The 57,671-nt window shown below is 37.5% G+C and carries 56 protein-coding genes and 1 other annotated feature (1 of these 57 running past the window's edge); of the genes, 43 read left to right on the top strand and 13 right to left on the bottom strand.

Features of this window, described 5'->3' with window-relative positions:
• On the bottom strand, positions 1-540 hold the 5' portion of the coding sequence (locus M3183_RS18185; RefSeq protein ID WP_251471946.1) for a Crp/Fnr family transcriptional regulator. The gene continues 159 nt to the left of window position 1, outside the view; the window shows 540 of its 699 coding nt (coding positions 1-540); it begins with the start codon at positions 538-540; its stop codon lies off the left edge, out of view.
• A gap of 248 nt (positions 541-788) precedes the next feature.
• On the opposite strand from M3183_RS18185, the gene moaA reads away from it, so the two are divergent.
• Complete coding sequence (gene moaA, locus M3183_RS18180) at positions 789-1,805, top strand: GTP 3',8-cyclase MoaA (protein ID WP_251471945.1); 1,017 nt, start codon at positions 789-791, stop codon at positions 1,803-1,805.
• An 882-nt stretch (positions 1,806-2,687) separates the two neighbouring features.
• Here moaA and ric read toward each other — a convergent pair.
• Positions 2,688-3,383: an iron-sulfur cluster repair di-iron protein gene (ric, locus tag M3183_RS18175; protein ID WP_251471944.1), complete on the bottom strand. Its 696-nt coding sequence runs from the start codon at positions 3,381-3,383 to the stop codon at positions 2,688-2,690.
• Between the two features lie 227 nt (positions 3,384-3,610).
• On the opposite strand from ric, the gene M3183_RS18170 reads away from it, so the two are divergent.
• Both M3183_RS18170 and mobB read left to right on the top strand, forming a co-directional pair.
• Positions 3,611-4,876 carry a molybdopterin molybdotransferase MoeA gene (locus tag M3183_RS18170; protein WP_251471943.1) on the top strand — a complete coding sequence of 422 codons (1,266 nt, stop codon included), beginning with the start codon at positions 3,611-3,613 and terminating at the stop codon, positions 4,874-4,876.
• Positions 4,864-5,391 carry a molybdopterin-guanine dinucleotide biosynthesis protein B gene (mobB, locus tag M3183_RS18165; protein WP_251471942.1) on the top strand — a complete coding sequence of 176 codons (528 nt, stop codon included), beginning with the start codon at positions 4,864-4,866 and terminating at the stop codon, positions 5,389-5,391. The genes M3183_RS18170 and mobB overlap by 13 nt, the downstream gene beginning before the upstream one ends.
• Before the next feature lie 173 nt (positions 5,392-5,564).
• On the opposite strand, the gene M3183_RS18160 is transcribed toward mobB, so the two are convergent.
• The gene (locus M3183_RS18160; protein WP_251471971.1) at positions 5,565-6,248 is read right to left on the bottom strand and encodes a Crp/Fnr family transcriptional regulator; all 684 of its coding nucleotides are present in this window, start codon (positions 6,246-6,248) and stop codon (positions 5,565-5,567) included.
• Between the two features lie 255 nt (positions 6,249-6,503).
• On the opposite strand from M3183_RS18160, the gene M3183_RS18155 reads away from it, so the two are divergent.
• Both M3183_RS18155 and clpB read left to right on the top strand, forming a co-directional pair.
• Positions 6,504-6,683: a YjzC family protein gene (locus M3183_RS18155; RefSeq protein WP_251471941.1), complete on the top strand. Its 180-nt coding sequence runs from the start codon at positions 6,504-6,506 to the stop codon at positions 6,681-6,683.
• A gap of 362 nt (positions 6,684-7,045) precedes the next feature.
• On the top strand, positions 7,046-9,643 hold the full coding sequence (gene clpB / locus M3183_RS18150; RefSeq protein WP_251471939.1) for an ATP-dependent chaperone ClpB: 2,598 nt from the start codon (positions 7,046-7,048) through the stop codon (positions 9,641-9,643).
• Positions 9,644-9,957: 314 nt separating this feature from the next.
• Here the strand turns inward: clpB and M3183_RS18145 are convergent, their stop codons facing one another.
• The gene (locus M3183_RS18145) at positions 9,958-10,140 is read right to left on the bottom strand and encodes a YjzD family protein (protein WP_251471938.1); all 183 of its coding nucleotides are present in this window, start codon (positions 10,138-10,140) and stop codon (positions 9,958-9,960) included.
• 170 nt (positions 10,141-10,310) lie between these two features.
• Between M3183_RS18145 and M3183_RS18140 the strand changes: the two genes are divergently transcribed.
• From M3183_RS18140 to M3183_RS18125, 4 genes are all read left to right on the top strand, one after another.
• The gene (locus M3183_RS18140) at positions 10,311-11,033 is read left to right on the top strand and encodes an alpha/beta fold hydrolase (RefSeq protein WP_251471937.1); all 723 of its coding nucleotides are present in this window, start codon (positions 10,311-10,313) and stop codon (positions 11,031-11,033) included.
• A 76-nt stretch (positions 11,034-11,109) separates the two neighbouring features.
• The gene (locus tag M3183_RS18135; RefSeq protein WP_251471936.1) at positions 11,110-11,934 is read left to right on the top strand and encodes a hypothetical protein; all 825 of its coding nucleotides are present in this window, start codon (positions 11,110-11,112) and stop codon (positions 11,932-11,934) included.
• A 197-nt stretch (positions 11,935-12,131) separates the two neighbouring features.
• A complete protein-coding gene (locus tag M3183_RS18130; protein WP_251471935.1) occupies positions 12,132-13,079 on the top strand; it encodes a BMP family ABC transporter substrate-binding protein in 948 nt (315 codons plus the stop codon).
• A gap of 15 nt (positions 13,080-13,094) precedes the next feature.
• Positions 13,095-13,289 carry a ComZ family protein gene (locus M3183_RS18125; protein ID WP_251471926.1) on the top strand — a complete coding sequence of 65 codons (195 nt, stop codon included), beginning with the start codon at positions 13,095-13,097 and terminating at the stop codon, positions 13,287-13,289.
• A 31-nt stretch (positions 13,290-13,320) separates the two neighbouring features.
• Here M3183_RS18125 and M3183_RS18120 read toward each other — a convergent pair whose 3' ends face one another.
• Entirely contained in the window at positions 13,321-13,686 is a 366-nt protein-coding gene (locus tag M3183_RS18120) for a hypothetical protein (protein ID WP_251471924.1), read from the bottom strand.
• A gap of 200 nt (positions 13,687-13,886) precedes the next feature.
• Here M3183_RS18120 and M3183_RS18115 point away from each other — a divergent pair, with 200 nt between their 5' ends.
• From M3183_RS18115 to M3183_RS18075, 9 genes are all read left to right on the top strand, one after another.
• Entirely contained in the window at positions 13,887-14,819 is a 933-nt protein-coding gene (locus M3183_RS18115) for a beta-ketoacyl-ACP synthase III (RefSeq protein ID WP_251471923.1), read from the top strand.
• A 71-nt stretch (positions 14,820-14,890) separates the two neighbouring features.
• A complete protein-coding gene (gene fabF / locus M3183_RS18110) occupies positions 14,891-16,129 on the top strand; it encodes a beta-ketoacyl-ACP synthase II (RefSeq protein WP_251471921.1) in 1,239 nt (412 codons plus the stop codon).
• A gap of 123 nt (positions 16,130-16,252) precedes the next feature.
• On the top strand, positions 16,253-17,044 hold the full coding sequence (locus M3183_RS18105) for a DUF2268 domain-containing putative Zn-dependent protease (protein WP_251471918.1): 792 nt from the start codon (positions 16,253-16,255) through the stop codon (positions 17,042-17,044).
• Positions 17,045-17,189: 145 nt separating this feature from the next.
• Complete coding sequence (locus M3183_RS18100) at positions 17,190-18,215, top strand: ABC transporter ATP-binding protein (RefSeq protein WP_251471916.1); 1,026 nt, start codon at positions 17,190-17,192, stop codon at positions 18,213-18,215.
• On the top strand, positions 18,212-19,222 hold the full coding sequence (locus tag M3183_RS18095; RefSeq protein WP_251471914.1) for an ABC transporter ATP-binding protein: 1,011 nt from the start codon (positions 18,212-18,214) through the stop codon (positions 19,220-19,222). The genes M3183_RS18100 and M3183_RS18095 overlap by 4 nt, the downstream gene beginning before the upstream one ends.
• Positions 19,223-19,292: 70 nt before the next feature.
• Complete coding sequence (gene opp4A / locus M3183_RS18090) at positions 19,293-21,017, top strand: oligopeptide ABC transporter substrate-binding protein (protein WP_251471912.1); 1,725 nt, start codon at positions 19,293-19,295, stop codon at positions 21,015-21,017.
• Between the two features lie 148 nt (positions 21,018-21,165).
• Positions 21,166-22,131, top strand: coding sequence for an oligopeptide ABC transporter permease (opp4B, locus tag M3183_RS18085; RefSeq protein ID WP_251471909.1), 966 nt, complete (start codon positions 21,166-21,168; stop codon positions 22,129-22,131).
• 14 nt (positions 22,132-22,145) lie between these two features.
• Positions 22,146-23,057: an oligopeptide ABC transporter permease gene (opp4C, locus tag M3183_RS18080; RefSeq protein WP_251471908.1), complete on the top strand. Its 912-nt coding sequence runs from the start codon at positions 22,146-22,148 to the stop codon at positions 23,055-23,057.
• A gap of 173 nt (positions 23,058-23,230) precedes the next feature.
• Entirely contained in the window at positions 23,231-23,977 is a 747-nt protein-coding gene (locus M3183_RS18075; protein WP_251471905.1) for a YjbA family protein, read from the top strand.
• 48 nt (positions 23,978-24,025) lie between these two features.
• Here the strand turns inward: M3183_RS18075 and trpS are convergent, their stop codons facing one another.
• Positions 24,026-25,015 (bottom strand): tryptophan--tRNA ligase, encoded by a 990-nt coding sequence (gene trpS / locus M3183_RS18070; RefSeq protein WP_251471903.1) that lies wholly within the window; start codon positions 25,013-25,015, stop codon positions 24,026-24,028.
• A 47-nt stretch (positions 25,016-25,062) separates the two neighbouring features.
• Positions 25,063-25,304: a binding site (T-box leader), on the bottom strand.
• Between the two features lie 466 nt (positions 25,305-25,770).
• Here trpS and M3183_RS18065 point away from each other — a divergent pair.
• The 7 genes from M3183_RS18065 to M3183_RS18035 all read left to right on the top strand — a co-directional run bounded on the left by M3183_RS18065 (position 25,771) and on the right by M3183_RS18035 (position 33,308).
• Entirely contained in the window at positions 25,771-27,363 is a 1,593-nt protein-coding gene (locus tag M3183_RS18065; RefSeq protein ID WP_251471969.1) for a peptide ABC transporter substrate-binding protein, read from the top strand.
• Positions 27,364-27,464: 101 nt separating this feature from the next.
• On the top strand, positions 27,465-28,400 hold the full coding sequence (locus M3183_RS18060) for an ABC transporter permease (protein ID WP_251471901.1): 936 nt from the start codon (positions 27,465-27,467) through the stop codon (positions 28,398-28,400).
• 2 nt (positions 28,401-28,402) lie between these two features.
• The gene (locus tag M3183_RS18055) at positions 28,403-29,326 is read left to right on the top strand and encodes an ABC transporter permease (RefSeq protein ID WP_251471900.1); all 924 of its coding nucleotides are present in this window, start codon (positions 28,403-28,405) and stop codon (positions 29,324-29,326) included.
• A 4-nt stretch (positions 29,327-29,330) separates the two neighbouring features.
• Complete coding sequence (locus M3183_RS18050) at positions 29,331-30,398, top strand: ABC transporter ATP-binding protein (protein WP_251471898.1); 1,068 nt, start codon at positions 29,331-29,333, stop codon at positions 30,396-30,398.
• Positions 30,399-31,334 carry an ABC transporter ATP-binding protein gene (locus M3183_RS18045; protein ID WP_251471895.1) on the top strand — a complete coding sequence of 312 codons (936 nt, stop codon included), beginning with the start codon at positions 30,399-30,401 and terminating at the stop codon, positions 31,332-31,334.
• Between the two features lie 134 nt (positions 31,335-31,468).
• Positions 31,469-32,329 carry an ABC transporter permease subunit gene (locus tag M3183_RS18040; RefSeq protein ID WP_251471893.1) on the top strand — a complete coding sequence of 287 codons (861 nt, stop codon included), beginning with the start codon at positions 31,469-31,471 and terminating at the stop codon, positions 32,327-32,329.
• Positions 32,322-33,308: an ABC transporter permease subunit gene (locus tag M3183_RS18035; RefSeq protein WP_251471891.1), complete on the top strand. Its 987-nt coding sequence runs from the start codon at positions 32,322-32,324 to the stop codon at positions 33,306-33,308. Before M3183_RS18040 ends, M3183_RS18035 begins: the two co-directional genes overlap by 8 nt.
• Before the next feature lie 64 nt (positions 33,309-33,372).
• Here M3183_RS18035 and M3183_RS18030 read toward each other — a convergent pair whose 3' ends face one another.
• Entirely contained in the window at positions 33,373-33,558 is a 186-nt protein-coding gene (locus tag M3183_RS18030) for a hypothetical protein (protein WP_251471890.1), read from the bottom strand.
• Between the two features lie 533 nt (positions 33,559-34,091).
• On the opposite strand from M3183_RS18030, the gene spxA reads away from it, so the two are divergent.
• From spxA to pepF, 5 genes are all read left to right on the top strand, one after another.
• Entirely contained in the window at positions 34,092-34,487 is a 396-nt protein-coding gene (gene spxA, locus M3183_RS18025; protein ID WP_251471888.1) for a transcriptional regulator SpxA, read from the top strand.
• A gap of 412 nt (positions 34,488-34,899) precedes the next feature.
• Positions 34,900-35,565 (top strand): adaptor protein MecA, encoded by a 666-nt coding sequence (gene mecA / locus M3183_RS18020; RefSeq protein ID WP_251471886.1) that lies wholly within the window; start codon positions 34,900-34,902, stop codon positions 35,563-35,565.
• Between the two features lie 68 nt (positions 35,566-35,633).
• A complete protein-coding gene (gene cls, locus M3183_RS18015) occupies positions 35,634-37,145 on the top strand; it encodes a cardiolipin synthase (protein ID WP_251471884.1) in 1,512 nt (503 codons plus the stop codon).
• Positions 37,146-37,686: 541 nt separating this feature from the next.
• Positions 37,687-38,871 (top strand): competence protein CoiA, encoded by a 1,185-nt coding sequence (locus tag M3183_RS18010; RefSeq protein ID WP_251471877.1) that lies wholly within the window; start codon positions 37,687-37,689, stop codon positions 38,869-38,871.
• Between the two features lie 157 nt (positions 38,872-39,028).
• The gene (gene pepF, locus M3183_RS18005; RefSeq protein ID WP_251471875.1) at positions 39,029-40,849 is read left to right on the top strand and encodes an oligoendopeptidase F; all 1,821 of its coding nucleotides are present in this window, start codon (positions 39,029-39,031) and stop codon (positions 40,847-40,849) included.
• Positions 40,850-41,360: 511 nt separating this feature from the next.
• On the opposite strand, the gene M3183_RS18000 is transcribed toward pepF, so the two are convergent.
• Together M3183_RS18000 and M3183_RS17995 are read right to left on the bottom strand one after the other, a co-directional pair.
• Entirely contained in the window at positions 41,361-42,233 is an 873-nt protein-coding gene (locus tag M3183_RS18000) for a ClpXP adapter SpxH family protein (RefSeq protein WP_251471874.1), read from the bottom strand.
• Positions 42,234-42,416: 183 nt separating this feature from the next.
• Positions 42,417-43,007, bottom strand: coding sequence for a CYTH domain-containing protein (locus tag M3183_RS17995; RefSeq protein ID WP_251471873.1), 591 nt, complete (start codon positions 43,005-43,007; stop codon positions 42,417-42,419).
• A 105-nt stretch (positions 43,008-43,112) separates the two neighbouring features.
• Here M3183_RS17995 and M3183_RS17990 point away from each other — a divergent pair, with 105 nt between their 5' ends.
• The 4 genes from M3183_RS17990 (at position 43,113) to M3183_RS17975 (ending at position 46,321) form a co-directional block, all read left to right on the top strand.
• Positions 43,113-43,472 (top strand): UPF0738 family protein, encoded by a 360-nt coding sequence (locus tag M3183_RS17990; protein ID WP_251471872.1) that lies wholly within the window; start codon positions 43,113-43,115, stop codon positions 43,470-43,472.
• Between the two features lie 469 nt (positions 43,473-43,941).
• Positions 43,942-44,580, top strand: a complete 639-nt coding sequence (yjbM, locus tag M3183_RS17985; protein WP_251471871.1) for a GTP diphosphokinase — start codon at positions 43,942-43,944, stop codon at positions 44,578-44,580.
• Positions 44,581-44,605: 25 nt separating this feature from the next.
• Complete coding sequence (locus tag M3183_RS17980) at positions 44,606-45,400, top strand: NAD kinase (protein ID WP_251471870.1); 795 nt, start codon at positions 44,606-44,608, stop codon at positions 45,398-45,400.
• Positions 45,401-45,421: 21 nt separating this feature from the next.
• Positions 45,422-46,321 carry an RluA family pseudouridine synthase gene (locus tag M3183_RS17975; protein ID WP_251471869.1) on the top strand — a complete coding sequence of 300 codons (900 nt, stop codon included), beginning with the start codon at positions 45,422-45,424 and terminating at the stop codon, positions 46,319-46,321.
• A gap of 24 nt (positions 46,322-46,345) precedes the next feature.
• Here the strand turns inward: M3183_RS17975 and prpE are convergent, their stop codons facing one another.
• Positions 46,346-47,086 carry a bis(5'-nucleosyl)-tetraphosphatase PrpE gene (gene prpE / locus M3183_RS17970; protein ID WP_251471868.1) on the bottom strand — a complete coding sequence of 247 codons (741 nt, stop codon included), beginning with the start codon at positions 47,084-47,086 and terminating at the stop codon, positions 46,346-46,348.
• Positions 47,087-47,149: 63 nt separating this feature from the next.
• On the opposite strand from prpE, the gene M3183_RS17965 reads away from it, so the two are divergent.
• A complete protein-coding gene (locus M3183_RS17965; protein WP_251471867.1) occupies positions 47,150-49,021 on the top strand; it encodes a monovalent cation:proton antiporter family protein in 1,872 nt (623 codons plus the stop codon).
• A 113-nt stretch (positions 49,022-49,134) separates the two neighbouring features.
• Here M3183_RS17965 and fabI read toward each other — a convergent pair whose 3' ends face one another.
• A complete protein-coding gene (gene fabI / locus M3183_RS17960) occupies positions 49,135-49,914 on the bottom strand; it encodes an enoyl-ACP reductase FabI (RefSeq protein WP_251471866.1) in 780 nt (259 codons plus the stop codon).
• 385 nt (positions 49,915-50,299) lie between these two features.
• Here fabI and M3183_RS17955 point away from each other — a divergent pair, with 385 nt between their 5' ends.
• A complete protein-coding gene (locus M3183_RS17955) occupies positions 50,300-50,809 on the top strand; it encodes a CotO family spore coat protein (RefSeq protein WP_251471865.1) in 510 nt (169 codons plus the stop codon).
• A gap of 44 nt (positions 50,810-50,853) precedes the next feature.
• On the opposite strand, the gene M3183_RS17950 is transcribed toward M3183_RS17955, so the two are convergent.
• Positions 50,854-51,369: a CotY/CotZ family spore coat protein gene (locus tag M3183_RS17950; protein WP_251471864.1), complete on the bottom strand. Its 516-nt coding sequence runs from the start codon at positions 51,367-51,369 to the stop codon at positions 50,854-50,856.
• Positions 51,370-51,504: 135 nt separating this feature from the next.
• On the opposite strand from M3183_RS17950, the gene M3183_RS17945 reads away from it, so the two are divergent.
• The 7 genes from M3183_RS17945 (at position 51,505) to spoVIF (ending at position 55,114) form a co-directional block, all read left to right on the top strand.
• On the top strand, positions 51,505-51,864 hold the full coding sequence (locus M3183_RS17945) for a DUF1360 domain-containing protein (RefSeq protein WP_251471863.1): 360 nt from the start codon (positions 51,505-51,507) through the stop codon (positions 51,862-51,864).
• Positions 51,865-52,170: 306 nt separating this feature from the next.
• A complete protein-coding gene (locus M3183_RS17940) occupies positions 52,171-52,635 on the top strand; it encodes a sporulation protein (RefSeq protein ID WP_251471862.1) in 465 nt (154 codons plus the stop codon).
• Between the two features lie 15 nt (positions 52,636-52,650).
• Complete coding sequence (gene spoVAC / locus M3183_RS17935) at positions 52,651-53,127, top strand: stage V sporulation protein AC (RefSeq protein ID WP_251471861.1); 477 nt, start codon at positions 52,651-52,653, stop codon at positions 53,125-53,127.
• Positions 53,128-54,147 carry a stage V sporulation protein AD gene (gene spoVAD, locus M3183_RS17930; protein ID WP_251471860.1) on the top strand — a complete coding sequence of 340 codons (1,020 nt, stop codon included), beginning with the start codon at positions 53,128-53,130 and terminating at the stop codon, positions 54,145-54,147.
• Positions 54,148-54,159: 12 nt separating this feature from the next.
• On the top strand, positions 54,160-54,516 hold the full coding sequence (spoVAE, locus tag M3183_RS17925) for a stage V sporulation protein AE (RefSeq protein WP_251471859.1): 357 nt from the start codon (positions 54,160-54,162) through the stop codon (positions 54,514-54,516).
• A gap of 108 nt (positions 54,517-54,624) precedes the next feature.
• On the top strand, positions 54,625-54,744 hold the full coding sequence (locus M3183_RS17920) for a YjcZ family sporulation protein (protein ID WP_251471858.1): 120 nt from the start codon (positions 54,625-54,627) through the stop codon (positions 54,742-54,744).
• A gap of 115 nt (positions 54,745-54,859) precedes the next feature.
• A complete protein-coding gene (spoVIF, locus tag M3183_RS17915; protein ID WP_251471967.1) occupies positions 54,860-55,114 on the top strand; it encodes a sporulation-specific transcription regulator SpoVIF in 255 nt (84 codons plus the stop codon).
• A gap of 40 nt (positions 55,115-55,154) precedes the next feature.
• On the opposite strand, the gene M3183_RS17910 is transcribed toward spoVIF, so the two are convergent.
• Positions 55,155-57,431, bottom strand: a complete 2,277-nt coding sequence (locus M3183_RS17910; protein WP_251471857.1) for a UvrD-helicase domain-containing protein — start codon at positions 57,429-57,431, stop codon at positions 55,155-55,157.
• Between the last annotated feature and the right edge of the window lie 240 nt (positions 57,432-57,671).

Raw genomic sequence — 57,671 nt, 5'->3', positions numbered from 1 at the left:
GCAGAAATTGGCCAGCTCTTGATTGGTTAAAGGCAGGTCGATTAGGATTCCATCACTTTTTTGCACACCATAGCTGTTGGTCATACGGATAAGTGTAGAAAAAAGCGCACCTCGTTTTCCGTTGAGAACGAGGTCACGGAATTTCGTCTGAGTTTTTCGGAAATGATCGCTCATCCATTTCATAAATTCAAAGGCGAGCTTACTGTTTTGAAAGATTTGACTTTCAAGTACATTTTTTTTAATGGCAGCCACTTCACCTTCTTCTAGAACCTTAGCACTTAATAAAAATTTGGGGCTGTCTGAAAAAAGGGTGAGCTCTCCGCAAATATCATTTTCTCCGCAAATTCTTAAGGACAGTTCACGTCCATCGGCTGTAATTTTGCTGATTTGAACTTTCCCAGAAATAATCACATATAGTTCTTCAGCGGGCATTCCTTCTTGAAAGAGAAATCTTCCTCGTTCGCTTTTAAACGTCCGGTCTGCAAATTTTAATAATTCTTTTATTTCAATTGATTGTGTTGGTTTAATAGCAGTTGTCAATTTTCGTCACCTCTAATAGATATCGTTCTTGAAGGCATTTGTTCGTTAATTATATTTTATCGTAATCATTGTTCAATGGATTACGTAAACAATGACAATATAGTGAAAACTTATTTGGTAAATAAAGGTGGAATTATTTGGAATACTATTTATAACGTGAAAATAATGTTAAAGTTACAGTCTTTTTTCTTAAACATTTGATACAATAGGTTAAAACATGCTTCTATATTTATCGGAGTTGATAATTAATGGAAAAACACATTATTAAAGATAAATTAAATAGACCATTAAGGGACTTGCGGATTTCAGTAATTGATCGCTGTAATTTTCGCTGCCAATATTGTATGCCTGCAGATAAATTCGGATCTGATTTTGAATTTTTACCCCGAAGCGCCTTATTAACTTACGAAGAAATAGAGAGAGTGGCAAAAATATTTGTCAAATTAGGGGTGGAAAAAATCCGCTTAACGGGCGGTGAACCTTTGTTAAGAAGGGATTTACCTTTACTTGTTGAAAAGCTTTCAAACATAGATGGGTTGAGTGACCTTGCATTAACAACAAACGGGGTGCTTCTGCCCAAATTTGCACAAAGTTTGAAAGATGCTGGGTTAAAACGGGTCAATATCAGCCTTGATAGCTTGGATGATGAGCTGTTTGGCAAGATTAACGGCCGCGGTGTGAGCACTGGCCCTGTCCTAAACGGGATTGAGGCAGCAAAACAAGCAGGTTTTGGCGTCAAAATTAATATGGTTGTAAAAAAAGGGTTGAATGATACAGAAATTATTCCAATGGCTGAATATTGTAAAGATAACGGCTTAGAGCTGCGTTACATTGAATATATGGATGTTGGTTCAACCAATGGCTGGAAAATGGATGATGTTGTAACGAAAAAACAAATCTACGAAATGTTAAAAGAACATTTTGAACTTGAACCAGTGGATCCGGCCTATTATGGGGAGGTAGCAAAATTATACCGGTACAAAGATAAGGAAGTGAATGTAGGATTCATTACGTCTGTGTCGGAATCATTTTGTTCGAGCTGTACGCGTGCAAGACTTTCGGCTAATGGACAAATTTTTACTTGTTTATTTAATGGAAATGGTCATGATCTTAGGAATTTTATGCGAAATGGTGCATCGGATGAGCAGTTGGCTGATCGGATAACAGCCATTTGGAATGGCCGCCATGATCGATATTCAGATGAACGGACCGAAGAGACAAGCAAGAATCGTAAAAAAATTGAAATGTCATATATTGGCGGTTAATTTGAAAAGCGGAAGCACGTTCGGAACAAGCACAGCTTGTTCCGAAGGGGTTGCTATTCTTTCCAGCTTTCCCTAATGGTATGCTCAAAAAGTGCAAATAACATTCTTCCCTGAAATCCGCTTTTTGACTTTTAGAGACGAAGGTTATTTGTCCTTTTAGCTGCTTAAGGCAATTGCTTTTTACAGGTTTGAGGATGGTACTTGCTGGATGCTACTTGAAAAAACTATGCCTATTCTTCGTGTGAAGCTAATATTGACAATTTTCAAAGTCAAAAATTATAAATTATATCATAAAAAATGAGCCTGACCCAAAAGGTCGTTCAAAACGACTTTTCGAGTTCAGCCCTTTTCTTTAAAATAATTCATTGGATATTATTGGATAAAATTAGTGAAGAGGAGAGAATTTCTCCCTGTTTATTTCTCCGTTTTTTGTTGTTTTTCATTGGATGTTGCCCATTTTTTCAAATTGTGTGCAACACAAATAAGACCCCGTTACGCGATTGTCCGGTAGTGGTATAATTCATATACATAAGAAAATTTTCCTTTCAGGTGTTATGGTGTGTGGTAACTTCATTATACAAAATGGAATAATTTCCCTACTTTTTTGCACAAACATTACTATTTCCTCTCTGTTGATTGGGGGGAATGCGTGCAGATAACGCATTTCCTTCGTGTGGGAGGATTCAAAGATGTCAATTCAGTGTCCTGCGGGAGTACGGGGCAGGGGAGACCCTACAGGAGCGTATGCGACAAGGAGGCTCGCCGGCACGCCCGTGGAAAGCGAAGCGCCTGGAACGGAAAATCAACAGACTAGATTCAGAACAGTAAAAATAAAAGGAGGGTTGCCCCTAAAATTTTGATTTTTGGGACACCCTCACTTTTTTAAATATATCTTGGAAATAGTATATTATTTTCTAGATGGACGTGCATGAAAGTGAGACCTTCCAATGCTTCCAGACGGGCATATACTAACCGGTAAGTTCCACACGCATCAAATGGCAAGGCATAGTCCGATGTAATGGAGCGGATTTGCCTTAGAATTTCACCGCAATGGTCATGTTCTTTTTCTAGTTCTGTAATTAAGTTAATTGCTTCCTCGCGATTTTCAACTGTGCCATCTTCAAGCCCTTTAATTAACGGAAACACGATTGCTTCTTCTTTTTCCATATGTTCAAGTAATTCTTGTTTAAATTCCCGGAATAGTTCATTGACCTGCAATAATTCCGGATGATTGTCACCATGTACACGGCTGACTTTTGTGACATAAGGGCTGAGATTCTTTAATTCTTCCTCTGATACCCGGTGATAATTTTGAATCACATGGTCGATGATTGTGTTAGAATCAGAATCTGTCCAAACTTCAATATCTTTTTCGGCATTTTCGTATTTATTAAATACCTCTTTTAATTCATTTAACAGATCATCTATATTAAGTCTATGCTCGGAAACAGCCTTTGATAAAGGAATATTGCCTCCACAGCAGAAATCAATCCGGTTCTTTTTAAATACATCACTTGTTTTGGGTAATTCATTGACAATATCTTTAACTAAAGAGTCAGCTGTAATTGGGAAAGTCATTGATAAATCCTCCTTTTATACTATAATGCTAGTGCTTTCTTTACACTAAGGATAATCCATTCGGAAAAGAAATTAGGTGACCTGTATCACACATCTGATATGATTTTTTATTTTTTATAAAACTTCAAAGGTTGATATTTGATATAACATATAGTTTTTTGTAGGCTTATAATGAAAGAAGCAAAGATACAAGTATCGTTAACTGTTTTTAGATGGGAGCCGATAAAATGTTTGAAAGAAGACAGCCAATTCCTGTAGCTGATGCAGTAAAAAAAATTATGGATTGTCAATTACAAGGTACAGTCGAACATGTATTAATTGAAGAAAGCTTTGGCCGCTATTTGTCTGAGGATATAATTGCCACTAATGATGTTCCGCATTTTGATCGAGCACCTTATGACGGATTTGCCATTAGATCGCTAGATTCAAGCGAGGCATCAATGGAACATCCTGTTGAATTTGAGGTGATAGACCATATTGGTGCAGGATTCGTTTCTGAGAAAACAGTGGGCCCGAATCAAGCCGTAAGAATCATGACAGGTGCTATGATGCCAAAGGGTGCAGATGCAGTTGTCATGTTTGAAGTTACCCATACATATGAAAAGAATGGAACACCATTTATGTCCATTAAGCGCCGTTTCAAAAAGGGTGAAAATGTCTCTTTTCGCGGTGAAGACACGAAGGAAGGGGAAGTACTCGTAAAAAAAGGAACTAGGATTAATCCTGGAGTAATGGCAATTTTGGCTGCATTTGGATATAAACATGTTCCTGTCGCAAAAAAACCTGTTGTTGGCTTATATGCAACAGGAACTGAATTATTAAAAGTAGATGAACCCATCGTCCCAGGGAAGATTCGTAATAGTAATTCCCATATGATTGCAGGCCAAATCGAAAGAGCAGGAGGTTCAGTGGAATTTTTAGGAAACCTTCCTGATGAATTTGATACGTGTTTTTCAGCTATTCAAAATGCATTGGGTCAAGTCGACATTCTGATAACAACCGGGGGAGTGTCAGTTGGAGACTTTGATTTTCTTCCAGCCATTTATGAAAAATTAGAAGCTGAGGTACTTTTTAATAAAATTGCTATGCGCCCTGGAAGTGTGACGACAGTTGCCCATCATAATGGAAAACTGTTGTTTGGCCTTTCTGGAAACCCATCAGCCAGTTATGTAGGCTTCGAGTTATTTGCAAGACCGATTATTCGAACCATGCTCTTTTGTCCTAACCCGCATTTACGTAAAGAAAAGGCTGTACTTGAATCTGACTTTCCAAAGGCAAATCCGTTTACACGATTTGTTCGAACATCCCTTTATTTTGAAAAAGGGGGACTTAAAGTAACTCCGAGCGGTTTGGACAAGTCCAATATTATTACAAGTCTTTCTGGTGCCAATTCATTAACCGTCCTTTCAGGGGGAACGAGAGGGTTTACAGCTGGTTCTGAGGTGGATGTTTTATTGCTTGAAGACCAGACTGGCAGTGAATGGCCTTGGTAAAACCGTTCGTATTCCAAGTAACGGGGTTTCAAAATAGCGGGAAAACGACATTGATCAATAAGCTGATTCAAGAACTTACGGAAACCGGGAAAAAAATTACGGTCATTAAACATCATGGTCATGGAGGGAAACCTGATATTTCCAATACTAAGGATTCAGCAAAATATATAAATTCCGGGGCAGCTGCTGCGATTGTAGAAGGAGATGGACGATTAATCCTTCAAGCAGAAGGTGGTCATTATAGTTTAGAAGAACAAGTAAGACTATTACAATTTTTTCAACCCGATATTATTTTGATTGAAGGATATAAATTCATGCCATATCCCAAGATTGTCATGATTAAGGAAACAGCTGATATTGAATTGTTGAGAACGTTAGAAAATGTGAAAGCGGTTGTCTATTGGCAGGAAGAAATGAAAGAAAACATTCTATCCGAACTGAATGTTCCCTGCTTTTGCATTTATAATGAAAGTACAAGCAGCTATATCTCGCGGATGTGCACTGAAAAACTTTAATAGTCCTTTCATTGTAAACTAAGCTGCAGTATGTATTAGAATAGAATTCCTCTAACCCAAAGCGGGGATTATGCTTTTGTTCAAATAAATGAGGGATAAGATAAAATAAAAAAGAAATGCAGCCATTTATACGTGTTTGGTCACAAAAGTAATGGCTGGCATTTCTTTTTTATTTAATCAACTTTACATATTTCAACAGGGCAATCTTCACAATCAATTTCCTGTTTTAAAAAATTCAAATCATGTATCGTGATCATACCTTTTGAGATGGAAATGACGCCGTTTTTCCTTAATTCACTAAGAAGCCGGTTAACTACTTCACGCGAGGTACCGCAGAAATTGGCTAATTCCTGGTTCGTTAAGGGAACATTAATGATGATACCTGTATCTGCTTCCGTCCCATAACTATTGCTAAAACGAATCAAAGTAGAGTATAATGCCCCTTTTTTTCCATGCAGAACAAGGTCGCGAAACTTTGTTTGTGTTTTTCTGTATTGCAGGTTCATCCAGCTAATAAATTCCAAGGCAAGGGGAAGATTTTGTGATAATTGATCCTCAAGATCACGCTTAAAAATAACCGCTACTTCCCCGCTCTCTGAAACCCGTGCACTTAATAAATACTTTGAGGAGGGGGAAAATAAATTTAATTCACCAACAAAATCACCGCTGTTACACATTCTTAAAGTAAGCTCCCGGCCATCTGGGATGATTTTGCTAAGTTGAAGGATACCGTTTTGAATAATATATAATTCGTCTGCCACAGCCCCTTCACGGAATAAAAAGGTTCCTTTTTCAATCTTTTTTACATGATGAACCGTCTCAAATAGACGTGACAATTTGACCGGAATTTCTTTCATCATTTGCATCCAACCACCTTTATAAGGTACGTATCTAATTGAAAAAGCCATAAGAATAGATTTGGATTTTTTCAAGATATTACTGTAATTATATTGTTAATAAATAATCATTATCAATAATCCTGAAATAAGTTCATACAATCGTCAAAAAGACGACAGGGTAATAAAAATGTTAAACAAAAAAAGAAAGAAATTCCTTTAATGGACTTGTATGAAAAGGAAATACTACTAGTGTAAAAAGTAAGGAGGGATAGTATGGGACAAAATCGTCAATTTAAGCCAGGAAATAAAGCGCCTAATAATGGTGTGTATATTGAAGTTGGAGATACTGGAGACAACGTTGTCAATCCAAAGAAAGTAAAGCTTAAGGCTGGAGATCCTTTTCCAGAAAACTCAAATGATGAGCGTATATGGACCTATCAAAGGAAACCATGATGTGCCAAAAGATAAAGTCATCCTAAAATGGATGGCTTTATCTAATTACCAGCATTTATATGTGTTCAACTTTTTAATTTGTCCAGTACCGCAAGAAAGGCTTCAACTGCATTAGCTTCGTAAGAACGTACAGACAGTTATCATCTTTAAATCACCTTCGGCTCTTAATTTCAAAAAGCGATTTCCATGCAAAAGAACATGGTCTCATCCGGGCAGACCACAAAGGGAAGCTGATAAGTAAAATCATCGCAGGAAAAGGCTGTGCTTGTTCCAAAGGCACTTACGCTTTTCTAATTTACAATTGGCGGATGATTTTCTATAATAAAGATAAAGGTCAAGAAAGGTCAAAGGGAGTGAGTCATATGGATTTAAACCGAATGACGGAGCGATTACAAACAGGTATTATGAACGCTCAATCGCTTGCAATTAAAAAAAACCATCAGGAGATTGATGAGGCCCATTTATTTTTGTCCCTAATGGATCAAGATGATAGTTTGATTACTTCTATTTTAGAAAGGACAGGCCTGCCATCTAGGCAGGTTAAAGAACGTTTACTGGATTCCCTTTCCAAAAAGCCGGAAGTTAGCGGAAGCGGAGCACGGCAGGGAACACTTTATATAACAAATAAATTGCAAAAGCTTTTTATAAGTGCCGAAGAATTTGCTGGTAAATTTTCTGATGAGTATATTTCTGTTGAACATATTCTTTTAGCAGCGGTTTTTTCAAATGATTCAGAGATGAAAAGTATGATCCAATCATTTGGTTTTTCAGCTGATGATATATTAAAAACGATTAAAGAAATAAGGGGGAACCAACGAGTGACTTCACAAAATCCGGAGGATGGGTATGATGCACTAAAAAAATATGGAAGGGATCTTGTGGCGGAAGTAAGAGCCGGAAAGATTGATCCAGTAATTGGAAGAGATGTTGAAATTCGTAATGTCATTCGCATATTATCTCGAAAAACTAAAAATAATCCAATCCTAATCGGGGAACCTGGTGTTGGAAAAACAGCAATTGTCGAGGGCCTTGCAGGACGGATTGTTCGAAAAGATGTCCCGGAAGGATTAAAGGATAAAACTATTTTTGCGTTAGACATGAGTTCATTAATAGCCGGCGCAAAATTTAGAGGGGAATTTGAGGAAAGATTAAAAGCAGTACTCAATGAAATAAAAAAAAGTGAAGGGCGGATTTTGCTCTTTATTGATGAAATCCACACCATAGTCGGAGCCGGCAGGACAGATGGGGCAATGGATGCAGGAAATATGCTGAAACCGATGCTGGCCCGGGGGGAACTGCATTGTATTGGGGCAACCACTTTAGACGAACACCGGAAATATATTGAAAAGGATCCTGCTTTAGAGCGCAGATTCCAGCAGGTTTTAGTTCAGGAGCCTACTGTGGAAGATACAATTTCTATTTTGAGGGGATTAAAAGAACGTTTTGAGGTGCATCATGGTGTGAAAATCCATGACCAGGCAATCGTTGCAGCCGCAACTTTATCCGATCGCTATATAACGGAACGATTTTTGCCAGACAAAGCTATTGATCTTGTTGATGAAGCATGTGCCATGATCCGAACAGAAATAGATTCCATGCCGGTAGAACTTGATGAGGTAACGCGACGGGTCATGCAATTAGAAATTGAAGAAGCAGCATTGAAAAAAGAACAAGATGAAGTCAGCAAACAAAGGCTTGAATCGTTGCAAAAAGAATTAGCCAATTTAAAAGATCAGGCCAATTCAATGAAGGGAAAATGGCTGGAGGAAAAACAAAATATTACTAAATTACAAGAAAAACGAGAGCTAATTGAAAAGCTTCGCAGGGAACTTGAACAAGCTGAAGATAAGTATGATTTAAACCGGGCAGCTGAGCTTCGTCATGGTCTGATCCCAATGGCAGAGAAGGAATTAAAAGAGCTTGAAGAAGATGCAGAAAAAGATGATAAGTTCCTTAGGGAAGAGGTAACGAGTGAAGAGATTTCCAATATCGTATCAAGATGGACAGGTATTCCTCTCGCAAAGTTAGTAGAAGGGGAAAGGGAAAAACTGCTCAGATTGGAATCTATCCTTCATGAACGTGTTATTGGGCAGGAAGAAGCTGTTAATTTGACCGCGGATGCTGTACTGCGGGCTCGTGCTGGAATCAAAGATCCAAATCGTCCAATCGGATCATTCTTATTTTTAGGACCGACAGGAGTAGGGAAAACGGAATTAGCCAAAGCTTTAGCAGAATCTTTATTTGACAGTGAAGAACATATTGTAAGAATTGACATGTCCGAATATATGGAAAAACATGCTGTATCACGTTTAATTGGGGCACCTCCTGGATATGTAGGGTATGAGGAAGGCGGACAATTAACGGAGGCAGTAAGGAGAAGACCTTATTCTGTCATTTTAATGGACGAAATTGAAAAAGCACATCCAGAAGTGTTCAATATCCTGCTCCAAGCTCTCGATGATGGACGAATTACTGATTCACAGGGCAGGGTTGTCGATTTTAAAAATACTGTCATTATTATGACATCCAATATAGGGTCGCAATTTTTACTAGAACGTACTGAAAATGAAGTTGATATCTCTTCGGCAGCAAGAGAGAAGGTTATGAGCCAATTAAGGGCACATTTCAGACCTGAATTTTTAAATCGGATAGATGAAACCATTCTCTTTAAACCATTGTCCTTAGCAGAGATTAAAAAGATTGTTGTTAAGATGTTAAAAGAACTGGAAAAGCGGTTAAAAGAACAGCAAATTCAGATTTCCATTGCAGAAGATGCAAAGGAATTTATAGCTGTAAATGGATTCGATCCAAATTATGGTGCAAGACCGTTGAAACGGTATATTCAGAGGAATATTGAAACAAAACTGGCCCGTGAAATCATTGCAGGAAAGGTATTTGATGGGTCAACAGTAGAAATTACAACCGATAATGGCGAATTAACTTTAAAAATCAGCAGATAAAGTGAAACTTCAATCAGCGGGGGTGTTTTATCCCCGCTGATTGTTAGTCCCGTTCTACTATCTCTAATATCAAGGCTGATGCCTGGATAAAGAGATAGTACGAACCCGATTGGTGCAACTAAGCCGCCAAAAAGCACGGCCTCAAGTCTCGCTTTATCTCACCAATTTGGCGCATGCGGCAGTTGAATCCCATATACAATTATACTTTCTGTTTGCATTAAGCCTTGAAGCGGCGGTCTTACTGCCCGTTCATGCGGGATAAACAAATAAAAAAGGTCCTCCAGAAAGATGCTTCAAGGAGGACCTTTTTTACCTTAATGTTTTTCCACAGGCTGATTCGGAATCGTAGATGCTGCAATCAAAAGTAAAATAGATACAACTAGAGAAATAACAGCAGCTGATGCAAAATCAAATGCTGCACCTGACATCGAACTTACTACATATGCAAGCATTTCCACTAAAAGAAACGACCAGAAAAAGGTCCAAAAAAATCGCACTATTTTTTCACCTGCCTAATATTATCAGCTTATATATTACCATAACCAATCAAAATAATAAATAATGTTTTTAATATTGATGAAACACCACGTTAATAGGCAATCTCCCTTTCATCTTTTGTGAACTAGCATACAATAGCTTGAGGAAATATGTAAAAGGAGATTTACCGATGGAAAGTCGCAAGTTTATGATGGATACCCAATGGAACATTATTTATTACCCGGCAAGACCTAATGGATTTGGGGTTTTGATCATTGGTGACGAAAGACATTTTGTGGATGAAGATAAATGCTTTTGGACGCAGAATGAAGGAAAACAAGCAATAGTAAATGATTTAAGAGATAAAGGGTACACCATTTTTTCCTCTAATCTTTATGGACGGAATTGGGGGAGTGAAAAAGCAGTAGAGCTTGCACATCGGGTTTATGAGAAAGTAATCCGAAGTGAAATTTTGAATACTAAAATTCATGTTATTGCGGAAGGAATGGGTGCTCTTGTTGCAGTTAAACTTTTAGAAAAAATGGCTGGATCGATTCGGTCGCTGATTTTGTTAAATCCGATTTTATCATTAAAGCATCATATAGAGCATGAAAAGGAACATAAATTTTTTTATAAAAAGTTAATGAGGGAATTAACAACAGCATATGAAACAGAACAATCTGTACTTGAACAGGAAATTTTCAGTATGGAGGATCAAATCGATCTTGATGCTGCAGTGCCTGTTAAGATTATTCACGTCTTATCGGGAGGCAGGGCATATAACCAATCAAAACAATACAAAAAGATATTCAACTCTAAAGACATTAATCCAACCTTTATCCTCCCAGAAAAAAAACTACAGATAGGAAAAATCTGCATTAAATTTTTCAATGCTAATGAATCAGAACTCTAACACCAGCCTCCTCAAAGAAATAATTCCTTAATGTAACGCATACGATACATTAAGGTTAGTTTGAGGAGGTAATTGTATGGACAAGGCTGCTATTTTAGGAATATACAACTTTGTCAGCTTTCAAGTATGTCAAACCCTTTTGAATAAGGGGATTGAAGTAAATGGTATTCATATCGATACAAAGACAGAGCAATTCCTTGATGAGAAAAGATTAGAAATAGGGAGAAATGCAAATTTTACAGAGAATTCTTTTTCTGAATGGAAAGATAGTAAACAAAAGGAATCAAATAAGGAGAAAATGATCCTTTCAATATATGATCTTTTTATGCTTGGAGAGGAATCAATCTTACATGATGAAAGGGTTTTGAATCCAGTCCTTCAATATTTGGACCAGTATAAAGATGAAGCCAATATTATTATTATTGCACCAATTCAAGCTTTGGCTGAATCAATACCATCCATTGACCGATTTTTAGAAAAAACGCGGGGAGGAGAAGATACAATACAATTTATTTATCTCCCAGCGATATTTGGACCATGGCAGCCACAGGTATTTATGTTTCAGCAGGCTATTGTTTCATCTATTCAAAAAGGAGAAGTGTCATTGTCAGATAGAGAATGGACAGAAGACGCTCTCTTTGCTGAAGATGCAGCAGAAACAATTGTAGAGATCATAGATGAGGGGAAACCTGGCCGCTATTTATTGGAAAGCGGCAGGAAAGGGTATTGGCAGCAATGTGCAGCCTATTTGGATGAAGGACTATTAAAAGGGATGAACCGGGAATCAATTCAAATTAACAGCCCTGTTACAAGGGTTCATGTGAAAAATATTACCCCGATAGCCAAGGCTTTTTCAATTCAAAAGGAATATGTGAAATTGCATTGTATCACTAAAAGATAATTATTTAGTATACTATCTTTATTCTCTATAGCTAAAAACCTGCCCTTTGAAAATAATCTTTTCATTTCAGGAAACAGAGGTTAGAATTAATATAAAAAATGTTTCTTCTGATAAGTAAGGATAAGAACTGATAAGTAAGGATAAGAATAGGAAATTAAGTTACAGAAAAGGCAGCCGTACGAAGGAGATGCATTTAGATGCTAAGTCGTTTCGGAATAATTCTTTTATGCCTTTTATTGCTTGGAGGGTGCAGTGGACCGAAAGCTAAAGGAAAGCTCAAGAATGTTGGTTTGTTAGTCCCGGAAACAATCAATGACCAAGTATGGGGAACAAAAGGATTTAAAGGAATGTTAAAAATTCAAGCAAATTTTGGTGTGGATGTTTTTTATAAGGAAGGAATAAATTCTCAACCTGCTGTTGACCGGGCTGTAAAGGAATATTCCCAAAAAGGGATAAATTTAATATTTGGCCATGGCTCAGAGTACTGTGAATATTTTAATAATATTTCCAAAAACTATCCAGAGATTCAATTTGTTTGTTTTAATGGGGACGCCAAAAATTCGAACACAACCAGCCTTAGTTTCAAGGCCTATGCAATGGGGTATTTTGGAGGCATGGCTGCGGCACATATGTCCAAGTTAAATCATGTAGGGGTACTGGCGGCTTATGAGTGGCAGCCGGAAATAGAGGGCTTTTACCAAGGTGCTATGGCAGAAAAGAAAGATATAAAAGTCAGCATTGACTATGTTGGGAATTGGGATGACAATCAAAAAGCCGTTCAATTAGCTGACAAGATGATGGATAAAGGGGTTGATGTCATTTACCCGGCTGGTGACGGATATAATGTTCCAGTCATCGAAAGGGTCAAAGAACGTGGATTGTATGTCATAGGATATGTTTCAGAACAGTCTGATTTAGGAGAAAATACTGTTTTAACAAGCACCATTCAGCAGGTTGACAAACTTTATGAAAAAGTAGCTGAACAATTCAATGAAGACAATCTTAAATCAGGCAATCTTTTTTTTGATTTTCAAGATGATGTAATCTCTCTTGGAAAATATAGTCCTCTCGTTGATGCACAATTTATTCAAAAGATGGATCGTAATATTGAAACATATAAGGTTACAGGAAAATTACCGAAATAAAAAGGAGATACATAGATGAGTCAAGATAAATCTTTACAATTTATGCAAATTGCGATGAAACACTTACCAGAAGCAAAAGAACAGCTGGACAAGTCTGGTGTTGAATTATCGATGGAGTTAATAGAACCGTTTATGGGTTTATTTATGAAAGTTATGCAAGAGGCTTATGAGCTTGGTCTAGAAGATGCCCGTACCGAAGTGGAAAATTAAAAAAAATGTGCTGCCAATGGAATGTGGCAGCTTATTTCTTTTTTATATATTGTTCAATAACAGGGTAAACCTTTTGAAATAAGGGCTTTAATCCCCGGAAGGATTCAATTAATGTATCAATATGACCGAACATGGCGTCTAAATCAATATTAGAGTAAAAACCATATGGGTGATATAATGGCTGGTCTGCGGGAAGTTGTCTTTTATGTTCTTCCGCTCTTCTATTACCAAACATAAGAGCGGTAAAGGGGTCTTCGATTTCCTTTGGGGTATATTGCTCCGGTTGAAATGATTCCCGCTGCCCCCGGGATTCTATGTTTTTGCTCTCTGTTTCTTCTGCATTGGCATATTGAGCGGGGGTGATTTCATCAAGTTCGTTCAATTCCAGATAATCCATTTCTTCTGCTCCTTTCGTATAGTCTCTTATTATTTAAAATATGATAAAGAAATAAAACGGAATGTACATTAGCGGAGAGGGAGGGCAAGAAAAAGTTGCGGAATCAATAATTCTTTTGTAAAATTAGTACCAAGTCATAATAATTGATATAATAGTCTAGGGGAATAGATGTTTTTTTAAAATTGAAGGAGATGGAAAATATGAGAGCAGGTATTATTGGACTTGGCAGATATTTACCTGAAAAAGTGTTAACAAATCATGATTTAGAGAAAATGATGGATACATCTGATGAATGGATTCGAACTAGAACTGGGATTGAAGAACGGCGAATTGCCGCAGATGATATAGATACATCGGATATGGCTTTTTCGGCTGCCCAAATGGCGCTTAAGAATGCGGCCGTTTTACCTGAAGATCTTGATTTAATTTTAGTGGCGACAGTAACACCTGATTCACCATTTCCATCGGTTGCTTGCAGAATTCAGGAAAGACTGGGTGCAAAGAAGGCAGCCGCAATGGATGTGAGTGCTGCGTGTGCTGGTTTTATGTATGGAGTTGTTACTGGAAAACAATTTATTGAATCAGGTGTTTATAAAAATGTTCTTGTCGTAGGGGTCGAAAAGCTTTCTAAAATTACGGACTGGACTGACCGCAATACTGCTGTATTATTCGGAGACGGTGCTGGTGCAGCTGTTTTAGGACCAGTATCAGGTGACCGCGGTATTCTCTCATTTGAAATTGGGGCTGATGGTACAGGCGGTAAGCACCTATATCAAGATGAGTACATTATCATGAATGGCCGTGAAGTATTTAAGTTTGCTGTAAGACAAATGGGTGAAAGCTGTATTAATGTACTTGAGAAGGCAGGATTGAAAAAGGAGGACGTTGATTTCCTAATTCCACATCAGGCCAATATCCGAATCATGGAGGCTTCACGTCAAAGACTCGAACTCCCTGAAGAAAAAATGTCAAAAACGATTCACAAGTATGGAAATACATCAGCCGCATCGATTCCGATTTCACTTTTTGAAGAAGTAGAAGCAGGAAAAATAAAGGATGATGATCTAATTGTAATGGTCGGCTTTGGCGGCGGCTTAACCTGGGGTGCGATTGCCATTCGCTGGGGGAAATAGATACAAAAAGTACTGATATAGATAAATAAAAAAGGTAAATAGGAAAAGATGTAGAAAAGGAGAATGTACAAATGGAAAAACGAAGAGTTGTCGTAACAGGCGTTGGAGCGGTCACACCACTTGGTAACGATGTTGAAACAACTTGGAAAGGGATTTTGGCCGGAAAATCTGGTATTGGACCTTTAACAAGAGTCAACGCTGATGAATATCCTGCCAAAGTCGCTGGTGAGGCGAAAGATTTTGATCCAGAAGCATTCATTGATAGAAAAGATGCAAGGAAAATGGATCGTTTCACACAGTTCGCTGTTGCCAGTGCTCTTATGGCAGTAAAGGATGCAGACCTTACCATTAACGAAGAAAATTCCCACCGTGTTGGTGTTTGGATTGGATCAGGTATCGGAGGGATGGAAACTTTCGAAAATCAATTTGAAACTTTCCTAGCAAAAGGATATAGACGGGTCAGCCCGTTCTTTGTTCCAATGCTGATTCCTGATATGGCCACCGGTCAGGTTTCGATTACTCTTGGAGCAAGGGGTTTCAATTCATGTACGGTTACAGCTTGTGCAACAGGAACAAATTCTATTGGTGATGCTTTTAAAGTCATTCAGCGCGGTGATGCTGATGTGATGGTTTCAGGAGGCGCAGAGGCGCCGATTACGAGGATGTCTGTCGCAGGTTTCTGTGCAAATAAAGCACTTTCCACGAACCCAGACCCAAAAACAGCCAGCAGGCCGTTTGATAAAAACCGTGATGGCTTTGTAATTGGTGAAGGTGCCGGGATTGTCATCCTGGAGGAATTAGAACATGCACTGGCTCGCGGTGCTAAAATTTATGCAGAAATAGTGGGATATGGAGCAACTGGAGATGCTTATCATATTACTGCTCCAGCTCCCGGCGGTGAAGGCGGAGCCAGGGCGATGAAGATGGCCATTGACGATGCAGGTTTAAAACCAGAGGATATTGATTATATTAATGCTCATGGTACAAGTACAGATTATAATGATAAATTTGAAACACTTGCCATAAAAGAGGTTTTCGGGGAAAATGCTTATAATACACCAATGAGTTCCACTAAATCGATGACAGGTCATTTACTTGGTGCAGCCGGCGGCGTAGAGGCGATTTTTACTGTACTAGCAATGAGAGACAGCATACTTCCGCCAACGATTAATTATGAAACTCCTGATCCGGAATGTGATCTGGATTATGTAACAAATGCAGCACGTTCGAAGGAAATAAATGCAGCAATGAGTAATTCATTAGGCTTTGGCGGCCATAACGCAACTATTGTATTTAAAAAATATCAATAATAAACTTGCCCGGCTTGATTCGTTTTAAGCCGGGCCTTTTTGTTTTTAATGCTAACTAGAACATCCCTTTAAATCATTCATAAAATGTAATTAGTCAGTAATGAATATAAAGGGGTGCAAAAGATGGGGATCATCCGAACGGATGAATGGTTAAAAAAGGACTTCGATCACCCAGTCAAAATTTGTGAAAAACTCCTTCCGTACTTTAAAGGGGAGAATTCAAGTGAAATTTATAATCAGCTTATTAAGTTTGGAATGTACCGTCCTTCTTGGAGAACAAAACAGAATAAGGAGCTGATGATTAAGGATAAAGCATGGGAGCAAGTGGAGAAAATATTTTCTAAATATAAAGATAAATGGGCAGGACCTGATATACCTGTATTTCTCTTTCCACTTGAGCAAAAAGGAGGTTTATTTTTCAGACGAGAGGAGAGAAATAAAGCAGGAGTATCATTTCCAGATAAAATGTTTCTCTTTTTGTCACATTATGACGACCCAAAAGAACTGGAAGCATTGATAGTTCATGAATATCATCATGTTTGCAGGTTAAAGTCATTAAATAGGAAAATGGAAGATTATACGCTTCTCGATTCTATTATCATTGAGGGGCTGGCGGAATATGCCGTATTAAAACATTGTGGGGAGGAATACTTGGCCAATTGGTGTCATATTTATACAGAAAGGGAAATGTCTCTTTTTTGGAGCCGCTTTTTGAAAGAAAAACTGGGTAAGAAAAAAAACGAAAGGATTCATGATGAGTTATTATATGGCGGAGGGAGAGTACCGCTCTTACTTGGTTATGCTGCAGGATATAATATTGTAAATAAATTTTATCAAACAGAAAGTTATTCTACAAAATTAACTTTCAATATACCTGCAACCAGATTTATCAATAAAAGGAATCTATTTAATTAAAAAGCCTTATGAATAAAGGCTTTTTTTAATAGGCAATGACTGCTGATTAGTAAATATACAAAAAAATCTTGCAATTTAAATAATTCTGTAATAGAATTCTATTTAAATATAGCAAAATTAACAATAATGAAAAAGTGGGTGTACTATGAGCGAAAAAAAATTATTACTCAAAGAAGCACCTCTGCTCGAAGTAAAAAATTTAGAGACTGCCTTTGATATTGATGGTACATATTATAATGCTGTTGATCAGGTATCGTTCACCGTTAAACCAAGGCAAATTGTCGGCGTTGTAGGGGAGTCAGGCTGCGGAAAATCCGTCATGAGTCTGTCTATTATGCAATTACTGCCAAAAGGAGTTGGCAAGGTTACATCAGGTGAAATCACTTTTGATGGGCTAAATCTAGAAAAGATGTCTGAGGGGCAGATTAATAAGATACGCGGGAAAGATATTTCAATGATTTTCCAGGAACCGATGACATCGTTAAATCCAGTTTTTACAATTGGGTATCAACTAATGGAAGTTCTTTTTAACCACCTAAAAATCTCCAAACGGGAAGCCCGCCAAAAGGCTATTGCCTTATTGAAAAGTGTGGGTATCTCGCGCCCCGAAAAGATTGTTGACGAATATCCGCATCAATTATCAGGTGGAATGAGACAAAGAGTAATGATAGCCATTGCGATTGCCTGTCAGCCAAAGTTATTGATTGCCGATGAGCCTACAACGGCATTGGATGTTACCGTTCAAGCACAAATTCTAGAATTACTTAAAGATATACAAGAAGTAAATGATATGTCCGTCATTCTTATTACGCATGACCTTGGTGTTGTAGCAGAAATGTGTGATGAAGTCATGGTTATGTATGCCGGAAGGATTGTGGAGCGTACGGATGTTGATACATTGTTCTATAATCCTAAACATCCATACACAACATTACTTTTAGGTGCGATTCCAAAAATGGATGATGAGGAGGAAAGGCTTAGTTCAATTCAAGGTATTGTTCCTTCACTTACAAATATGCCGGTAACCGGATGCCGGTTTGCTAATCGATGTCCAAAGGCGATGCCTGAATGTTTTACAATCACCCCGGAACTTAGAGAGACTGACCCTGGACACGAAGCTGCCTGTCTTCTATATGAAACCAGTAAACCACGTGAAGGGGTGAATAAATGAGTACAAACACATTATCTAAAAATGATGGAACATATTCCTCTCAATCTGAAAATCTGTTAGAAATTAAAAACCTGAAAACCTATTATCCTGTAAAAGGCGGATTCTTTAAACACACAGTTGGACATGTAAAAGCGGTTGATAATATTTCCTTTGAGATTAAAAAAGGAGAAACGTTAGGACTAGTTGGAGAGTCTGGGTGTGGAAAGTCAACTGCCGGCAGAACGATATTAAGGTTATTGAAACCGACAGAAGGCAAGATTCTGTTTGATGGTAAAGATATTACAAATGTTACTGGAAGGCATTTACGTGAAATTCGTAAAGACATGCAAATGGTATTCCAAGATCCGTATGCTTCACTTAACCCGATGCAAATGGTAGGGGATATTATTGCAGAGCCTATCTACAATTTTATGAAAAAGAGTAAGTCAGAACTGAAACAAGAGGTAATAGACCTGTTAGATAAAGTAGGTCTGCCGCCAGAAGCATACTATAAATATGCCCATGAATTTTCTGGGGGTCAGCGTCAGCGCATTGGAATAGCCAGGGCCTTAGCCCTTAAACCTAAATTAATTATTGCTGATGAACCGGTTTCAGCCCTTGATGTTTCCGTTCAATCGCAAGTATTAAATCTATTAAAAGATTTACAGAAAGAGTTTGATTTAACATTCCTTTTTATTGCTCATGATTTAAGTGTTGTTAAACACATGAGCGATCGAATTGGAGTCATGTATTTAGGTAATATGGCAGAGATTGCAGATAAAAATAGTTTATACTCCAAACCTCTTCATCCATATACACAAGCATTAATTTCTGCGATTCCTTTTCCAGACCCAAGGCAGAAGAAAGAACGGATCATTCTGAAAGGGGATGTGCCAAGCCCTATTAATCCTCCGTCTGGATGTCCATTCCATCCACGCTGCCCGATGGCCATGGAAGAGTGTTCAAAAACCAAACCCGTATTAAAGGAGGTGAGACCATCTCATAGAGTTGCTTGCCATCTTTATTAGTAAAGCGAAAGTGCGCTTTTAGCGCTCGAGCTGGGCAATGATTTCAGACAAAAAATTAGGGGGGAATCAAATGAAGAGGAAAAGTATGTTTATGCTAGCTGCTTTAATGCTGGTTCTTTCAGCTTTCTTAGCGGCTTGCAGCAGCAAAGACAAAGCGGGGACAAACGAAAAGCCGGGCAAAAATGAAGGAAATAAGTCCGGCGAAACAGCTGATAAGCCGCAAGATGGCGGAACATTAGTTTATGCGCTGGACTCTGCACCAGAAGGAAAGTTCAACTGGTCTTTTTACGGAAATGTAACGGATGATTATGTACTTCAATTCTTTGATGAAAATCTAATTGACTATGATGAGAATCTGAAAGCGCAGCCATATATCGCTTCCTGGAAAACAGAAGATAATAAAGTATTTGATTTTGAAATAAAAAAAGGGGTTAAGTGGCATAACGGTGATGAATTATCAGTCAAAGACTGGGAGTTCTCTCTTTATACAATTGCCAGCAAAGATTATGAAGGACCAAGATATGATAATGTAAGAACAATCTTAGGAGCCCAAGATTACCACGATGGAAAATCGGATAAAATCGAAGGGATTAAAGTGATTGATGATTATCATATTCAAATCACTTTTGATAAAGCACGGGTAAATAACTTGGATAACCTTTGGACTTACCCAATGAACCGTACCGCATTTAAAGGAATTGCTGTCAAAGACATGATGAGTTCAGAGGTAGTTCGTACTAAGCCAGTTGGTTTAGGACCATTTAAAGTAACCAAAATTGTACCAGGGGAATCCATTGAATTGGAGCGCTTTGATGATTATTTTGGCGGAAAGCCGCACATCGAAAAGGTTGTAATTAAAGTAATTGACCCTTCTCTTTCGGTTGGGGAACTTAAAAATGGGACGCTTGATATGACATCGTTCCATCCAAGCATTATTGATCAAGTGAAAGCACTGGATAATGTCAATGCAATCACATATCCTGGCGTAAGCTATTACTATGTTGGGTTCCGTTTAGGTACTTGGGATGGCCAGAAAAACGTCATGAATGAGCCGAAATACCAAGATAAGAAACTGCGTGAAGCAATGTACTATGCCATTAACCGTGAGGAATGGGTAAAAGCGTTCTTCTTTGGTGTAGGGAAACCTGTAAACCGCCCAATTCCAACAAATCACTGGATTGCTGCTCCAAATGATCAATTGGAGCAATATGCTTATGATCCGGAAAAAGCGAAGAAGTTATTGGATGAGGCTGGATATAAAGATGTAGACGGAGATGGTTTCCGTGAAGACCCAAATGGCAAGAAATTTGTAGTAAACTTTTCACATTATGCAACTCAAAACCCTACATTTGAATCTCGTGCAAAAGCATTGACTCAATATTGGGAAGAGGTTGGTTTAAAAACCAAATTAACTATGACAGACGCAAATCTATACTACGATATGCTTGAAAAAGCTGATAAGTCTATAGAAGTATTCTTCGGCGGCTGGTCAACTGGTTCTGATCCAGATCCAACTCCGCTTTGGGGTTCGAAATCACTTTGGAACTATGCACGCTGGGTAAATGCTGACAGTGACAAATTATTAGATCAAGCACTCGATATCAGTGTTGTTGGAACAGATACAGAAAAACGTAAAAACCTTTATATCGAATGGCAAAAATTATTTATGAAAGAATTGCCAATCCTGCCAATCGCCGAGCTTGAAGAAACAATGGCTGTAAGCAAACGTGTACATGGTGTAACTTTTGATGTATCTGGATATAACCGTCCAAACGAATGGTGGATTCAACAATAATTCCAGCAGAATGAAAAAAGTATGTTAACGCATACATTTAGGAGTTCTAACACTTTAAATGGGATGAAGGCTTGAAATAAAGCCTCTCCCATTTAATTAATTATCCCTGTGTTTACCTAGTTTTACTTTATAGACAAGGAGAGTGCACATGCTAAAATATGCATTTCGTAGAATATTGGGCATGATTCCGATGTTATTCCTGATCTCCGTTATTGTCTTCACCCTGGCAAAATTAATGCCTGGAGACTCTCTTTCAGGTGAAATCGACCCAAGAAATACAAACCCGCAATATATCCAAGAAATGCGGGAAAAATTAGGGTATAATGACCCGGTGCCACAGCAATATTTTCGTTGGGTTGGAAATTTTGTTCAAGGGGATTTTGGAAAGTCAACGCGTTTTAAAATAGATGTTTCGGAAGTGATTGGTGAGCGTTTGCCGAATACCATTATGCTTGGCATTACTTCAATTATCATCACTTATATCCTGGCTTTTATTATGGGTACCTATGCAGGAAGAAAACCATATACGCTGGGGGATAACTTTATAAGCGGATTAAATTATTTAGGTTTGTCAATCCCGGCCTTTGTTGCAGGTGTTTTTGCTATTTTCCTATTTTCCTTTAAGCTGGGGTGGTTTCCGTCCAATGGTTCGGTAGATATTGGTGTGACGGAAGGGACATTGGAATATTGGCTAAGCCGTCTTCATCATGTTTTTTTACCCGCAGTTGTTCTTGGATTTTTAAATATCGCCAGTTATACTCAGTTTTTGCGGAATGATATTATAGAAAATAGCAGAAAGGATTTTGTCCGTACAGCCAGGGCAAAAGGAACTTCGGAAAAAAAGATTTATAATGTCCATATTCTGAGAAATTCAATTATCCCGCTTATCACATATTTAGGGTTTGATATTGTTGCCATTATAAGTGGTGCAATCATTACGGAAACCATATTTACCTATCCTGGATTAGGGCAGTTATTCCTTCAATCCGTAGGAACAAGGGACTATCCTGTTTTAATGACATTGACGATGTTATTCTCTTTCTTAACACTATTGGGCAATTTAGTTGCTGATATTTTATATGGTGTTGTAGATCCAAGAATTAGGTTAGATTAGGGGGGAGAAAAAACTTGGAAATTGTGACACAGAAAAATCCAAAAAGAAATGCGGGGCCCCCGAAAAAGAGTTTATCCCCATGGGCGATGGCCCGAAGAAAGTTTGCAAAAAATAAACTGGCCATGACGAGTCTTTTCTTTTTAGTGATAGTAGGAATCCTTTCTTTCCTTGCGCCTTATATTACCACTGCAGATGTATCAAGAATTAATATTGGCCAAATGGGTTTGGAACCATCCAAAGAACATTGGCTGGGAACCGATAAAGCAGGCCGTGATGTATTTACAAGATTACTTTACGGGGGCAGAATCTCTCTTTTAGTTGGATTAAGCTGTACCTTTTTTGTCATTTTTCTTGGAACTCTCATTGGCTCTATTGCGGGATATTTTGGCGGAGCAGTAGATAATTTATTAATGAGATTTACTGATTTAATTTTAAATTTTCCTTTTCTAGTCATTGTAATCGTCATAAATGCCATCTTATTTGGAAGAGTCAGCGGGTTATGGGTTTTGATTGCTGTAATCAGTTTCTTGTATTGGGGAGGGATTGCTAGAATTGTAAGAAGCAAAATTCTTTCTGAAAAAGAGAATGAATATATAACTGCCGCTATATCCATAGGCTGCACCCCTGCAAAAGTAATAATAAAGCATTTATTGCCCAATGTGTTATCCACAATCATTGTACAAGCAACAATTACGTTTGCTACCATGATTGTCATTGAGTCTGCTTTAAGTTATCTTGGTTTCGGTGTGCCGCAGGAGACACCGAGCTGGGGAAATATGTTAAATTCAGCAAATGAACCAGATGTTCTTCAATTCAAATATTGGATTTGGATGCCTCCTGCTTTAATGATTACAATCACCATTCTATCCATAAATTTTATTGGCGAAGGTCTAAAGGATGCTTTCAATCCCAAATCAAGAAGATAAAAAATCTACCATCAAACATGGTAGATTTTTTTTGCTTTATCCTTTAGTACACTATTGGAAAATGACTATAAAGCAATAAATACTTCAACCAAAATATATATACACAGGAATAAATTAACTGCCCTCTGACCATACTGAGTGACAAATAGTTACTTGAAGTGAGGGGTTGTACAATGTTATATCTTCATGATGTATGGGTAAATTGGTTTGAAGGGGAAGAGAACGGTTATAATGTTTGCCACTTTCATGAATGGCGTAAAGATGATGCTGTTGAGCTGCTTGACCAAGTTCCTCTAGTAAAAGTTGAACCCATTCTTTTTCAATACATTGAGAATGACTTGTCAGAATTACCACAGCAGCTATTAGATGATATTTACCAAAAAGCATATCTAAGAAAAAATCATGAAAGAATCCAGCTTGAATATTGCTTTGTAGTGACAGATGGAACAGGAATTTTAGCTGTTGACACAATCGGTTATAATATTCCAATCCGCAAGAGCAGGCTAATTCCAAGGCAGGAGCAGCTGGTATATGAAATGATTGCATCACATGAGGCAAAAGAATATCAATTTAGCGGACCTTGTGAAGTAAAGGATTTTCACATTTTATCGCCGGATCCAGAGTTAATGAGGGGATTAACTAGAAAAGAACGGCAGTTAAAGCAGTTATTATTTATGGCACTTGATCAACTATTCTCATCAAACAATGAAGCCGAAGTCAGATATTGGTACACTGAATGGTGTCCTGAGCGTTATTCTCATATCCAAGAAATGAATTTTGAAGAGGCATGGGAACAGTTATTTGAAGAAATTAAATGTGGCTGGTCAGAAAAACATGAAATTTTTTGCGAAAATATTATTAAAGGGCAGCCATTTTTCGAAAAACTTTGGGAAATGGAAAATGGTTCAAAAGTAAATTAAAAAACTGCTTCAAAAGGTATAGGATGCCTTTTGAAGCAGTTTTTTTTCTTAACGTTTTTTTCTTCCTAATCCCATTGCGTTTTCCATCTTCTTAAGCGTTTTACCCGCAACAGCATTAGCTTTTTCAGCACCGCGGTCCAAAATCTCATCTAATTCATTTGATTCCACAAGGTTATAGTATCTTTCTTGAATTGGTTTCAAATAATTGACGACAACTTCAGCTAAATCACTTTTAAAATCACCGTAGCCTTTGCCGCTGTACATTTCTTCAATTTCTGAAACAGGCTTTTCTGTTAGAATAGAGTAAATGGTAAGCAGGTTGGAAACACCTGGTTTATTGTCTCGGTCAAACTTAATGGTTCCTTCAGAATCAGTCACAGCGCTTTTAATTTTCTTTACAATTTGATTTGGCTCATCTAGAAGTGAGATAAAACCTTTTAAATTAGGATCAGATTTGCTCATTTTTTTCAAAGGGTCCTGAAGAGACATAATTCGTGCCCCAGCTTTTGGAAGGCTGATATCAGGAATGGTTAAAATATCTGCATATTTTTTGTTAAATCGTTCAGCCAAATCCCTGGTTAATTCCAAATGCTGTTTCTGATCCTCACCAACAGGGACAAGATCAGCATTATACAGTAAGATATCTGCAGCCATTAAAGGCGGATAAGTTAATAAACTAGCTGTTACTGCGTCTTTACCTGCTGATTTATCTTTAAATTGCGTCATCCGTTCCAGCTCGCCAATGTACGAAATACATTGCATTAACCAACCGGCTTGTGCATGCGCAGGAACCTCTGACTGGATAAATAGAGTTGCTTTCTCAGGGTCGAGTCCCACAGCAAGATATAATGCTGCTAAGCTGCGAATGTTTTTCCGCAGCTTTTGCGGATCTTGTGGCACTGTAATAGCATGTTCGTCCACAATACAGAAATAGCAGTTAAAATCATTTTGCAAATCTACGAACTGTTTTAACGCCCCGATATAGTTGCCAAGAGTAATCGTTCCGCTTGGCTGAATTCCGGAAAATATTGTTTTCATATTTTTTTCCTCCTAAATATATATACAAAAAGCCACTCATCCCGTTACATAGGGACGAATGGCTCGCGGTACCACCCTAATTACTCAGTTCTTCCGAGTCTCTTAAGTCCTGATTTAAGTAGTTATCAGGTATCCTTCTAACGCAGGAATGACGTCTCCTTCTACTGCCCTAAAGGGGTTCAAAGGGAAGCTCAAAAGTCCATTCCGTATTTGATTATGTTTGTTTCCACCAGCCACAAACTCTCTGAAATAATTCAAAATACGTACTAATCTTTATCATCGCTTATAATTCATAAATGTAATAATACCTATTATAAATGAAACACATATTTATTTTCAAGTTACGAAAAATAATCGTTAAAGGGGGCAATAAAAGATATATTAAAATAACATAATAAGGAAATTGTTTTGGAAATGATTATCCAAAAGTAAAAAAAAGAAAAAATCTGTAAGCGTTGCCATGGAGGCTTTAGAAGCAGGAGGGAAATATATTGAATCCATTGGTATTAAAGGGTTTTATAACGTTGGAAATAAATGAAAATCTTAATCTGTAAAAACTTCACTCTTTAAAGAAGACTTAAAAAATTTTCATTTATGAAATAAATGAAACCAATTTTCAAAAAGTAATGTACAAATAATTTTAAAATAGGTATAATAGGCAATGTAGTAATTTTTCAGAAAAATAGAAAAGGGAGGTCTACAAAGTGAAGAAATCAAAACTTTCACTACTTTTGGTTCTATCGCTGGTATTAAGCATGTTCTTGGCTGCTTGTTCAGGCGGCAAAGATAATGCTGATGGCGATAAAGGCAAAACAGACAGTAAGAAGAAAGTGTCTCAGGAACTTCGTCTTAATATTAAGACTGAGCCATTTTCCTTACATCCAGGGTTGGCAAATGATTCAACATCAGGCGGTGTAATTAGACAAATATATGAAGGCTTAACACGAATAGATAAAGACGGAAAGCCTCAGCCTGCTGCAGCGGAAGACATTAAAGTTTCCGACGATTTAAAAACATACACTTTCAAGCTTCGTGATGCTAAATGGTCAAACGGGGATCCTGTAATTGCAGAAGATTTCGTCTATGCATGGCAATGGGCGGTTGATCCGGCTAATCAATCACAATATGCTTACCAGCTGTATTATGTGAAAAATGGCCAGGCAATTAATGAAGGCAAAGCAAAACCTGAAACACTTGGCGTAAAAGCGCTGGATGACAAAACATTAGAAGTTACATTAGAAAACCCAACTCCATATTTCTTGGAGCTGACAGCTTTCTATACTTATTCTCCAGTTAACAGCAAAATTGCAAAAGCTAATAAAGACTGGTATAAAGATGCCGGTGACCAATATACATCCAATGGACCTTTCAAAATGGTTCAATGGGAGCATAGCAGCAAAATCGTCCTAGAAAAAAATGAAAACTATTGGGATGCTGATACTGTAAAATTAACAAAAATTTCGATGGACATGATTAATGATAACAATACTGAACTTAATATGTTCAAGAATGGTGAACTAGATTGGGCCGGTATGCCGCTTGGTCAGCTGCCGCAAGATCTTCTTCCTCAATTAAAGAAAGATGGTTCACTTCATACGCAGCCAATCGCTGGGGTTTATTGGTATAAATTTAATACCGAAAAGCCGCCATTGAATAATGTAAATATCCGTAAAGCACTTGCTTATGCAATTAATCGTAAAGCAATTGTAGAAAATGTAACTCAAGGTGGTCAAATCCCTGCAATGGCAGCCGTACCGCCATCCATGATTAAAGAGAATGAACAAGGTTACTTTAAGGATAACGATGCTGCAAAAGCTAAGGAATTTTTAGCAGCAGGATTAAAAGATCTAGGTTTAAGCGATGCATCTAAACTTCCAACAATCACACTTTCATATAACACTGATGAAGGGCATCAAAAGATTGCTCAAGCAATTCAGGATATGTGGAAAAAAGAACTTGGCATTAATGTAAAACTTGAAAATGAGGAATGGAAAGTTTACATTTCCAAACTTCATAATGGCGATTACCAAGTCGGCCGTATGGGCTGGTTGGGTGACTTCAACGACCCAATCAACTTCCTTGAATTGTTCCGTGATAAAAAAGGCGGTAACAATGATACAAACTGGGAAAATCCTAAATTCAAACAATTGTTGATAGATTCTCAAACTGAATCAGATCCAGCAAAACGTTTACAAATGTTAAAAGATGCAGAAGCTATCTTTATGGATGAAATGCCTGTAGCACCAATTTATTTCTACACAAATACCTGGGTTCAAGATGAAAACCTTAAAGACGTAGTAATATCTGGTCTAGGTGATGTTCAATTTAAATGGGCTCATTTTGAATAAATCCAATTAGAATTTTATTCGGAACAAAGGTATATGGGAATTATTCCTATATACCTTCGTTTCTGATTAAGCCTTTTTAGTAAAATTTGGAGGTGTGCCATTTGGTAAAATATATTAGCAAACGTTTGCTGTATATGATTGTTTCTCTTCTTATTATCATAACTGCAACGTTTTTCTTAATGAGAATAGCACCAGGAAACCCATTTACTTCCGAAAAAAAATTACCTCCTGAAATTGAGGCAAACCTTAATGAACACTATGGATTAGATAAACCTTGGTACGTACAATATGGGGATTATCTAGTAAGAATCGTTCAATGGGATTTTGGTCCATCTTTTAAATATGAATCCCGGACCGTAAATGATTTAATCAATGATGGATTTCCAGTTTCCTTAACTTTGGGACTTGAGGCAATATTATTTGCCGTTGCGGTTGGAATTGTTTTGGGAGTTATTGCAGCTCTAAGGCACAATAAATGGCAGGATTATACGGCAATGATTATTGCTGTATTTGGTATATCTGTTCCATCATTTATCATGGCTACATTTTTACAATATATATTTGCCATTAAGTTAGGCCTTTTTCCAGTTGCAAGGTGGGAAACGTTTTCACATACCGTACTGCCAGCTCTTGCTTTAGGAGCAACACCAATGGCATTTATCGCTCGCTTAACTCGTTCAAGCATGCTTGAAGTTTTAAGCAACGACTATATCAAAACTGCTAAGGCAAAGGGATTAAGCAGAGGGGCAATGATTATGAAGCATACGATACGGAATGCGCTGCTTCCAGTTGTTTCTTATATGGGTCCATTGGCTGCAGGAATAATTACAGGAAGCTTCGTAATTGAAAAAATATTTGGTATCCCTGGTTTAGGGTCGCATTTTGTTTTAAGTATTTCAAACCGAGACTATACCGTCATTATGGGTGTTACGGTGTTTTACAGTATTTTATTATTAGTTTCTATTCTCCTTGTCGATATTGCCTATGGACTGATCGATCCACGTATTAAATTGGCCGGCGGGAAGAAAGGAGAGTAATTATGCAGCAAATTTCAAAAGAGAAATTTCAAATTGTTGGCGTAAAAGCATCTGATGCTGAAAAAATTTCAAAGCCAAGCCTTTCATTCTGGAAGGATGTTTTTATTCGTTTCCGAAAAAACAAGCTTGCCATGTTTGGAATTGTATTGTTGATTATCCTTGTTTTCATGGCAATCTTTGGACCATATATGACTAAATTTGATTATGCTTCAAATGATCTAATGAATACGAATAAACCGCCATCATCAACCCATTGGTTTGGTACTGATGATTTAGGACGGGACATGTTTGCCCGTACATGGCAGGGGGCCAGAATCTCTCTGTTTATAGGTATTATGGCAGCTTTAATTGACTTTTTTATTGGAGTAGCATGGGGGGGAATAGCCGGTTATAAAGGCGGACGTGTTGATGAAATTATGATGCGTATTGCAGATATTTTATATGGTGTTCCATACTTACTGCTTGTTATTTTATTAATGGTTGTTTTAGGGGCCAATTTAACAACAATGATTATTGCAATGACAATTACAGGCTGGATTAATATGGCGAGGATTGTCCGCGGGGAAGTCTTATCACTAAAGAACCAGGAATATGTATTAGCTGCAAGAACTCTAGGGGCAAGTGTATCACGGATTATGGGACGGCACTTAATCCCAAATGCGATGGGGTCAATCTTGGTTACAATGACATTAACGATTCCATCAGCTATTTTTACTGAATCCTTTTTAAGTTTCCTTGGGCTGGGATTAACGCCGCCGCTTGCCAGCTGGGGAACAATGGCTAATGATGGACTGGCTTCCATTCAGTATTACCCATGGCGTTTATTTTTCCCGGCAGTCTTAATTGCTTTAACCATTTTCGCATTTAACGTTATCGGTGATGGGCTGCGCGATGCCTTAGACCCACGATTACGGAATAAGGAGTGAGAATATGGACAAGATACTCGAGGTAAAAGACTTAAAAGTCTCATTCCAAGTGTATGGAGGAGAAGTACAAGCAGTACGTGGTGTTTCTTTTGATCTTTTTAAAGGTGAAACTCTTGCAGTGGTAGGAGAATCTGGTTCGGGAAAATCAGTATTGAATCAAACGGTCATGAAACTGATTCCAATGCCGCCAGGAAAAATTACCGGTGGACAGATTTTATTTCATGGTGAAGATATCGTTAAGAAAACTGATAAAGAGATGGAAAAGATCCGCGGGAAAGAAATTAGCATGATTTTCCAGGACCCAATGACTTCTTTAAATCCCACAATGAAGGTCGGACATCAGATCACAGAAGTTTTGCTTAAACACCAAAATATGAGTTCGCATCAAGCGAAGGAACGGGCAGTCGAATTGCTTAGACTTGTTGGAATCCCGATGCCGGAAAAAAGAATTAATCAATATCCACATGAATTTTCCGGCGGTATGAGGCAGCGGGCCATGATTGCCATCGCCCTTGCAGCAAATCCAAGTCTTTTAATTGCTGATGAACCAACAACTGCATTGGATGTTACAATTCAGGCTCAAATACTTGAATTGATGAAGGATTTACAAAAGAAAATGGATACTTCCATTATCTTTATTACACATGACTTAGGTGTTGTAGCAAATGTCGCCGATCGTGTGGCAGTTATGTATGCCGGACAGATTGTTGAAATAGGCACTGTAGATGAAATTTTTTATGATCCACGCCACCCGTATACATGGGGCTTACTTGCGTCAATGCCAAGTTTGGACAGCAGCCATGAAGAGGAACTTACTGCAATTCCTGGTACACCGCCGGATTTAACACATCCTCCAAAAGGGGATGCTTTTGCGGCACGAAATAAATATGCTTTGGCTATTGATTTTGAGGAAGAGCCGCCATTATTCCAAGTTTCAGAAACGCACTTTGCTAAAACATGGCTGCTGCATCCGGATGCACCAAAAGTGGAACCGCCGGAAGCAGTCAAAAGACGAATGAGAAAATTGTCCTCTACCTTTGAAAAACCGATTCTCGTGAAGGAGGGGAACTAAATGGCGGAAAAATTATTAGAAATCAAACACTTAAAACAGTATTTTAATATTGGCCGTCCCAACCAAGTAAAAGCGGTGGACGATGTTACCTTCGATATTTATAAAGGGGAGACGCTGGGCCTTGTCGGTGAATCAGGCTGCGGCAAATCGACAACTGGCCGGACGATTATCCGGCTGTATGATGCCACCGGCGGCCAAGTTTTATTTAATGGTGAAGACGTTCATGGCAAAAAGTCAAAATCGGAATTGAAAAAATTCAACCGTAAAATGCAAATGATTTTCCAAGATCCATATGCTTCCTTAAATCCAAGGATGACAGTTGCTGATATTATTGCTGAGGGGATTGACATCCATGGATTAGCTAAAGGGAAGAAAAATCGAATGGAAAGGGTATACCAGCTGCTTGAGACAGTTGGTTTAAATAAAGAGCATGCCAATCGTTATCCGCACGAATTCTCTGGAGGTCAAAGACAGAGAATTGGAATTGCCAGAGCATTGGCGGTTGAGCCTGAATTCATTATTGCTGATGAACCGATTTCTGCCTTAGACGTCTCTATTCAAGCGCAAGTTGTTAACTTAATGAAGAAACTGCAGCGTGAAAAAGGATTGACATATTTGTTTATAGCCCACGATTTATCCATGGTAAAATATATCAGCGACCGAATCGGGGTAATGTATTTTGGTAAAATGGTCGAACTGGCGCCAGCCGATGAATTGTATAAAAATGCTATGCATCCCTATACTAAATCCTTGTTATCTGCTATACCGCTGCCAGATCCTGAATCAGAAAGAACCCGCCGACGGATTTTATATGATCCAGCAGCCCATCACTACGAGGAAAACGAAAAAGTTGAAATGAGGGAACTAGCGCCTGGGCATTTGGTTTTCTGTTCAGAAAAGGAATTTGAACAATATAAAACTCAATATAAAAAATAATACGGTCTTAATAGACCGTATTATTTTTTATATTTAACTTTCTAAATATATCGAATATTATTGACGATTGTGCAAAAAAACAGGAAAATAAAAAGTAACATTATATTTCAATATAGTGAATAAGGGGGACTACGATGAAAATTTTGCAGCAGGTCCTATTCATTTTCCTGCTCATCATCTTTCTGGCTGCCATTCCATCAATAATAGAAATTGATCCTGCTGAGAAGAATATTTCATGGAATTGGAGCGGCCTTGGTAAAGGAATTGGGGATTTTATGAACGAGATTTTAAACGGAAGCCTTGGTACATATCAAATAGGGAATCAAATAAGGTATATCTCAGACGATATTTTTGGTTATTTTCTAACCAGCTTCTCAATATTGCTTGCAGGCGTTCTGTCAGTGATTGTAATAGGTCTTATGTTGGGGATATTTTTAAGCCAATTGAGGATAACCCGGTTCATTCATATGCTGCTAAATGTATTATCAGCAATCCCTGATTTTATATTAATTATTTTTTCATTGGTGTTAGCGATAAAAATATACGAAGTTACAGGAGTAAGAATTATTGCTTTCAGTCCTGAATCAGGTGTACTCAATATCTGGTTTCCAATGGTATTAACGGCTATAGCGCCGACTCTTTATTTGTTCAAATTAATCGCCGTTCAGTATTATCAAACAAGTGCTGAAGACTATATTCGTACAGCCGTTTCTAAAGGAATGGGTACTAATTACATAAACTTTCAGCATGTTTACAAAAATATCGAGCCGTTTATCATTGCAGAATTAACAAAAGTTGTTTCTTTGGCAATCGGCAATTTATTTATTATTGAATATCTGCTTAATGTACCAGGAATTACGAAATTTATCTTCCAAAGTAATCAATTTCAGCCGGTTGCAATCGGCTTATTTTCCATGCTTTTGATTTCATTCATCATTTATATGTCAATTAGATTTGTACTCTACATATTCAAACGGGGATTTATTTATGAATAAATTTTTATCCATCAATTTTACTTTATATACTGGAATTGCTTTGACGGCCATTCTCATTTTCCTTGCGGTATTTGGGCCGTTTATAGCACCGCATACGATAACAGATACACTTAGAACCAGTTATGTAGATGGGAAAATTATTGGTCCTCCACTTGAACCCTTTATGTCAATGGATTATCCTCTAGGAACTGACCGATGGGGGTATGATCTATTTTCAATGATTCTTTATGGCATCAGATATACACTCGTTATTTCCATTACAATCACCGTGATTAAAATGGCAGCTGGATCTTTTTTGGGGTTATACATTGGTACATGGAGAAAAGTGCCTCAATGGATTCAAGCATTTGAAAATGCATGGAGTTATATACCGCTTTTTCTTATTCTGTTTTTCTTTCTTGCACCAATTAGTGTTAATTCTGAAGTAAATTCATTTGTATTAATTTTTTATTTTATCATTATTGCATCTATTATCAGTATTCCAAGCATTATTTCTTCAGTTCGAAAAAAGTCAAATGAAATATTTAAATCAACATTTATTGAAGCAGCCCAAACTTTAGGGGCAAGCCGGCATCGTATAGTGTGGCGCCATGTCTTTCCACAGTTAAAAGAATCATTGCTGATTATGTTTATATTAGAAATTGTTCAAGTTATTGCACTGATGGGACAGCTTGCCTTAATGAAGATTTTCATCGGCGGAACTATTTTCCGGCCGGATAACAATATCTATTTATCCATCACTAAAGAAATTGCCGGATTAGTCGGTTCAGCACGGGAAAATATCTATAGTCATACGGCATATATTTTATATGTTCCATTGGTTTTACTGTTAATCATCACGATTTCCTTTAGTTTATTAGCAAATGGTTTAAAAAATCATTTTCAGTCCACATACCAGCGGACACCCTGGATTAAGACAAGTTTTGAACCAAAATTAAAACCGAAGAGGAAGGTTTATGCCAAGTTGAAGAATAAATAATAAGTTTATGTGTTCTGTAGAAAAAGGACAAAATCAATAGCGATTTTGTCCTTTGGCAAATTTATTATTTTTTCTTCCCGCCGACAGCTTTCCATCCAGTTTGGAAACGGGCATTTTGATCAACATATTCACTTCGGCGCTTTCCGCCAAATAATCTTTCCCCAATACCATTTGTAATGTCACCCATAAATGCCGTAATTCCAATAATCAGCAAGGCGACAACTACCAAATCTGTTATGTAAGCAGCCATTGCAGTCCCTCCATTATTCTTATTAAATATTTCATATAATATTTAAATATCCCTCCATCTTATTTTAAAAGAACTTGTTGTTTAATGAAAGAGGAAAGTTTATTAAGTTGTGTATGCGTTTTCATTTAAAATCGTAATTGAGAATGAGAAAAAATATCTTTGTTTATAAAAAGTACCATGAACTATAATATTTGAATTGAAGAAATTAATGTAAATATCACCCTTAAAAGATAATGGTTAGAAACGAACACTATAATAAAGATTTTCAGTAACATGAAAAATTTTTAGCTAAAAATAATTAAAAAAGTGAAACTTTTCCTGATATAATTCGTTTAATATAGTGGGACAAACAATAATTACTATTGGGATGAACTCAATATTTTTTAAAAAGGGATACCTTTTTAAGATGCAGTAGTGTATAATTAATAATATAAATTTTTAATTTATAATAATTTTAATTATTAATATAACCTATTCTGGTAAATCCAATATATATAGTGGATTGTAAATAAAAGAGGAGTGTGAAGAACAAAATGGTAACATTATACACTTCACCTAGTTGTACATCATGCCGAAAAGCAAAATCTTGGCTGGAAGAACATGAAATTCCTTATAAAGAGAGAAATATTTTCTCTGAACCTTTATCAATGGAAGAAATTAAGGAAATTCTCCGAATGACGGAGGATGGAACAGATGAAATTATTTCAACAAGATCAAAAACATTTCAGAAATTGGATGTTAATTTAGATTTTATGCCTCTTCAAGATTTATTTAAATTGATTAGAGAAAATCCTGGACTCCTAAGACGTCCAATTATTATTGATGAGAAACGCCTCCAAGTAGGCTATAACGAAGATGAAATCCGCCGTTTCTTGCCTAGAAAGGTTAGAACTTTTCAATTGCGTGAAGCGCAGCGGATGGTTAATTAACAAAGAAAAGTCTCTTACAAAAGAGGCTTTTTTTTTATAAACTATTTGTGGTTTTTTATTTTTTTTGCTACAATAAAGGGAATATCTAGTATACTTTTTTAAGCCAAAATCTTCTTTTAAGCTGTCTGCTCCACAAGGATAAGCGAGACTGAAAGCGATAGTCTTTGGAGAAGTGTCAGGACGCTTTTCTAAGTAAATAGGCAGATTAATCGTTTTGCCTTATTTTTGGCTTTTTTATTTCCCTTAATAATGATTTTGTCATAAAATGTGAGTACAGGGGTATTTAGTTTTCAGAAGGGGAGGATCCCCTATTAATGGAATAACCCTCTTTATGGGAGTAAATACTATGTAGCATTATCTGCCTGGGGGTATTTTGTCCCTTCAATATGGACAATGGAGGGGAGAGGTAAATATGGAGATTGAGCGTATCAATGAATATACAGTAAAATTTTATATTTCCTACGTTGATATAGAGGAAAGAGGCTTTGATCGTGAGGAAATTTGGTACAATCGCGAACGAAGCGAAGAACTCTTTTGGGAAATGATGGATGAGGTCCATGAGGAAGAAGAATTCTCTATGGAGGGGCCGCTTTGGATACAAGTTCAAGCTCTTGACAAGGGTTTAGAGGTTTTAGTCACAAGAGCACAGTTATCCAAGGATGGACAAAAGTTTGAACTGCCTATTCCCAATGGTAAACTTAAAGATTTGCCTGTTGATGAAAAAATCGAAGAGATTTTAGATCAGCATTTTAATCCTGATTATTCTGATGACGATATCCTTGAAGATGATACTTTAGAATTCATACTTGCCTTTAAAGATTTTGAGGATGTAATCAGTTTGAGTTCCCGGCCAGGCTTAGACAGCATGGTGACAAAACTGTATCACTTTGAAGGAAAATATTATTTATATGTTGAATTCCCTGAAGATTTATTTGAAGAAGAAGAAATTGATGATATGTTAAGTGTCCTGCTTGAGTATGGATATGAAACACAGCTGACTATTCACCGAATTCAGGAGTATGGGAAAGAAATAATTGCAGATAATGTTTTTGCAGAATTGCGAAAACATTTTAACTAACTAAAGTACCGATTTCATCTATATGGAATCGGTATTTTACATATTGAATGATTTGGTAGGTGTGGAAAATGAAAAACACGGTAAGGGTAATCATTTTTCTACTGGCTATATCCATACTATTATTTTTCTTCCGTGACCGGTTGGAGAGTGGAGTCCTTGGATTTCTTAGCGTCATGATTTCATTATCTGTGATTTTTATAGGATTCGTCATCTTTTTAGAAAACCGGCACCCTTCACAAACCATTACATGGCTGGTTGTTCTTGGCGTTTTTCCGTTTGCAGGTTTTATTTTTTACCTTCTCTTTGGCCGGAATTACCGTAAAGAAAAAATGTTCCGGAAAAAGTTTTTTCTTGATAAACAGGCATTTTTAACTGTTGAGGGTGAAGATGACCCAAAAAATGAAGAGAAAAGAGCCTTAATGGGTGAGCATCATGGACAATTATTTACATTGGCTCAAAAGCTCGGAAACAGCCCAATTTCCTTTGAAACCGCTACAAAGGTTTTGACAAATGGGGATGAAACATTCCGTCATATTATCCAGGAACTCAAAAGGGCTAGGCATCATATACATATGGAATATTATATTGTCCGACATGATGAGATTGGGCAGGAAATAAAAAATATCTTAATTGAGAAAGCAAATCAGGGTATCAAGATTAGATTCATGTTTGATGCTGTTGGTTCCTGGCAGCTTTCTAAAAAATATATCAATGATTTAAAAGCTGCGGGTGTAGAAACTGTCCCTTTTGGACCGGTAAAACTTCCGTTTTTGAATAATAAGTTTAATTTTCGTAATCATCGAAAAATTATAGTGATTGATGGCAATATCGGCTTTGTCGGCGGCTTAAATGTTGGTGATGAGTATTTAGGAAGAGATAAAGATTTTGGCTTTTGGCGTGATACGCATTTAATGTTAAGAGGAGAGGCTGTCAGGACGCTCCAGCTGATTTTCCTTCAAGATTGGTATTACATGACCAACCACAGTTTTTTGACGGCTGAGTATTTATCACCGCAATTTGACCATTACAGTCATGGCGGTGTACAGCTGATTGCCGGTGGACCAGATAATGAGTGGAGTATTATTAAGAATATTTTTTTCTCAATGATCACATCTGCGAAAAAATCAGTTTGGATTGCTTCACCATATTTTATTCCTGATGAGGATATTTTTTCAGCCTTAAAGATAGCTGCATTAAGCGATATTGATGTGAGGCTGCTGGTACCTAACCGTCCTGATAAACGCATTGTATTTCATGCATCCAGGTCCTACTTTCCAGAATTGCTTGAAGCCGGTGTGAAAATTTATCAATATGAACGCGGTTTTATGCATAGTAAGATTGTCCTGGTGGATGGTGAATTAGCATCTATTGGAACCTCTAATATGGATATGAGAAGTTTTCATTTGAATTTTGAAGTCAATGCCTTCTTGTTCCGGACTAACAGTACCGAAAAACTTGTTAAGGAATATGAAAGTGACCTAAGATATTCAAAACAAATTGAGTTTGAGACATTTGAACAACGGCATATTGGTTACCGTCTTTTAGAATCAACTGCCAGACTTCTATCGCCGCTCCTTTAAAACCCGTCAGTTTTTGAGGACACTGAGAAACCTTCGTTTTTCTCCAAAATTTTCAAACCACTAATAAGGACGGCTTTAAAATTCATAAATGTGAATTTTAAGTCGCCTTTTTTAGGCAATTGGGCTATTTTGGCCTATCTTTGGTCTATTATTTTCAATATTTTTTTAATATTCACCTAAATATTGCCGTGTACCTTGCAATTGCATGCTAACGAGACCCGAGGATTTGCAACATTGTACCTTTGTCTGTTTTTAATTCGTTGTTTTTAGCGGCTATTTTATACCGCTCTTTTGACTTTTTCTTAAAATAGCAGCAATCTTGAAATTTTTTTGATTTGTATGGATATTTGATTTCATACTTACGGAGTAACCAGCACGCCAGCGGAAAGCAAAGCTGCCAGGAGAGAAAATCAACAACAAAGTTAAAAAGTCATTTTCCTATAAAGGGTATTTTTTCCGTGTCCTCCAGTTTTTGAAGGATTTATTCAAAGGATTTTTGCGGTTTTTGTCGAATATCTAAGTAAGATAAAGGGGGGGTTATATGTTAACAGCATGCACAAAAACTGGACAAACACTGTGTCTTGGAAATGAATACAAGAAGGAAACACTGTTATTAATCCGGGAAAAAGAAGAATTTATTTGTCCTGTCTGTGGGGAGGAGGTTGTCCTTAAAATAGGCGACCAGCGGATTTTCCATTTTGCACATAAACAGGGAGCGGCTTGTTTTGAATCATATGACGGCGAAACCCAAAGACATATGGAAGGAAAGCTCCAGCTGTATCATTGGCTGATAGGACAAAATATACCTGCGATATTGGAATTTTACGATCGGGAAATTGAGCAGCGTCCTGACATTATGTTTCAGTATCAAGGAAAAAAATATGCATTGGAATTCCAATGTTCCTTTCTGCCTGAGCAAGTCTTTTCAAAACGGACAAAAACATATCTTCAAAATGGCTACATACCTCTTTGGATTATTTCAAACCATCATTTGCAAGTTAAGAAAAGAAATATTGCAGCATTATCTAATTTTCATTATCTATTTTTACGGCCATCAGAGACAGGAAAGCTTTATATTCCTGCTTATTGCCCCGAAAAGCACTGCTTCCACTTCCTGGCTTCTATTGTTCCTTTTTCAATAAAAAATGCCTTTACTTATCATGATGCCAACCCGCTAAAGCAAATAAAACTTCAACAATTATTGAATCCGTCAAACCCTTTTAAGAAAGTTGCATTTACGAACTGGGAAAAAGAATTAAACCGGTTTAAAATAAACTGGACCCAAACCCCTGGGGCACGCTCTAATTCCTTTCTAAACGAATTATATAACCGAAATATGAATTTATTTTTATTGCCGCCGGAAATTGGCCTTCCTGTGCCGCATTCCCTTTATATATACACTGCACCGATTGTTTGGCAAGCCTACTTGATGTTAGATGTGCTGTTGAATAAAAAGCCGGGTGATCTTTTAACTGTTAACGAAGTTAGTTTCCATATGAATAAGAGAATAAAGCGAAAAGAGATTATGGTCCGTTCTTTACCGCAGCTTAATAATGTGTCTTTTATGGAACCAGTATTAGATTATTTTTATATACTAGAGCGTTTAGGGATTTTGGGGAAATTTAACGAAACGACTTTTCAGCTTCAACAGAGAATAAAAATACCGAAGTCAAATCATGAGAAGGAAATGGCAAGTTTTGAGTTCCATCAAAAAATAAAAGGATAAGAGCAAAACCAATAAATGAAAATAGTGCATTGGGTATAATATAGTTAGGTATATGTCTTTTCTCCAAAATTAAAAAGGAAAAAGGACCTGATAAAAAGAATATAGTATTGGGAATACAATTTGTATTCCGAAATTATTAAGAATGGAGGATGACTAAATGGTAAATGAATCAGCTGTAAAATCCCTTCCAGCAAGAAGTGAACTCCCAGTTGAAGAAACGTGGAGACTGGAGGATATCTTTGCAAGTGATGAGGAATGGGAAAAGGAATTCAAGGATGTTTTAGGACTTATTCCTGGAATTAAGGAATTTGAAGGAAAATTAGGTGAAAGCGCTGATACTTTTTACAAAGCACTTCAATATGAAGATCAGCTTCTAGAACGAATTGGGAAACTATATACATATTCACATATGAGATATGACCAAGATACAACGAATTCTTTTTACCAGGGATTAGATGACAGGATGAAAAATCTATATTCCCAGGTGGCTAGTGCATTGGCATTCATTGTTCCGGAAATCCTTTCATTGGATGAGAATAAAGTCAGTGGTTTTTTGAATGAAAAACCGGAGTTAAAATTATATGAGCATGCGATTGAGGAAATTAATCTGCAAAGACCCCATGTGTTAAGTGCGGAGCAAGAAGCCTTATTAGCTGAAGCAGGCGAGGTAATGGATACCTCAAGCAATACATTTGGAATGCTGAATAATGCCGATTTGAAATTTCCGGCTATTAAAGATGAAAATGGTGAAGAGGTCGAGGTTACCCATGGCCGTTATACCCGGTTCTTGGAGAGCAGTGACCAAAGAGTAAGACATGATGCTTTTAAAGCAGTCTATAAAACATATGGAGATTTTAAAAATACGTTTGCGAGCACATTGAGCGGCAATGTGAAAAAAAATAATTTCAATGCAAGGGTAAGAAAATATGATTCTGCCAGACATGCGGCACTTTCAGCAAACAATATACCTGAAAGTGTTTATGATAATCTGGTGAACACGGTAAATGAAAATCTCCATCTATTACATCAGTATGTAAGCTTACGTAAGAAGGTATTGGGGTTAAATGAGCTTCATATGTACGATTTATATACGCCGCTAGTGAAAGATGTAAAAATGGAAATTAAATATAATGAGGCAAAAGACATTGTGTTAAAAGGTCTAGCCCCATTAGGCGAGGACTATGCAAATGTATTAAAACAAGGATTTGAAAACCGCTGGGTAGATGTTCATGAAAATAAAGGGAAGCGCAGCGGTGCATACTCGTCAGGTTCCTATGGAACAAATCCATATATCCTTTTGAATTGGCAGGATAATGTGAATAATTTATTCACTTTAGCACATGAATTCGGCCACTCGGTGCATAGTTACTATACAAGGAAATCACAGCCATATCCATATGGAAACTATTCAATCTTTGTTGCAGAAGTCGCTTCAACCTGCAATGAAGCACTGCTGAATGATTATCTTTTAAAAACAATTGATGATGAACAAAAACGGATTTACCTTTTAAATCATTATTTAGAAGGATTCCGTGGTACTGTGTTCCGCCAGACGATGTTTGCTGAATTTGAACATTTAATTCATCAAAAAGCACAAAATAATGAAGCTTTAACGGCAGACTCCTTAACAGAAATTTATTATGATCTTAATAAAAAGTATTTCGGAGACGAAATTGTAATCGATGAGGAAATTGGTCTGGAATGGGCAAGAATTCCGCATTTCTATTACGACTATTATGTATATCAATATGCAACTGGTTTCAGTGCGGCAACGGCATTAAGCAAGCAAATCCTTGAAGAAGGAAAGCCTGCGGTAAAACGCTATATTGATTTCCTTAGTGCTGGAAGTTCTGATTACCCAATTGAGGTGCTAAAAAAAGCAGGAGTTGATATGACGAGTGAAGCTCCGGTTAAAAATGCACTTAAAGTGTTTGAGGAAAAGCTCGGGGAATTGGAGCAGCTGTTAACTCATAATTAAGAAGCAGGCTGGCGCAGAATGGGTGCCAGCCTTTTTAAAATCCTTTAAATTTTCTGCTGTTATTTATGTATAACAGCAGAACTAAAATAGAGAGGAATAATAATGGCACGCTGATCAATAAAGAAAATATTTTCATAAGGGCTAGTATGTGAAGAAAAAAAGCGACAACAAAAAAGAGGGCCATCACGATGTAAGGTAACTTCCTCACGATTAAGATTCCACCTTTAAAAGGGATTCATTTAAACAGTATTTCTACAAGTCTATTGTCCAGCTCAAAGAATTATGACTTTTTGACAATTGTGTGAAATGGACGCTATCTTATTGTTCTTATTTCACCTAAATGCTATATTGAATACGTGAAGTTGATCACCAACAAACATAAACCCCTTTGTTTGACCGTGAAAAATTTCTCCCATCCCCTTTGTTCGTATTATGAAAAATGCCCTGCAACGATTGTTGCAAGGCATTTTTTTTCACCATAAAAATGAGCAGGATATATATCCATTTTTGACTATTCTTCTTCCAAATACCGCCAAAATGTTCCATATTTTGCGGGGATTTGTTCCACTACATGTTTAAGAAGCAGCTTTTTCATTTCTTTTTCAACCTGGGCAATTGGCATATTGTAAACAACTGCAATTTCCTTGGATGCAACAAATTTAAAATGCTTTAAAAAGCTTTCTAATGAAGGAGGAGATGCTTTTTCTGGTTTTTCAGAAAGCATTTCTTCAAGTATTTGAACATATACCTCATACGGGTAGGAGCCGGTAATTTTAATGCCCTCATCTTCCACATTTTCATTAAAAAAAACTAATGTTGGGATTTCAGTTACATCCATCTCAGTCGTTATTTTTAAGTCACATTGGAAAGCCTTCGCGGCACTTTCGGAATGCATATCATTTACAAATTCCGATACATCTAATCCCGCACCCTTTGCACATTCTTCAAGAACATCCAAATCAGAAATATTCTGTTTTTCAAGAAATAAAACCTCTTGCATCCTGCGTAAAAAACGAATCCCTGCACGTCTTCCTTGCAGTTCTGCAGCTTTTAAGGCAAGTGAAACATTGTAAGGAGCATCTACTGGATTCTCGAGCCATAGGCTTCCATCACAGGACATCCCCGATCTGCTCGCTGTTTTTTCCCAGACTTTAGCAAGGTTCTCGTAATTTTTTTTATTGCTAAGGTTTAAACTTGCCAATCTTCCACTTAGAACATGCTTTAATGAAAAATATCTCCCATATTCAATCCGCAGCTTTTTTATAATAGGTTCAAGGGCCCAGCATTCAGGGCAAAGCGGGTCGATAAACATGTAAATTTCAATCGGCTTTTTATCATGGCAGTAACAATTTTTTTTTGAGCCAAGATACCAAGAGTTATTCACGAAATGTCACCATCAATTTCTTCACCCGAACGTTGGGGTGTTATTCATCGTAAGTTCATTGTAGCAATGCCCATTTCATATCACAAATTAATTGCTTTAGTTTTCCCAATCATGAAGTTCACATATTATTAATGTGTACAAAGAACCAGGGTTTTAAAAGAAATAAAAATGAAGAACAAAAGGTTATAAATTGCTGTCCTGTGAATATTTTTGCTCATAAAAACGTTGGATTTTATTTTTCGTTTTCCGGATTGGAATTTCAAATTGCTTCAACAGTTCATTGAAAACTCCTTTCCCTTCTTGGTAATCTGCCGCTTCAAATTCAAGCTCAAAATCCTCTTTATTTAAATAAATGCTGTGATCAAGGACAAGCAGTCCATTTTTATACTTTAGTTCGACACGATTTGTGAGAAGAGAACCGAAGTATTTAATTTTAGGAAATTGAATCCCTTCTTTTTCAATTATTTTTTCAATTTCTCCGGGAGGAAGAACACCCGACTGAATGGCGTTTGATACTTCTTTTTGGTTTACCATTTGATTTGTTTCGAGTAACCCGACTTGTTGCGGCTGCTTTAGTGTCATTTCAAATTGGTCTTGTTTTTTACGGATTCGTAATGCAGAACCCTTGCTTTTTAGAGAAAATTCAGCTGTATCAAAATAATGATTTTCCTGTGAGAAAATTTGATATTCCTCGATATGAAATTCTCTCAGCAGCCTTTCATACTCTTGTTTTGTAAGCATATTTTTAAATTCTATTTCTATATTTTGTGTCAATATAATCAACCTTTCATTTAAATTCCATCCACTCCCCACTGTAATTCTTGGGAGAATTGGCTGTAATATGCTAAAATAAGGGTGTTAAACGTTAGGGGGAAGAAGATGAAGCAAAGAATAACTATCACAAATGCAAGTATAACTGAAATGAAGCTTCAATTAGAAGTATCTGACTCACTTAGGGGTTTAATACCAGCAGGACAAATCCTCGTCGATTCTGAACATTGCTCCTTTATCTATTTAATGGAGGACCAAGAGGATTATACATATATCGTTATACCAGAACAGCAATGGACAGTCATTAAAACGGGTATAGACAGAACATTGCCAGTCTATCTTAAGGGAACTGATCAGGAATTGGAACTAGTTCAGTTTCAAGAGGAATTAGACTTCATTATCAGCAATATTAAAGGTAATAGTAATTATGGAAATGAAATGGTCCAAAAGGTAGAAGATATTTTTTGATTCACCTCTGTTAAAGAGTGGTGTTGATTTTTTATTATTCTGTTGATTGCAGCAAAAGGCAGTAAAACTCTTCGTAAATGCTAACGCATTTCCTTCGGTGCGTCGGTGGATTCAGAGATGTATATCAATGTCCTGCGAAGTACGTGCCAGGGGGGAGGCTTACGAAACGTCCTCGAACCGCTTGTGCCTCCTTCAAACAGTTATCGCTTTTATTCGTGTGATGCCAATGCTTGAGAAACCTTCATTGTCGAGCAAAAATCAACAGCCAAGTTTACATAACTTTTCATTTAAAAATAGTACAGATCTTTTGAATATATGAATTATCCAGCTTCAGCGCCAAGCACCTCGTAGGCAAATAATCTTCTGCACTAAAATGTAAAGAGAGGCTTTCAGGGCAGAAGTACATTTGCTATGCCTGATGCTGACCGAGGCGCTATCGTTTTTTTAAATTTGCATCGAGGTGGATTGAATGAAGCATTGGGACCAATTTTTAGCTCCTTATAAACAGGCAGTTGATGAACTAAAAGTAAAATTAAAAGGTATGAGGGGGCAATTTTACCTTGACTCTGATCATTCACCTATAGAATTCGTTACAGGCAGAGTGAAACCAATCGCCAGTATTCTTGATAAGGCAAATCAAAAAGGAATACCGCTTGATAAATTAGAAGAGGAAATGCAGGATATTGCAGGACTCCGGATTATGTGCCAGTTTGTAGAGGATATTCGTTTGGTGGTGGAAATACTAAGAAACCGAAACGACTTTGAAATAATGGAGGAGAGAAATTATATTTCTCATAAAAAAACAAGCGGTTACCGTTCTTATCATGTAGTCATTCAGTATCCAGTCCAAACTATTCATGGGGAAAAGAAAATTTTGGCAGAAATACAAATCCGGACGCTGGCAATGAATTTTTGGGCGACCATTGAGCATTCTCTTAACTATAAGTATAAAGGTGTATTTCCTTCCGATATTCAAATGCGGCTTAAAAGGGCGGCAGAAGCAGCTTTCCGTTTGGATGAGGAAATGTCATTAATACGCGGTGAGATTAAAGAGGCACAGGCTTTTTTTACAAGAAAAAAAGAATTGAAGCAGGAAGAGAAAAATTAAAAGTATTTAAATGAGGAGTAAAGATATGAAATTTGCGATTACGTCAAAAGGGGATCAAAAATCAAATATATTGATGCATAAAATTAGGACGTATTTACTCGACTTTGATTTATCTTATGATGAAGATCAGCCTGATATCGTAATTTCGATTGGCGGGGATGGCACTTTACTCTACGCTTTTCACCGTTACAGCAGCAGGCTGAGTAAAACGGCTTTTGTTGGAATTCATACGGGTCATCTTGGCTTTTATGCGGATTGGATCCCTGACGAAATCGAAAAACTTGTCATTGCGATTGCCAAAACTCCTTTTCAAGTAGTGGAATATCCGCTTCTTGAGGTCATCATCCGTTACTCTCATGCCGGCAAAGAAGCAAGGTATTTAGCCCTAAATGAATCAACAGTTAAAAGTATTGATGGAACTCTCGTCATCGATGTTGAAATCCGCGGACAGCATTTTGAACGTTTCAGGGGAGATGGATTGTGTGTATCGACGCCATCCGGGAGCACCGCATATAATAAGGCACTTGGCGGGGCTATCATTCATCCATCTATTTCTGCTATCCAGGTGGCAGAGATGGCTTCAATCAACAATAAAGTATTTAGGACAGTCGGGTCTCCGCTAATACTCCCGGCACATCATACCTGCCTTTTAAAACCGGTAAACCGCTCTGATTTTCAGGTAACCATTGATCATTTAACATTACTGCATAAAGACGTAAAATCGATCCAGTTTAGGGTTCCAGAAGAAAAAATACGGTTTGCCCGTTTTCGTCCGTTCCCATTCTGGAAAAGAGTTCATGATTCTTTTATTTCAGATTAAGGTTGTATTAGGAGAGAACAGATGACATCACGATTTAATTTGAAGTGGTGTATAAAAGAACAAAATGCAGGATTACAGATCAAGGATTTCTTGAAAAATGAGGATATTTCACGTACGGCATTGACGGATATAAAATTTAAAGGCGGAAGTATCCGTATAAACGGAGAAGATGTAAATGTTAGATATGTTCTCCAAACTGGTGATGAACTAATGGTGGCCTTTCCTCCCGAAATACCCAGCGAGGGTGCCAAAGGAGAGGAACTGCCGCTTACCATTTTATTTGAGGATGAATTTCTTCTAGTTGTGAATAAGCCGCCGGAAATGAATACAATCCCATCCAGGGAACATCCATCTGGCAGTTTAGCGAATGCCCTTGTTGGATATTATCAAAGGCAAGGTTTGGGTGCAGCTCCCCATATAGTTACGCGGCTTGACCGGAATACGTCAGGAATTGTTTTAGTCGCTAAACACCGTCATGTACATCATTTGTTTAGCATAATGCAGCGTAAAAGGAAGGTGGAAAGGACCTACGAAGCCTTCGCAAGCGGCAATATAGCAGATTCCAGCGGGACGATTACAGCCCCTATAGGACGAAAAGATAGCAGTATTATTGAACGGGAAGTTCGTGAAGATGGTCAGTATGCATGTACCCATTATCATGTGCTTGAAAGATTTCCATCATTTACACATGTAGAGCTAAACCTAGGGACAGGCCGCACTCATCAAATCAGGGTTCATATGGCTTTCATCGGACACCCGCTAATTGGTGACGATTTATATGGAGGTCCTATTAATAGGAAATTAAACCGCCAGGCATTGCATTGTAAAAAATTAAAATTTGAACATCCATTTACAGGGGAGGAAATGTGCTTTACCGCACCGCTTCCTGATGATTTGTTTCAACTCTTAGAGGCTGACTAGAAGGCAGCCTCTTTTTTAGCTTTTCTAATCAAATTGTTTAAATTTTTCCTCGAGATATGGCATAGTAGAAGGGGCAGAAATTAACTTCATTTCTGGATATCTTAATGCCGTAAGTTTGCCGCCAAATACTGCACCAGTGTCTATGTTATAGGTATGGTTGATCATCCTTGGTTCCTTTACAGGTGTATGACCGTAGACAATCCATGATGTGCCTGTATAGTTTTTGGCCCAATCTTTTCTAACTGGTGTACCATCGGGATTTTTTTCTCCGGTAATGTCTCCGTAAAAGACAAATTGTTTGACCTTTGCATCCTGCTTTCCAATGTATTTCTGTTTAATTCCTGCGTGGGCAATGATCAGTTTTTCATTGTCTAAAACTGCATAAAGAGGAGCGTTTTCATACAACTGGATAAATTTATTACGAATGGACTGCTGGTCTTTTTTATATAATGATTCATATTCAGCCACAGTTGTTTCAAGTCCATGGGTAATTTGAACCTTGTTGCCAAGAAAGAAACGGTACAGCTTATTGCAGTGATTTCCTGGTGTATAGACAGCTTTTTTCTGCACCATCACAAGCTGCCACACAATATTGATCATTTTCAGCGATTCAGGCCCGCGGTCTGTTAAATCACCAACAAATCCAAGGATTCGTTTGTCTGGGTGGAGAGGGATTCCACTATCCCATTTATACCCAAGTTGACTTGTAAGTTCCTTGAATTCATGATAGCATCCGTGAATATCACCAATAATATCAATTTTCATAATCAAGCCACCTTATTTTTTCTAAAATAAATTTAATGTTAGGCTTTTAAGAGGAGGCGTAAAATGGAACAGCATGTTTCAATCACTTCATTGCTTATTGTGGTCACAATGGCGTTTTTAACACCCATTATTTTACATCGTTTAAAATTAAATTTTATACCCGTTGTTGTAGCAGAAATTATTATGGGTCTTATCTTAGGAAAGAGCGGATTTAATATTGTTCACGAAGACATGTGGCTTTCTACACTATCAACACTTGGTTTTATTTTTCTAATGTTTCTGAGCGGTTTAGAGATTGACTTCTCTGCATTTACCGGTGGAAAAAAGCGTGAAATTCTCCCAAATGGCAAAAAGGAACCAAACTCATTTGCAGTATCTTCGATTATTTTTGGCGGTATTTTTGTCCTTTCTTTAGGTCTATCCTATTTATTCGTACTGGCAGGTTTCATTGATAATGCTTTTCTCATGACGCTGATCATATCCACCATCTCATTGGGGGTGGTTGTGCCAACACTAAAAGAGGCACATTTAATGAAGACAGTTATTGGTCAAATTATTTTATTAATAGCCGTCATAGCAGACCTAGCAACTATGATTTTATTAGCTGTTTTTGTCTCAATTTATGAACCTAACCATGAAAATACATGGCTGCTCCTTGTCCTATTTGCTGCTGGTATCATCCTTTATTTTCTTGGAAAAATGTTCAAAAGCCGTACTTTTGTCGAGACATTGTCAACTGGAACGGTACAAATCGGTACAAGAGCTGTCTTTACCTTGATTATTGTTTTAGTAGGCTTATCTGAAACAGTAGGGGCAGAGAATATATTGGGGGCTTTCTTGGCGGGAGTCCTGGTTTCACTATTATCACCAAATCAAGAATTGGTGCATAAGCTTGACTCATTTGGATATGGGTTTTTAATTCCAATCTTCTTCGTAATGGTCGGAGTAGAACTTGATATTTGGTCATTGCTTAGTGAAAAAAAGCTGTTGCTGCTAATTCCACTCTTACTTATCGGTTTATTGGTTTCTAAACTTATTCCAGTATACCTGCTTAAAATTTGGTATGACACAAAAACAGTGATCTCATCTGTCTTTTTGTTAACCTCGACATTATCGCTGGTTATAGCAGCTGCAACGATAGGTGAAAGGATTGGAGTAATTACCGAACAAATGAAAGGAACATTAATTTTAGTAGCCGTGATTACCTCCATTTTGACACCAATTGTGTTTAAAAAGTTATTCCCGAAAGAGACTGTAGTTCATAAAAAAATTCCGGTTTCATTTCTTGGTGCTAATCAGATTACTTTACCAGTATCTAGGGAATTAAAATCCGGATTATATGATCCAGTTCTTTATCATCCTAAAATAGAGAAGGCGGAAAAGCCGGTTAATAATTCGCTGTTTGAAATCGAGGACATTGCAGATTATTCGTTAGATACCATAGAAGATACGAGGGTATTTCAATCTGAAGTGGTAGTTATTTCAACTGGAAATGAAGAACTAAATGCAAGATTGGCCATTGCCGCTAAAGAGAAAGGCGTTCCGCGCGTAATTGTCCGAATTGAACAGCCCGAACTGGAGAAAAATCTGCGGGATCACCAAGTTGAGGTATTTTCTTCCTTTATGTCCACAAAGGCTTTACTTCGGGCAATGATTGAATCACCGAATGTGATTAATATTTTGACAAACCAAGATACTGGACTTTATGAAATTGTTATGAAGAATGAAGAGTATGAAGGAATGTCTTTAAGAAGGTTCCCATTTACTGGAGATGTTATTATTGTCCGTATTTTCCGTGGAAACGATTCAATCGTACCTCATGGCGATACGGAGCTGCAGATGTTTGACCGCTTAATTGTTACTGGTTCAAAAGAATATGTTGATGAACTGAAAAGGGAATTAGAATTCAGTGAGAATGCAAAAAGTTTTTATTAGGGATTTTTAAGACAACAACCCTTTAATTGGAAGTTACACTGTAAACAGGAATGGATGTATATTAAAGGATACTAAAAAAAGACCGCATTCGGTCTTTTTTTAGTATCCTAATATTAACCAATAATATTGTAGCCGGAGTCAACGTAAACGATTTCTCCTGTTACGCCTCGTGATAGATAGCTTAACATCGCAACTGCCATATCTCCAACTTCTTCTTGTGTAACATTACGTTTTAAAGGTGCTTTTTCTTCAATAATCCTCAGGATGTCATTAAAGCCAGGAATGCCTTTTGCTGCAAGTGTTCTAATTGCCCCAGCTGAAATAGCATTTACTCTGATATCATCTTTTCCTAATTCAAGAGCTAAATATCTTACGCTTGATTCAAGAGCTGCTTTTGCTACCCCCATAAGGTTGTATTTTTCTACTGCACGTTGGGCGCCTAGATAACTCATAGTGACAATAGAACCGCCTTCTGTCATAAAAGGTTTAGCTTCTCTTGCAATGGCAATTAATGAATAGGCACTTGTATCATGTGCAAAGGCAAAACCATCTCTTGAAGTATTAATAAACTCTCCATGTAAATCTTCAGCGTGTGCAAAAGCGATGGAATGAACTAGTCCGTGTATGACCCCCACTTTTTCGCCAATTTCCGTAAAAGCTTTGTGAATACTTTCATCATCATTTGCGTCACATTGGAAAATCATATCTGTGGGATGCCCGTTTTTTTCTAATAGCTTCGTCAATTTTTGCAGGGATCTGTCTAAACGATATGTATAAATTACATTAGCACCAGCTTTGTAAAGAGATTGTGCAATGCCCCAAGCAATACTCCGCTCGTTGGCAATCCCAGTCACAACCACGTTTTTTCCTTCTAATTTTAGTAAATCTTCCATTTCATCCTCCAAAATAATTATTGTTAGTTAATTATCTACATTTTTATTATATATGGTTTTAGCATCTGATACTATATTTGAAATAACATTTACTATTATTCATTCATTGTGCCCTAGTATTTGAATTACAAACAAGAGTAAAATGTGCTTTTATACATCGATAAGTTGTATTGAACTTTTATTATTTTTTTCCCTTACAAATTAGTTTAATGAAAATGAAGAAGTGAGGTCAGGAAGTTTGAAACCTGGTATCCTGGTTTTCGAGTTACGCTCTTTAGCCGGGAATATTACTGGCTTTTTTGCATGGTACTGGAAAATTACCGTTAACGCGTATAGGCATTTAGCATACATATAGAGTGTAGAGATGTGACAGGAGGTGAGATTGATGCCCAAAAAGAAAATCAGGGGACCGCTGCTATTTATTAATCAGACATTCCAAAGAACACCACTTAACTCTAATATGCAGGAAGTATACACATACAAACCTGGTGGAAACGAACATTTAGAGGAAGAGAAGGGGATAGAAGAAAAGACAATAAAGCCATTAAAAAATATAGATCAATTTGAGGAACCTATACCGATTGAACTGGAAAGATTTGAAGACACCCAAACTGAGGCTGTTTTACAGCAAAAAGAAACAAAACATCCTGCCTTAAAGCGGGTCAAACCATTTAATGAGATGAATATATCTGAAAGAATTGACTACCTGCTCAATATTCCAAAAGTCCTTCCGCCTATCCCATGTGTTTTTTATACTGCTGCAAACCGAAATTACCAAGGATATCTCACTGATTACGAAGATAATGAAGTCACGATTCAATTTCATAATAAAACAACCAAAACAATTCCGGTTGATGAAATACAAAACATCATCATGATTGGATTAAAAAGGTAATAGAAAAGGGCCAGCCGTTTAACGACTGGCCATTTGATTCGTTATTAATCGCAAATTCCTAAGTTTACATCGGCGATACATTGGATAGCACAGAAGCAGCTTAAATCAACTGTAACACATTCATCTGTTGAATTGAAATTGTTGACTTCGCATAAAGCTCCAAGGTTAACGCAGCATCCGGAACCGCCTTTTGTAGTAGTATTGAGAAGATTTACTGGAGTTTCAGTGGTCCCTGTGATGTTTGTAGGTTCTAAAACTCGAAGTGTTGCACAGCAATTATCGAAAACATCTTCTACGCGGAAATAAACTGATAAGCAAAAAGGATTACCATCTTGTGAAAAGAATGCACTAAATGGTGTTCCATCGGCTGTTTTAAGCATAAACACCCGTGTATCTGCATTTGCAGGGGATACCAGTGAACCAAGCGGCTCGTTAAAACAGCTGGTACATGGCTGGCATTCTTCTGCGGCGACAGCTTGTTGGAGATCATTAATTGCGCGAACTACTTGGCATACACAATTTCCACTACCCATATCGTGGTGAGATTTTCCACAACCCATTTATTTTTCCTCCTTAATCTAATATATATATCTTACATTACTAACATATTTCATGACGGCCATTTGGGTTACGGACAATTGCCTTATTTAGCAAAATTAGGCGCATGAATTAAGGAAGAAGGGAAGGTTTGTTATATGAAGGATATCACCTTTTTACAGTTATTGATTTTGTCCTTTGCCAGCTTTAGGCTGACAAGATTATTGGTTTTTGATAAAATTACTGAATTTTTAAGAGCTCCTTTTTTCGATGAAGTTGAAATGGAAAATGAAGTGGGAGAACTAGAGGTTTATTATTCACCCAAGCAAAGAGGTTTTAAGCATTTCATGGGGGAACTCTTGAGCTGCTACTGGTGCACCGGAATTTGGATGGCAGCACTCGTTGTCGCAATTTTTTTCCTTTTCCCAGTATATTCTGTCCCGATTATTCTGATTCTGGCAATCGCGGGTATTGCCTCATTGATTGAAACAATTATTCAGCGAATTATTGAAAAATAAGAATATTGTTTAGACAAGGTCAGTCTTTTTTTCATATCTTACTAGAGAGAATAAATCGGTGGTAAAAGGGGAGAAGAAAATGAAGCAGAGAAAAACAAATGTAAAAAAGAGTAAGTCTGCAAATTCTAATTTGGTTAAAAAACAAGGCTGCGGCTGCGGAAAAAAGAAGAGTAAATAAATGGTAAAAACTGCTGGAGAAACTCCGGCAGTTTTTTAATTCCAATTTAGTCATAATTTTAGATGATATCGAAAAAACTATATGGTACTAATGAATGTTGATTTTATCGAGAAGGGAAAGAAAAATATATGTTTACCATTCGTCCTTTGCTGTTATTTTCTATCATTTTTGTACTTGCCTCCTGTAGTCAGAACCAAGAGGTGAAGGACAGCCAGTTAGCTCTTATGAAAACAACCAATCCCGGACCAGTGGTTACGGATCATGATGGACAGAGCTTAGGGAAAAGTATTAAAGAGGATGTTGAGACCTTTCCACAGCTGTATGATATAGCGATTGTAAAAGGGGAAAAAGATATCCTTGTCGTGTATAAAGTGAAACATCTTCAGCGATTTCGGATGAAGAAAATTGAAAAAGAAGTAACTAAGAAGCTGGAAAAGAAATATCCGGATGAGAAATTTACAGTATCCAGTGATTATAAAATTTTTCTAGAGGCAGTCAGGCTGGAGGAAAAAATAAAGTCAGAAAAATTTACAAAAAAACAAGCCGAAAAACGATTAAAGGAAATAATTAAAATGACAGAAGACTTAAAGTAAGAAAGGAAGAAGAAGATGGCAAGCAAGCAAAAGAAAATGACGCCCCAGCAGCAAAATTATCAACAAATACAGCAAAAACATGAAATTAAAAGACCAGTTCTGAAAAATTGTATAAAGGCATTTTGGGTTGGCGGTCTATTTTGTGTTGTAGGTCAGGCAGTGAGTTATTTCTACATATACTTTTTTAACTTTACCGAGCAAAGTGTTGGTAATCCAACCGTTGCAACCATGGTCTTTTTCGCTATGCTGTTAACAGGTTTCGGTGTTTATGACCGGATTGGACAATTTGCAGGAGCAGGCAGTGCTGTCCCTGTAACTGGATTTGGTAATGCAGTGATCTCTGCCTGCATTGAACATCGTACAGAAGGATTTGTTCTTGGTGTTGGCGGCAATATGTTCAAGCTCGCGGGATCAGTAATCCTGTTTGGCGTTTTTTCAGCCTTTGTTGTTGCATTAATAAAAACGTTACTGAGTATCTGGGGGGGATTGTAATTGTTACAGGGACATCAATCATGGGTCTTTGACAAGCGGCCAATGATTTCAGCAACGGGAGTAACAGGGGGACCGTTTGAAGCAAATGGAAAACTTGCAAACGAATTTGATCTTCTATTTGAAGATCTTTGGATTGGACAGGACTCTTATGAAAAGGCACATCGGGTATTAATTGAAGAGGCGGCAAAAATTGCCTTAAAAAAAGGAAAAATTGAAAAAGAACAGGTTCAGTTTTTGTTTGCCGGGGATTTAATTAACCAAATTACACCAACCAGTTTTGCGGCTCGGACATTGCAAATTCCATACTTTGGTCTTTTCGGCGCTTGTTCCACATCGATGGAAGGTTTGGCTTTAGCCTCCTTTGTCGTCAATTACCAAAGTGCAAAATACGTTTTAACAGGTGCTGCCAGTCATAATGCCGCAGCTGAACGGCAGTTCCGATATCCAACGGAATATGGCGGGCAAAAGCCGCCAACAGCTCAATGGACAGTTACCGGTGCCGGAATTGCACTCATCCAGCCAAATGATCCTGACCAAAATGTACCGGTTACAATTTCCGCGACCATTGGAAAGGTCATTGATATGGGGCTAACGGACCCATTTAATATGGGAGGTGCGATGGCACCTGCAGCAGCAGATACCATTATGGCCCATTTTCGTGATTTGCAATTAGACCCTTCTTATTATGATTTAATTATTACCGGTGACCTTGGCAGAATAGGACATGATATCGCATTTGAATTAATTAATAAAAGCGGACTTAAATTAGAAAGAAAACAATTTCAAGACTGCGGACTGCTGATTTATAAAGAAGATCAGCCAGTAAATGCCGGTGCAAGCGGTGCAGCATGTTCAGCAACCGTTCTTTATGGACATTTGCTAAATGAAATGAAAAAAGGCACCTACAAGCGAATTTTGGTTGTGGCTACCGGTGCTTTATTATCTCCGCTAAGCTTTCAGCAAAATGAGTCAATACCGTGTATAGCTCATGCTGTTGCAATAGAAATGAATAATTCTTGAGGGGTGATATACTTGTTTGCAATGTTTTTTTGGGCATTTGTCGTTGGAGGACTCATTTGTGTAATCGGACAGCTTTTATTTGATGTTGCAAAATTAACACCTGGCCATACATTAAGTCTGATGGTTGTCATCGGAGCAGTATTAGATGGTTTTGGATTATATGAGCCTCTTGTGGATTTCGCCGGTGCAGGGGCGACTATCCCAATTACCAGCTTTGGGAATTCATTAGTGCATGGGGCACTTCAAGATGCTGACAAACACGGAATAATTGGTGTGTTAACTGGCATGTTCCAGGTAACGAGCTCCGGTATATCCGCTGCGATTGTATTTGGTTTTATAGGTGCACTGCTGTTTAAACCTAAAGGATAAATGCTTATTTTTCGCTCAATTAATTGATATGCTTGCCATTGCCTATACACATCCTTTAGTGATTTCATATGTTATTAATGAGATAACTAAAGTGAGGTGACTTTATCTATGTGCTTCGGAGGATATGGCGGATATGGCTATGGCGGAGGCTTCGGCTATGGCGGAAGCTTCGTATTAATCGTTGTATTGTTCATTCTTTTAATTATTGTCGGCGCTAGCTGGTATTAATTAATTGAAGGAAGGCTGTGGAAAGGGTTGGTCAAATTGGCCAGCCCTTTCTTTGCACCATTTTCTTGCTCCTTCATACAATAAAGTAGTTAATGAAGGAGTGTGAGTTTTGAACATGGATAATGGTTTCTTTAAGAATATAGAAAAGAAAACCGGCGTGAACATGAAAGATGTTTTTGATTTAGCCAATTCCTTACAGAATGCTAATTTCAGGGATGAAAAAACTGTTCGCAGTGTCATTAAAAGAGTTTCCAAGCTTGCAAACAAACCAGTAAGCAGAGATCTAGAAGATCAAATTGTCAAGACGATTATTAATGACGGCAGTAAGCTGAATTTCGATACCATTTCAAAAATGATTAATAAAAAATAGTTAAAAAGGCCCGTTTCCCTATGGAAATTGGCCTTTTTAACTACTTTAATAAAGGTTTTAAGAATCTGGAGCGGTTTGCATTTTTACCGCGTCTTGTTTCTGGTGCAGAGATTAACAGCTCTTCCTGTGCTCTGGTCATTGCCACGTAAAATAACCGGCGTTCTTCTTCGAGTCCAGCGAAATCACCATTTCTTGCACTATCCAGGGAGTAATCGTGCGGGATACTTCCATCGACAGCACCAAGCAAATATACAATTTTGTATTCCAGCCCTTTTGACCGGTGAATAGTACTTAATGTAATTGCATCCGTAAAATGTCTGCTTAATTTCTTAATTTCTTTGTTCATTGCAGATATATGTTCTGAATGAGCTATCAGAGCCTCAATGGTTTCAAAACTTTTCGCTGCCACCTTTAAATCTTTTAAGTCATCTGATCCTTTTTCAATTTGACTGGCTTCACTGCCGCGCTTTTTAAGAAAATCAAGAAACCCAATATCCTTTTCGATTTTTTCTACTGCTTTTACAGGATCCAGCTCTTTAAGGCTTCGGATTAATGGAACAGCTTTTTTTAGTTTCTTTTCTTGAAACGCATGGGTGGTTTTTAAATAAGATACTCCTTCAAGAAAACTGCAATCCTCTAGGATGCTGATAGCCTTGATGTCTTTTAGTAAAGACTGTTTTAAAAATAACAATGGCAATATTTCAGAAAGACTTTTAGCATCATCTTCATTTAAACTGACTTTAAGAAAGGACAGCACACATCTTACTATATAACGGTCATAGAAGGAATCGCTATCTTGATCAATTTTAAATGGAAGGCTTGAGCCTGCCAATCTTTCAAAAATAGCACGTGATCCTGCATTTGTACGATATAGAATAGCAAAGTCGCCTGGCTTTGCCCCTTTTAAAATTCTCTCCTGCATATCCGTTACAATCATGGTGGCTTCTTCTTCCTCATCATAAGGGAAAAAAATGAAAGGCGGGGTGCCGCTTGAAAATTGTGCTTTCATTTGCTTTAGCTTCCGATTTTTATTTAGCGCAATCATTTGATTGGCTGATGAGACAATCTCATGTGCAGAGCGGTAATTTTGATCCAATGTAATGACCTTTGCAGATGGAAAATCTTTTTCGAAATCCAGCAAATAACTTGGATCACTCCCCCTGAATGAATAAATGGCTTGATCATCGTCACCAACGGCACAGACATTTTTATGCTTGCTGGACAATAATTTCATCAGTTCGTATTGCACCTTATTGATATCTTGAAATTCATCGATTAAAAAATATTGAAAACGATTTTGATAATACTCAAGAAGCTTAGGAGTTGTCCGAAACAGCTGATAACAGCCTAGAAGCATATCATCAAAATCGAATAACCCGTTATGCTTTTTATACTCTTCATATCTTTTGTATAAATAATGCACCTTTTCTTCCCAATCAGTTGAAGGCTTAATTTCTTGTGGACTAGTTAATGAGTTTTTCCAATAACTAATTTGCTGCAGTGCCGCGTCAAAGGCAAATTCTTTTTCGGATAAATCCAATTCCGTCCCTGCTTCTTTCAGTATTTTTTCACGCTGCCATTCTTTTTTTAATAGTTTGTCACTAGCCCAGTTTGCGCCATCATGAAACATGAGAATACGATAAAAGATGCTATGAAACGTTCCAGTTAATAGCGGTTGGATATTTTTTTTAGTCATTTTGGGATATGAGTGCAGCCTGTTCTTCATTTCAGCAGCAGCTTTTGAGGTGAAAGTGACTAACATGATGGAACGAGGGTCGATTTGTTCGACATTCAGCATGAAAGCTGTCCTCGCTGTCAGTACCCTTGTTTTTCCGCTTCCGGCCCCAGCCAGCACTAATAAGGAACCATCCGTATTGGTAACGGCAGCAGCTTGATTTTCATCTAACATCACTCCATTTTCCGCGAGAAGCTGAAGGTAAGAAGAATGAACAGAGTATTCATCACAGCTTTTTTCATTGGCAAAGGCTGGAGATTTAACGGCTAAAGCTCTCTTAAAAAGTTTTACTGAAGGTGCGGTTTCAATAATGGTTCTTCCTTGAGGAACTCTAAAACCATTTCTTTCAATGTAATGGCTGCTTACTTTTTGTTCAATAAGCGGTTCAGGGCATTCTTTTTCCGGAGAATGGGTATGAAAAAAACAAGGTTCTCTCCGAATGCCAAGGAAAAGCTGGACTTTTTCTTTACAATTGGGACAATGTAATTCATTATTTTTTCCAGCATTATATAATTTTTGATATTCTTCACGATTTAATTGTTCAAGTGTAATCGTCTGATTTCGATAAACAGCTGTTTTCATTATAAGTACCTCTGTTTCAAAAAATAACACATGTTCTATCATAACAAATGATGAAGCTGCCTGAAAGACCTTTTAGACATCAAAAAGCACCTGCCAATGAGCAAGTGCTTCCTTTGTGCGCTTGGCAGCGCTTCGCTCTAGAGGGTGCAAGTCCCTAACATGCCGTTGTGGCGGAAATGTATAGCTGACAGGTAGTGCGAGTATCGTGAGATTTCGTGCGGAGGACTTGAAGGCAAAACT

Origin of the sequence: Neobacillus mesonae, from assembly GCF_023715155.1 — a bacterium.
Classification (GTDB): domain Bacteria; phylum Bacillota; class Bacilli; order Bacillales; family Cytobacillaceae; genus Neobacillus; species Neobacillus mesonae_A.
Note: the sequence above shows the minus strand (reverse complement) of the source record. Positions and strands in the feature narration are given on the sequence as shown.

Bases quoted from the DNA above. Each gene is read 5' to 3' on its own strand.
- moaA (WP_251471945.1), top strand. From the start codon at position 789: ATGGAAAAACACATTATTAAAGATAAATTAAATAGACCATTAAGGGAC.
- M3183_RS18030 (WP_251471890.1), bottom strand. From the start codon at position 33,558: ATGGCTGCTTACATAACAGATTTGGTAGTTGTCGCCTTGCTGATTATT.
- M3183_RS18135 (WP_251471936.1), top strand. From the start codon at position 11,110: ATGGACAAGGCTGCTATTTTAGGAATATACAACTTTGTCAGCTTTCAA.
- M3183_RS17965 (WP_251471867.1), top strand. From the start codon at position 47,150: ATGGAACAGCATGTTTCAATCACTTCATTGCTTATTGTGGTCACAATG.
- M3183_RS18130 (WP_251471935.1), top strand. From the start codon at position 12,132: ATGCTAAGTCGTTTCGGAATAATTCTTTTATGCCTTTTATTGCTTGGA.
- pepF (WP_251471875.1), top strand. From the start codon at position 39,029: ATGGTAAATGAATCAGCTGTAAAATCCCTTCCAGCAAGAAGTGAACTC.
- M3183_RS17975 (WP_251471869.1), top strand. From the start codon at position 45,422: ATGACATCACGATTTAATTTGAAGTGGTGTATAAAAGAACAAAATGCA.
- M3183_RS18010 (WP_251471877.1), top strand. From the start codon at position 37,687: ATGTTAACAGCATGCACAAAAACTGGACAAACACTGTGTCTTGGAAAT.
- M3183_RS18050 (WP_251471898.1), top strand. From the start codon at position 29,331: ATGGACAAGATACTCGAGGTAAAAGACTTAAAAGTCTCATTCCAAGTG.
- M3183_RS18045 (WP_251471895.1), top strand. From the start codon at position 30,399: ATGGCGGAAAAATTATTAGAAATCAAACACTTAAAACAGTATTTTAAT.
- M3183_RS18095 (WP_251471914.1), top strand. From the start codon at position 18,212: ATGAGTACAAACACATTATCTAAAAATGATGGAACATATTCCTCTCAA.
- fabI (WP_251471866.1), bottom strand. From the start codon at position 49,914: ATGGAAGATTTACTAAAATTAGAAGGAAAAAACGTGGTTGTGACTGGG.
- M3183_RS17980 (WP_251471870.1), top strand. From the start codon at position 44,606: ATGAAATTTGCGATTACGTCAAAAGGGGATCAAAAATCAAATATATTG.
- ric (WP_251471944.1), bottom strand. From the start codon at position 3,383: ATGACTTTCCCAATTACAGCTGACTCTTTAGTTAAAGATATTGTCAAT.
- M3183_RS18155 (WP_251471941.1), top strand. From the start codon at position 6,504: ATGGGACAAAATCGTCAATTTAAGCCAGGAAATAAAGCGCCTAATAAT.
- mecA (WP_251471886.1), top strand. From the start codon at position 34,900: ATGGAGATTGAGCGTATCAATGAATATACAGTAAAATTTTATATTTCC.
- fabF (WP_251471921.1), top strand. From the start codon at position 14,891: ATGGAAAAACGAAGAGTTGTCGTAACAGGCGTTGGAGCGGTCACACCA.
- M3183_RS18040 (WP_251471893.1), top strand. From the start codon at position 31,469: ATGAAAATTTTGCAGCAGGTCCTATTCATTTTCCTGCTCATCATCTTT.
- clpB (WP_251471939.1), top strand. From the start codon at position 7,046: ATGGATTTAAACCGAATGACGGAGCGATTACAAACAGGTATTATGAAC.
- opp4B (WP_251471909.1), top strand. From the start codon at position 21,166: ATGCTAAAATATGCATTTCGTAGAATATTGGGCATGATTCCGATGTTA.
- yjbM (WP_251471871.1), top strand. From the start codon at position 43,942: ATGAAGCATTGGGACCAATTTTTAGCTCCTTATAAACAGGCAGTTGAT.
- spoVAC (WP_251471861.1), top strand. From the start codon at position 52,651: ATGGCAAGCAAGCAAAAGAAAATGACGCCCCAGCAGCAAAATTATCAA.
- cls (WP_251471884.1), top strand. From the start codon at position 35,634: ATGAAAAACACGGTAAGGGTAATCATTTTTCTACTGGCTATATCCATA.
- opp4A (WP_251471912.1), top strand. From the start codon at position 19,293: ATGAAGAGGAAAAGTATGTTTATGCTAGCTGCTTTAATGCTGGTTCTT.
- M3183_RS18065 (WP_251471969.1), top strand. From the start codon at position 25,771: ATGTTCTTGGCTGCTTGTTCAGGCGGCAAAGATAATGCTGATGGCGAT.
- prpE (WP_251471868.1), bottom strand. From the start codon at position 47,086: ATGAAAATTGATATTATTGGTGATATTCACGGATGCTATCATGAATTC.
- M3183_RS18170 (WP_251471943.1), top strand. From the start codon at position 3,611: ATGTTTGAAAGAAGACAGCCAATTCCTGTAGCTGATGCAGTAAAAAAA.
- M3183_RS17950 (WP_251471864.1), bottom strand. From the start codon at position 51,369: ATGGGTTGTGGAAAATCTCACCACGATATGGGTAGTGGAAATTGTGTA.
- M3183_RS18100 (WP_251471916.1), top strand. From the start codon at position 17,190: ATGAGCGAAAAAAAATTATTACTCAAAGAAGCACCTCTGCTCGAAGTA.
- M3183_RS17990 (WP_251471872.1), top strand. From the start codon at position 43,113: ATGAAGCAAAGAATAACTATCACAAATGCAAGTATAACTGAAATGAAG.
- M3183_RS18115 (WP_251471923.1), top strand. From the start codon at position 13,887: ATGAGAGCAGGTATTATTGGACTTGGCAGATATTTACCTGAAAAAGTG.
- M3183_RS18125 (WP_251471926.1), top strand. From the start codon at position 13,095: ATGAGTCAAGATAAATCTTTACAATTTATGCAAATTGCGATGAAACAC.
- M3183_RS17910 (WP_251471857.1), bottom strand. From the start codon at position 57,431: ATGAAAACAGCTGTTTATCGAAATCAGACGATTACACTTGAACAATTA.
- M3183_RS18035 (WP_251471891.1), top strand. From the start codon at position 32,322: ATGAATAAATTTTTATCCATCAATTTTACTTTATATACTGGAATTGCT.
- M3183_RS17920 (WP_251471858.1), top strand. From the start codon at position 54,625: ATGTGCTTCGGAGGATATGGCGGATATGGCTATGGCGGAGGCTTCGGC.
- M3183_RS18140 (WP_251471937.1), top strand. From the start codon at position 10,311: ATGGAAAGTCGCAAGTTTATGATGGATACCCAATGGAACATTATTTAT.
- spoVIF (WP_251471967.1), top strand. From the start codon at position 54,860: ATGGATAATGGTTTCTTTAAGAATATAGAAAAGAAAACCGGCGTGAAC.
- M3183_RS17945 (WP_251471863.1), top strand. From the start codon at position 51,505: ATGAAGGATATCACCTTTTTACAGTTATTGATTTTGTCCTTTGCCAGC.
- M3183_RS18120 (WP_251471924.1), bottom strand. From the start codon at position 13,686: ATGGATTATCTGGAATTGAACGAACTTGATGAAATCACCCCCGCTCAA.
- M3183_RS17940 (WP_251471862.1), top strand. From the start codon at position 52,171: ATGTTTACCATTCGTCCTTTGCTGTTATTTTCTATCATTTTTGTACTT.
- M3183_RS18075 (WP_251471905.1), top strand. From the start codon at position 23,231: ATGTTATATCTTCATGATGTATGGGTAAATTGGTTTGAAGGGGAAGAG.
- M3183_RS18055 (WP_251471900.1), top strand. From the start codon at position 28,403: ATGCAGCAAATTTCAAAAGAGAAATTTCAAATTGTTGGCGTAAAAGCA.
- trpS (WP_251471903.1), bottom strand. From the start codon at position 25,015: ATGAAAACAATATTTTCCGGAATTCAGCCAAGCGGAACGATTACTCTT.
- M3183_RS18160 (WP_251471971.1), bottom strand. From the start codon at position 6,248: ATGAAAGAAATTCCGGTCAAATTGTCACGTCTATTTGAGACGGTTCAT.
- M3183_RS17955 (WP_251471865.1), top strand. From the start codon at position 50,300: ATGCCCAAAAAGAAAATCAGGGGACCGCTGCTATTTATTAATCAGACA.
- spxA (WP_251471888.1), top strand. From the start codon at position 34,092: ATGGTAACATTATACACTTCACCTAGTTGTACATCATGCCGAAAAGCA.
- mobB (WP_251471942.1), top strand. From the start codon at position 4,864: ATGGCCTTGGTAAAACCGTTCGTATTCCAAGTAACGGGGTTTCAAAAT.
- M3183_RS18105 (WP_251471918.1), top strand. From the start codon at position 16,253: ATGGGGATCATCCGAACGGATGAATGGTTAAAAAAGGACTTCGATCAC.